Raw genomic sequence first — 54504 nt, 5'->3', positions numbered from 1 at the left:
GGCAGCACGGGACCTCCACGGTGGGGCGGGCCGGGGGTCAACGAGGTGCGCCGGGCCGGAGTTCCCCGATGATCGGGGCATGTCCTCGCGCAAGCAGCCGCGCCGGTCCTCGGCGCCGCTCCTCAGAGGACGACGCTGACCAGCAGGTAGCCGTTCAGCCCGATGATCAGCGCGGCCACGACCGCGCCGGCGAGCGTGGTGATCCGCCGGTTCACCCAGGCGCCCATCACGTCGCGGCGGCTGGTCAGCCACAGCAGCGGCACCAGGGCGAACGGGATGCCGAAGGAGAGCACGACCTGCGACCAGACCAGCGCGGTCGTCGGGTCGCCGCCCAGCCCGAGCACGAGCAGGGCGGGCGCGAGGGTGATCAGCCGGCGGACGAGCACCGGGATGTGCCGGCGCAGGAACCCGGCCATCACGACCTGACCGGCGTGCGTGCCGACCGACGAGGCGGCGAAGCCCGAGGCCAGCAGGGCGATCGCGAAGGCGAGAGCCGCCCCGCTGCCCAGCTGGGCCCCCAGGCCGGCGTGCACGCTCTCCAGCGAGCTGATCGAGGCATTGCCGGTGAACAGCTGCGCGGCGATCACCAGCATCGCGGCGTTCACCAGCCCGGCCAGTCCCATGGCCAGCAGCACGTCGAGGCGCTGGGCGCGCAGCAGCTGGCGCCGTCCTCCCGCCGTCCGCCCGGCGGTGACCGCGTCGCCGTACCGGCCCGGGGTGAGCGCGGAGTGCACGTAGATGACGTGCGGCATCACCGTCGCGCCGAGGATGCCGGTGGCCAGCAGCAGGCTGTCGGTGCCGGCGAAGCCGGGCACCAGCCCCGAGGCGACGCCGCCGGCGTCGACCCCGGAGGCGACCAGCGTGTAGGCGAAGCCGGCGCCGATGACCAGCAGCAGCCCGGCGATCACCCGTTCGAAGGGGCGGTACCCCCGGGACTGGGCGGCCAGCAGCACGAAGGCGACGACGGCGGTGATCACCCCGCCGATCGGCAGCGGCACCCCGAAGAGCAGGTACAGCGCGACCGCGCCGCCGACGATCTCGGCCAGGTCGGTGGCGACGGCGACCGCCTCGGCCTGCGCCCACAGCCCCCAGGTGACCGGCCGGGGGAACCGGGCCCGGCAGTTGCTGGCCAGGTCACGGCCGGTCGCCAGGCCCAGCTTGGCGGTGAGCGCCTGGATGAGCATCGCCATGAGGTTGGCCGCGACGATCACCCACAGCAGGGTGTAGCCGAAAGAGGCGCCGCCGGAGAAGTTGGTCGCGAAGTTGCCGGGGTCCACGTAGGCCACCGCGGCGACGAACGCGGGACCGAGCAGCGGCCACAGCCGCCGCCGGGTCCGGACGGCGGGGGGCCGGCTCCCGACGACGGTGGTCGACAGGACGGCGGCCTCGGTCTTGGACAGGTACACGGCACGACCCCCGGGCTGCGTGGATGGGCTGGCTCTCCTGCTCTGCCCGGCCCGGGGGGACCGTGGGGGCCGACCTGTGGCCCCCGGGGGTCAGGTCAGCCTTGCCTCGGTGGGGTGGTCAGGCCGCCTCGCCCGCGATGTTGACCATCCAGGCGACCCCGAACCGGTCGACGCACATGCCGAACTCGTCACCCCACATCTGCCTCTCCAGCGGCACGGTGACGGCACCGCCGTCGGAGAGCTCCGCGAAGTAGCCGCGCAGTTCGTCGGCGTCGTCCCCGCTCAGGGAGATCGCGATGTTGGTGCCGACGGTGAGGTCCGTGCCGGGAGGCGTGTCGGCGGCCATGAGCGTGTACCCGGCCGGCGTCTCCAGCTGCCCGTGCATGATCTTGTCCGCGTCCGGGCCCTCGAGCCCGCCTCCCTCGCCGAACGTGCTCAGGCTGAGCTCGCCCCCGAACACCCCGCGGTAGAACTCCAGCGCCTGCCGGGCCGAGTTCGGGAAGCTGAGATAGGGGTTCAGGCGCGAGGTCACGGTCGTCCTCCGGGGGTCGTGGTTCGGGGGAGGCTCAACCTAGCGACGGGAACGGCCGGGAGGGAGCGGTGATGAGCCGGATCGTGATCACCGAGAACATCACCCTGGACGGCGTCATCGAGGCCGACGGCGGGTAGTTCGCGCCCGCCGGCGGGGCGGACGGCTCCGACCAGCTCGCGGTGGTGCGAGAACAGGCCGCCGCGTCCGGCGGCTTCCTCACCGGCCGGGTCACCTTCGAGCAGATGCGCGGCTACTGGCCGTAGCAGACCGACGACGAGACCGGGGTGACCGCGCACCTGGACCAGGTCGCGAAGTACGTCGTCTCCCGCACGCTCACCGATCCGCAGTGGGCGAACACCACGGTGCTGTCCGGTCCGCTGGCCGAGGAGATCCAGGCGCTGCGACAGCGGCCGGGCGGCGACGTCGTCACCACCGGCAGCATCACCCTCGTCCACGACCTGGTGCGCCTGGGCCTGGTCGACGAGTACCGGCTGTTCGTCTTCCCCGTGGTCCTGGGCCGCGGCCGCCGGCTGTTCCCCGACGGCACCGGCGTGCCCGCGCTGCGGCTGCTCGAGTCGCGGCCGTTCCGCAGCGGCGTCGTGCTGCTGCGCTACTCGCCGGGCTGATCGCCGGGCTGGTCGCGGCGGGGTCGGCGGACCAACGTCCAGATCGGCAGCTCGTGGTCGACGGCGGTCCGGGTGTGGTGGGTGACGGCGAAGCCGGACCGCTGCAGCCAGCGGACGGCGGTCGAGGTGTAGACCGTCGTCGCCGCCGGCACCCCCTCGGCGTCGCACCGCTCGAGCACGGGCCGCAGCACGGCCGCGCCGAGCCCGCGGTGCCGGCTGGCCGGCCGGGTGCCGACGGCGTGCAGCCACCAGTGCGGCTCCTCGGGCCGGCCCAGCGCACCCAGCCGCTCGCTGGCGAGCACGACCGGCTGGCGGGAGCCGAACACCCGCGGGAGGTCGCGGTCGATGACGGACTGCAGGTCGGCGGTGGGCGCGCCGGCGCCGGGCGCGACCCAGGAGGCGGCGGAGGTGACGTCGTCGGTGACCCACGCCGTCCCGTCCAGGACCGGCACGAGCGCACCCCACAGCTCGGCCCAGCGGTGCAGCCGCTGGGCGCGGCCGTCCTCGGGGAGCGCCCAGGACGTCCACCGGTAGTCGGGGTAGGCGGCGGCCAGGGTCGCGGCCAGGCGGGGGACGTCGGCCCGGGTGGCGCGCCGGACGACGGGGGAGTCGCTCACCCGCCGATCCCATCACGGGGGCCGCGGCGGCTCCGCGCCACTCCGGCCTGTACCACCAGGGCGTCGATCCGCTGGGCGTGGGCGCCGCGCCAGTAGACGCGGCCGCACCGGGTGCACCGGCTGAACTCGTCGAAGGAGCGCCGGGTGCCCGGCTCCAGCCGGTCGGCGACCTCCGCCTTCGGCACCGGCGCGAGCCCGCCGTTGCAGGCCGTGCACCGGGTCAAGGGTGCAGGGGACGTGACGAACCGGTCCAGCACGTCGGTGAGCTGGTCGTCCGGCCGGCTGCCGCGGACCAGTGCGCCGTGCGGGAGCGCTCGTCGCATGAGCAGGCGGCGGTCCTGGGTGAGCAGCACCCGGTCCTCCGCGACGGCGTGGGCGACGAGGTCCGGGTCGTCGGCGGCGTTGGACCAGGCGGCGTCCAGCCCGAGCAGGCGCAGTCGCCGGGCCAGCGCGCCGAGGCCGACGTCGAGCAGGAAGCCGCCGGGCGGGACGGGCTGCGGCCGGAGCACCGGGCGCACCTCGACGACGGATCCCGGCTGGGTCCGGGCGTCCGGCCGGGCCGGCGTCCCGTCCAGGAGCAGTCCCCCGACCTCGGTCAGGGGCACGCCCGCCGCCTGGACCAGGTGCCCGACGGTCGCGTCCGGGTCGAAGCCCAGCTCCCGCTGCCCGGCGTCCCGCAGCCGCGGTGGCAGCAGCCACCGCAGGTCCGGGTCGAGCCGGAGCAGCACGGTCCGCTGGTCGCTCGTTCTTGCCGGCAGGCCGCCCACGCGGCCGTCCTACCCGGTCCGCACGCTGTCCTCGCTGCCCCCCGAGCTGACAGGCTCCCTGCGTGGAGCCGTTCGAGCTGCCGGTCGGGGAGCTGCTGCTGCGACCGTGGCGGGAGGACGACGTCCCAGCCGTCTGGGCCGCGCTGCAGGACCCGGCGCTGCGGCTCTGGAACGGCGCGGGATCGGGCTCGCTCGACGACACCCGGGCGATGCTGGCCCGCCGCCGGGACTGGAGCGAGGGTGACCACGCGTCCTGGGCGGTCGTCGACGCGACCGACCGGCTGCTGGGCTCGCTGTCGCTGCACTCGATCGACCGCCTGCAGGGCAACGCGGAGATCGGCTACTGGACCGTGCCGGCTGCGCGGGGTCGTTCCGTCGCCCCGCGGACGGTGGACGCCGCGTGCCGGTGGGTGTTCGCCGTCCTGCCGGTCGATCGCGTGCAGCTCTTCCACGCGGTGGAGAACGAGGCGTCGGCCCGGGTGGCGGCGAAGGCCGGGTTCACGCTCGAGGGCCGGCTGCGCCGCTCGTACCGGTACGGGGACGGCGTGAAGCACGACGACCTGCTCTGGGGACGGCTCGCCAACGACCCACCGCCCGACTCCTGCCCACCCGCCCGCTGACCGTCAGCAGCCGCAGCGCACCCCGGTGGGCGCGGTGAGCGGGTCGACGTCCGGGCGGGTGACGCCGGCGGACGTCCCCACCGGCAAGTAGTGACGACCGGCACGGCGGGGTCCAGCTCGGCCGCGGTGCGCTCGGCGATCTCCGGGCCGGGGAGGTGCAGTGCGTCGGCCGGCGTTGTCGACCAGTCGAGGTGCATGCACGGACGGTAGGGACACCGTGGAGCTGAGCACGAGCGGCTGCTGGGCCATTCACCGCCCGCTTGACGTACCGCCCACTGACATCTGAGATGTCAGTTGTGTCGATGGTGCCCGTCTCCCGTGTGCTGCTGCGCGACCAGGCGCTGCAGCTCATCCGGGACGCCATCGTCAGCGGCGAGCTGGCGCCCGGGGCCATGGTCAAGGACGCCGAGCTGGCGGCCCGGCTCGGCTTGTCGGTGGCCCCGGTGCGGACGGCCCTGGGGCGGCTGGCCGACGAGGGGCTGGTCGAGGCCAAGCCGCAGAGCCACACCCGGGTCACCCCGCTGGTGCTGCGTCAGGTGCGGGACGCCGCCGTCGTCGTGCGCGCGATGCACGAGCTCGCCGTCCGCACGGCGGCCGGCCGGGTGACGGGGGACGACGTCGCGGCGATGCGTGCGGCGAACGGCCGGTTCGCCGACGCGCTGGCCGCCGACGACCTCCCGGCGGCCCTCGCCGCGGACGACGAGCTGCACCGGGTCCTGCTGGACCGGTGCGGCAACGCCGCGGTGACCGCCACGGTCGAGCGGTTCACCCCGGCGGTGCGCCGGCTGGAGCGCCAGCGGTTCGCCGCGGCGCACGGCCGGGAGTCCGTGGCGCTGCACGACCGCCTGATCGCCGCCTGCGCGGCCGGGGACGTCGAGGACGCCGTCACCACCACCACCGAGATCTGGACGGCGCTGCTGTCCGAACTGGAGGAGACCCCCGATGCTCGCTGACTTCCCCCGCTTCCCGCTGTTGTTCGGCCCGTCACCGGTGCACCGGCTGGACCGGCTGACCGAGCACCTGGGCGGCGCCGCCGTCTGGGCCAAGCGGGAGGACGTGAACTCCGGCATCGCGTTCGGGGGCAACAAGACCCGCAAGCTGGAGTACCTGGTGGCCGACGCGCTCGCGCAGGGCTGCGACACCCTCGTGTCGATCGGCGGGGTGCAGAGCAACCACACCCGGCAGGTGGCGGCGGTCGCCGCGCGGGTGGGCCTGCGGTGCGTGCTCGTGCAGGAGAGCTGGGTCGACTGGCCCGACGCGGTCTACGACAAGGTCGGCAACATCCTGATCAGCCGGCTGGCGGGCGCCGACGTGCGGCTGGTGAAGGCCGGGTTCGGCATCGGGTTCAAGGAGAGCTGGGAGACCGCGCTGCGGGAGATCGAGGAGCGCGGCGGGAAGCCGTACCCGATCCCGGCCGGGGCGTCGGACCACCCGCTGGGCGGGCTCGGGTTCGCGAACTGGGCGCACGAGGTCGCCGCGCAGGAGGCGGAGCTCGGGGTCTTCTTCGACACCGTCGTGGTGTGCTCGGTGACCGGCTCGACCCAGGCGGGGATGGTGGCCGGGTTCGCGCAGCTGGAGGAGCAGGGCGGCCGGCCGCGGCGGGTGCTGGGCGTGGACGCGTCGGCGAAGCCGGCCGAGACGCGGGACCAGGTGCTGCGGATCGCCCAGCGCACCGGTCGGGCGATCGGCCTGCGGCGCGAGCTGACCGCCGCGGACGTGGAGCTGGACGAGCGGTACCACGCGGGCGTCTACGGGATCCCGGACGCGACCACCATCTCGGCGATGGAGCTGGCCGCCCGCACCGAGGGCATGGTCACCGACCCGGTGTACGAGGGGAAGTCGATGGCCTCGACGATCGACCTGGTCGGGCGCGGGGAGATCGACCGGTCGTCGACCGTGCTGTACGCGCACCTGGGTGGTCAGCCGGCGCTGAACGGCTACAGCGCGCTGTTCTCCTAGGCTGGGTTCTCTGCGGCCGGGTTCTCCCAGGCCGGGTTCGCGCAGGCCGGGTCACAGCGGGACGGCGAGCCCCTCGGGGCTCGGCTGCCGCAGCGCCTCGGCGATGTCGGCGCGCATCGGGGCGAGGCCGGCGCCGGCGAGGACGACGTCCCGGGCGAAGGTGTGCCACCGGGAGGACCGGCGGATCATCGAGTGGCCGCCCGCGATGGTGAAGCGGGCGACGCGGGCGCCGGCCCGGCGGGCGCGCACGGCGAAGTCCGCGGACAGCTGGGGCGGCACCCAGCGGTCGCCGCGGCCGTGCAGGATCGCGACGGTCTGACCGCGCAGGTGCATCACCGGCTCGGCGGGTGGGGTCCAGGGGGCGAGCGCGCAGACGGCGGTCACCGACCGCTCGCCCCCGGCCCGGAGCACGGCGCGCCCACCCATGGAGTGGCCGACCAGGACGATCGGCACGTCGGTGCCGTGCTCGTCGCGCAGTCGCTCGATCGCCCAGCGGACGTCCTGGTAGGCGTCGGCGGCCTCGCCGTTCCAGCCGGCCACCCGGTAGCGCAGCAGCCCGGTCGCGATGCCCAGGTCGGCGGTGGTGCGGTGGACGAACTGCTCGAACGCGCGCATCCGGACGAGGCTGAGGGCCTGTTCGCGGGGTGGTTCGAGGCTGGCGACGGTGCCGCCGTGGCAGAACAGCGCGATGCCACGGGTCTCGCCGTGCGCGCGACTCTGCTCGAGCGACTGGGCGTGCGGTGGCTGGCCGGGATCGGGGGTGTCGGGGTCGGGCGGGAGCTGGGGGTCCACGTCGTCCTCTGAGGTCACGGCGTCTGCTGGGCCACGGCTCTGCTGGGTCACGGCGTCTGTTCGGTGAGGGCTCTGCTGGGTGAGGGCTCTGCTGGGTGAGGGCTCAGCTGGGTCAGGACCGGCCGGTGGGGTGGACCCTGCCATCCCAGCGGCCGGCCCGTCGCCGGGGGATCATCGTCGACGGCGGTCGCCGCGCAGCCGGGACCGGGCGCGGTCGCCGAGCTCGCCCGCCTTGAGCAGGCCGTTGCTCACCGAGGACGGCCCGTTGCGGCGTTCGAGCGCATGGCCGACCCGGCGCAGCAGCCCGGTCGCGAGGGGGACGAGGAAGGTCAGCAAGACCCAGGTCCGGAATCGGCGGGTGAGGAAGAGCCACATGTCTCGCCGTTGCCCCAGGAGCGGCCGGCCCAACCGGCGGGGGAGCAGGACCGGGGGTGCGCCGGGAAACACGTGCACTCTCGCGACGGCGGTGGGGCCCGTTCCGATCGGTCCTGGCGACGGCGCTCCCCGATTCAGAAGGGCGGGTCGTCCGGCGTGGGTTCGTTCGGTGGGCGCCCAACGCCCGGTCGTGCCTCGAACCCGAGCGGCGTCTCGGACCCGAGCGGCGCGAGGTCGTCGTCGGCGCCCGCCCGCGGTGGGTGCGTGACCAGCACCTGACCGGTCGGCGTCGTCCACTCCAGTCCTCCGTCGGCTGCGGCGCGCAGCCGCCAGCCCGGCGCCTGGTGGCTGAGCCGGTGGTGGTGCCGGCACAGGCAGCAGAGGTTCTCCGCGCTGGTCGGCCCGGCCGGCCAGGGGACCGTGTGGTCGAGGTCGCAGCGCCGCGGCAGGGCGCGGCAGCCGGGGAACCGGCAGCGCCGGTCGCGCAGCCGGACGAACCGGTCCAGCGGCACCGACGGCCGGTACCCCGGGGTCTCCGGTGGGGGACCGAGCGCCTGCCCGGCGCGCAGTCCCGCCGCGTCGGTGAGCGCGAGCAGCTGTCCGCGCAGCTCGTCGACCAGCGCGATCTCCGGTCGGCCGACGAGCGCCGTGCCCCGCACGGTGCGGACGCCGAGCAGCTGCCCGAGGGCCCGCGCGTCCCCCGGACCGGTGGCGCGGTCGGCGGGCCCCTCGGGCGGCCCGTCCCCCGCCGGCGGCCCGTCCCCCTCCGGACGACCGTCCGCTCCACGTAGAACCGGGGCAGCGCCCTCCGGCGGGGGCAGCAGTCCCAGGCTGTACGCCAGCTCCCGGACCATCTCCGCCGGCACCGGCTCGCCGTCGACCTCACCCGGCTCGTCGCCGCCCAGCAGTGTGCGGACGGTGGCGACCACGGTCATCCGGGCCTGCACCGGGGCCAGTCCGTGCTCTCCGGGGCGCAGCACGAGGTCGACCAGGCAGTCGGTCATGCGCTGCGCCTTCGTCCGCTCGTCGCCCTCGGTCGCCGCCGCCTCGGCGTACTGCTCCAGCGCGTTCCGCATCGCGCGGGCCACCGGCAGCGGCAGGATCGCGGCGAACGTCGCCATGCCGTCGTCGCCGGGGTGCACGACGACCCGGCGGTCACGGATCGCCTCGGCCACCCGGCGGCCGATCGCCGCCGCGTCCAGGCGCTGCACCACCCGGCGGGCGGCGGCACGCAGCTGTGCCGGGGTCTTGCCGGCCACCCGGCGCAGCAGCCGCTGCTCGGCGACCTGCTGGACCTCCTCGGACAGCGGGGCGACCAGCTCGATGAGCACCCGTGCGTGGGTCCACGTCAGAGTGCCGGCGTCGAGTGCGGCGAGGGTGTCGGGCAACCGGTCGACCAGGTTCAGGGACTCGGCCAGCAGCCGGCCGGCCGCGCTCCCGCTGATCCCGAGCGCCACGGCCACCTCGTCGACCGCCCACTCGCTCACCGGGACGAGCACCTCCGGCCGGGCGGCCCGGGTCGCCGCGGCGGCCGCGCCGACCTCGTGGTCGGGACGGTCCAGCGACGCCGGCCGCGACCGGGCGAACGTCGCCAGGGAGCGGGCCTGCTGCCCCTGCTGCCGGCCGATCTCTGCCTGCGCCTCCCGGACCTCCGCCAGGGTGGCGATGCCCTCCTCGAACGCGGCCCCCACGGCGGCCAGCCCGGCCTCGGCGCGGGCCTGCGCCTCCGCAGCCGCCGTCCACTCGTCGACGAGCCGCTGGAGCTCCTGCTCGAGGCGCGACTCGGCGTCGCGGGTCAGCGCGGACAGCAGTTCGAACATGCGTTCGATTCTATCCGCTGGGCGGTGTCCTGACCAGCGGAGACGGCACCTGTGGAAAGCGACCCGGCTTGTGGACGAGCCCGGCCGTACGGGGGGCCGACCACGAGATCGTCCACACGTGACCTCACGCGACGGCAGGCACCCCAGGGCTCCGCGGCATGGCTCGGTCACCCGCGGACGGCGACACTCACCGCGGGAAGTCGGGCTCGTTGCGCGGCACCACGAAGACCTCGGGCACGAAACTGGTGTCCGGCATCGTGACCATGGTGAGCACCATCCGGGCGACGTCGGTCGGCGGCATCATCCGGTGCCCGGGGATGCCCCAGCGCTCCATCATGGGCGTGTCCATGGCGGCCGGGACGATGCTGTGCACCCGGGCCGGGAACGGGACCTCCACCCCGTCGGACCCGACCGTGGCCTTCTCCCGCAGCTCCCGCTGGATGCACCGGGTCGCGCTGCGGAACGCCGCCTTGGAGCTGTTGTAGGCGATGGCCCCGCTGCCCGAGGTGACCGCGGACAGCGAGGTCACGTGCACGACGTCGGCCAGGGTGCCCGCCGGACGGTGCTGCACCCGCTTGAGGAACTCGCTGGTCAGGAACACCGGCCCCTCGCAGTTGACCGCGTGCACCTGCCGGTAGTCGGCCAGGTCGATGTCCACGACGTAGCCCGGACGGTCGATCCCGGCGACGTTGACGAGCAGGTCGAAGCGATCGCCGTGCCGCTCGAACAGGTCGGCGACCACCCGCTTGCGGGCGTCGTCGTCGGTGACGTCGAGCTCCAGCACCTCGGCACTGCCGCCGGCGGCCTCGATCTCCTTGCGGGTGCTCTCGGCACCGGCGGCGTCCACGTCACCCAGGGCCACCGTCGCACCGGCGGCAGCCAGTGTCGCCGCCACCGCGCGGCCCAGCCCGCTCGCCGCCCCGGTCACCAGTGCGACCCGTCCCGTCAGCTCGTCGGTGCTCATCTGCTCCCTGTCCTCGTCGGCGCCGGGCCCGACACCCGGTCCCGCCACCTTGGCGCAGGTGATCGACTTCCGCAGGGCGGAGGAGCCCCCAGCTGGTCAGCCCTCGGTCGGTGTCGCGCGACCGAACTACAGTGGGGCCATGTTCTTCTCCCGCGCGAAGACCCAGCCGGTCACCGCGGAGGACGCCCTGACCGGCCGCCAGGCCCCGCTCTACAGCGTCCCCGAGGTGCACGCGGTCAACGGCAACCGCATCCAGCCGCCGTTCCCCGAGGGCATGCAGACCGCCGTGTTCGGCGCCGGGTGCTTTTGGGGCGTCGAGAAGGTCTTCTGGGAGACCCCGGGCGTCTACTCCACGGCGGCCGGCTACGCCGGCGGTCACACGCCGAACCCCACCTACGAGGAGGTGTGCACGGCCCGCACCGGGCACACCGAGGTGGTGCTGGTGGTCTTCGACCCGGCCGTCATCTCCTACGAGCAGCTGCTCAAGGTGTTCTGGGAGGACCACGACCCGACCCAGGGCATGCGGCAGGGCAACGACATCGGCACCCAGTACCGCTCGGCGATCTACTACGCGACGCCAGAGCAGGAGGTCGCGGCCCGGGCCACCCGCGACGCGTACCAGGAGCGGCTCCGCGCCGCCGGGTACGGGGACATCACCACCGAGATCGCCCCGCTCGGCGACTTCTACTACGCCGAGGACTACCACCAGCAGTACCTCTACAAGGTCCCCAACGGCTATTGCCCGGTGCACTCCACCGGCGTCAGCTGCCCGGTCGGACTGGGCGTGCAGAGCACGGACTGAGCACTCGGGGCGGGACCCTGGAGGGTGGCCGATGCCCATGACCGTTGACCTCTTCGTCCAGCTCCGCCGCGAGCCGGACGTCGAGGCACCGGACCTGGTGGCCGTCGACGCCACTGACCGGCTGCTCCTCGACGAGGCGGCGGCCGGGATCGCCGCGCACCCGGAGGGCGTCGTCCTCGTGGAGGACTCGCACGGCGCCCTCACCCTCGGCGCCGTCGCCCTGCACGGCGCCGCGCGGCCGCGGGTGCACCAGGACGCCCTGCTCGGTGAGCTCGCGCTGGCCGCCAACGCCGACCGGGTGGGGCTGGCCGGGTCGTACCGGTCGCTCGACCTCGGCCCGGAGCTGGTGCAGGGCGCCACGACCGTGCTGGTCAAGGCGCCCAAGAGCCTCGACGCGCTCCGCGAGGTCGCCGAGGTGGTCGCCGCGGACGCCGACCCAGGTGTGACCCTGCTGGTGGGCGGGCGGGTCAAGCACATGACCCATGCGATGAACGATGTGCTCCGGGACTCCTTCACCGACGTGCACGCCACCCTGGCCCGGCAGAAGTCCCGGGTGCTGGTCGCCCGCGGGCCCCGGCCGGGTGACCGCTCGTTCCCGCGCTGCCGCGAGCACGCCGACCTCGGGCTCACCGTCTGCGCCCACGGTGCCGCCTTCGCCGGGACGAAGGTCGACCGCGGCACCCGGGCCCTGCTCGCGGTGCTGCCCGGAGCGGTCCCGGAGGCGGCGACGGCCCTGGACCTCGGCTGCGGGACCGGCCTCCTCGCCGCGGCCCTCGCCCGGGCACGCCCGGCGCTGCACGTCACCGCCGCCGACCAGTCGGCCGCCGCCGTGGCGTCGGCACGGGCCACCGCCGCGGTGAACGGGCTGGTGGAGCGGATGCACGTCGTCCGGGACGACGCCGCCACGAGCCTCCCCGCCGGGAGCGTCGACCTGGTCGTCTGCAACCCGCCGTTCCACCTGGGGACGACGGTCGCCGACACGGCCGCCGACCGGCTGTTCACCGGAGCCGCGCGGGTGCTGCGCCCGGGGGGCGAGCTGTGGTGCGTCTACAACAGCCACCTGCCGCACCGCCGGGCGCTGCAGCGGATGGTCGGCCCCACCCGCCAGGTGACCCGCGACCCTACGTTCACCGTCATCGCCTCCACGCGCCGCTGACCCCTTCCGCCTCCCAGCCGGTCCGAGGACCCTCAGGGGGCATGACGACGACCTCAGCGCCCCCGCTCCCCGCCCTGTCCGACCGGCTGTTCGCCGCCGTGGTCGGCGGTTACGAGATCGCCGCGGTCGCCCTCGGCCACCGGCTCGGCTGGTACCGCTCGCTGGCCGACCACGGGCCGGCGACCGCCGCGGAACTGGCCGAGCGCACCCGCACCGACGCCCGCTACGCGCGTGAGTGGCTCGAGCAGCAGGCCGTCACGGGCTACCTCGACGTCGACGACCGGGCCGCCGCCCCCGACGACCGCCGCTTCTCCCTGCCGCCCGAGCACCGCGCCGTGCTGGTCGACGAGCTCGACCCCGAGTACCTGATGCCGCTGGCCGACATCACCGTTGCGTTCATGCGCTTCGTGCCGCACCTGACCGAGGTCTACCGCGGTACGCGCACGCTGTCCTGGGAGGAACTGGGGGACGACGTCCGGGACGCCCAGGCAGCCGCCAACCGGCCCTTCCTCCTCGGCCCGTTCGTCGACGACCTGCTCCCCGCGGTGCCCGGGGTGGACGACGCGCTGCGCGCCGGCGGGCGGGTCGCCGACGTCGGCTGCGGCTACGGGTGGAGCTCGATCGCCATCGGCCGGCGCTGGCCCGGGTGCCGCGTCGACGGGTTCGACGTCGACCTGCCCTCGGTCCAGCGCGCGCACCGCAACGCGGAGGAGGCGGGGGTCGCCGACCGGGTCACCTTCCGCACGGACGACGTCCGGGAGATGGAGCCCGAGGCCGCGTACGACCTGGTGGTCGCCGTCGAGTGCGTGCACGACATGCCCGAGCCGGTCGGCGTGCTCGCCGGGATGCGGCGGATGGTCCGGCCCGGCGGCACGGTGCTGGTCCTCGACGAGGCGGTGGCCGAGGAGTTCACCGTCCCCGGGGACGACGCCGAGCGGCTGTTCTACGGCTACAGCTTGCTCTGCTGTCTGGCCGACGGTCGGTCCTCGGGGCCGTCGGCGGCGACCGGCGCGGTGATGCGCCCGGACACCCTGCGCCGCTACGCGCGGGACGCCGGCTTCGCCGACGTGGAGGTGCTCCCCCTGGACGCCGGCTTCTTCCGCGTCTACCGGCTGGTGAGCTGACGGCAGCAGCGGGCCCCGCTGGCGGGGGCAGCGGGGCCTTCGTCAGTGGCCTGAGCCGCCGCGGGAGGCGACCGGGGGCAGCGTCGACCAGGGGAAGTCGATCCAGGCCTCGGTCCGCTTCCAGACGTAGTCGCACCGCACCACCGAGCGGGGCTTCTCGTAGACCACCGCGGTGCGGACGTCGGAGACGTGCCCGCTGCAGAAGTCCACGACCAGCTCGAGGGTCTTCCCGGTGTCGGCGACGTCGTCGGCGATCAGCACCCGGGAGCCGGTCAGGTCGACGGCGTCCAGCGTCGGGGGCAGCACGACCGGCAGCTCCAGCCGCTGGTCGACGCCGGTGTAGAACTCGACGTTCATCACGAAGAGGTTCTTCACGTCCAGCGCGTAGCCCAGCGCCCCGCCGAGGAACAGCCCGCCCCGCGCGATCGACAGGATGAGGTCGGCCTCAAACCCGTCGTCGGCGACCTGCTGGGCCAGTTCGCGCGCCGCGCGACCGAAGTCCTCGTAGGTCAGCGTCTCCCGCTGCTCGCTCACGCCGCCGATCTCAGCAGAGAGCCGGTGCCGGCGGGACCCCGGGGTGCCTCAGGAGCCCCGGTAGGTCGAGTAGGCGAACGGGGAGAGCAGCAGGGGCACGTGGTGGTGCTCCGCCGGCTCGCGGACGGCGAAGGTGAGCACCACCTCCGGCCAGAACGTCTCCGCGCCCTGCGTACGCGCCCACGCCGCGGTCGCGAAGACCAACCGGTGCGCGCCGACGGCGGTCGGGTGCTCGGTCAGCCGGCAGCGGCCGTCGGCGTCCGTGGTCCCGGAGGCGACGACGCCGTCCGGGCCGAGCAGCTGCACCGACATCCCGGCCGCCGGTCGACCGGCCACCGCGTCCAGCACGTGCGTCGAGACGCTCATCGTGTCCTCCGATCCGTTCCGGGCTCGTTCCGCGCGCGTCGTGGTCACGGCGCGCCGTTCTGGACCAGCCGGCGCACCCGCAGGCCGGTGATCTGGGCCAGCTCCTCGACCACCTCGGCGCGCTCGGTCGCGACGTCGTTGGTCAGCCGGCGCCGCAGCTCGGCGAGCATCTCCTCCGCCGACCGGCCCGCGGCACGGATCAGGAACACGTGGTGGAACCGCTGCTCGTAGGCCCGATTCCCCTCGATGAAGGCCGCCCGCACCCGGGCGGCGACCGCGTCCATCCCGCTCTGCTCGCGCCGGGAGGCCACCGCCTCGGTGGAGGGACCCTCGACCCGGTCGCCGATCCGGGGGTGCGCGCTCAGCGCCACGGCCACCTCGTCCCACGGGAGGACGCGGGTCACCTGCTCGGCGCGCGCCACCAGCGAGTCGACGTCCGGGTACGGGCGGCCCACCGCCAGCTCGGTCGCGAACCTGGGTGCCGCGTTGATGGCCTGCAGGACCTCCTCGACCCGCTCGACCGGCTCGGTGTTGAACCGTACGAGGGCTGCGGGGACGTCGGCGTCGGGCACGCAGCAGAGGATGCCAGGCGCGGACGACGTTCGAGGGGGGACTCGGCGGGTCGACGGGACACGGGCGGTCGGAGGCACGGCGGGACGCGCCGATGGACGGGTCACCGTATGATCGCGGCGGGTGAGTGCCGCGCTCCGGCACACCGCCTCGACTCGCGACACGCCGGTGTTGCCTCGCACCATGGGTCGCGCCTGTGCAACCGCACTGGTCAGCTGCGTGTCACCCGATGGTGTGACGGGGAAGGTGAGGGGCGGTTGCCCGCCCCGGGCTCGGGTGATCGAGAATGCGACGAGCTCGCTGATTTCTACGTCCCTCAGAGAGGCCCCGTGTCCGTGATCGGTGATCACCATCCGCGCTCCCTTCAGCGCGGCCAGGTGTGCGCCGGCGGCGGTCAGCGCGGACGGCGCGGGCACGCCCACGGGGCCGTCGTCGTGACCGGCCGGGAGCAGCTCCTCGACGCGGCCATCCCCTTCCTGGAGTCGGGGATCCGCGCCGGCGACCTGGTCGTGCTCGCCTGCGGCGAGGAGACGGCAGCGCCGCTGCGCTCCGCCCTCGGCACCCGGGACGCGCTGCTCAGCGAGCCGCGGATCGCGCTGCGTGGTGCCCGGGCCCCCGACGCGTTCGGCCTCACCCGCCGGCTGCTCGACCGGGCCGCCGCGTCCGGTTCCGGCCGGCTGCGCATCCTGGGGATCCCGGAGTTCGGTCCGGAGCCGATCAGCTGGCGCGAGGGACAGCGGTACGAGTCGGCGGCCAACACGATCCTGCGCGACGCGCCGCTCTCGGCCTTGTGCGTGTACGACGCCGACGTGCTGCCTGCGCCCGTGGTGGCCAGCGCCTGCGTGACGCACCCGTACCTCCTCGCCCACAGCGACCTCGCCGACAACCCGGAGTACCGGCCGCCACGCCGCTACCTGGCCGAGCTGCCGGTGCCCCGCGAGCCGGTCGAGGAAGGCGCCCCGGTCTTCGTGGTCGACGCCGTGGCGACGCTCGCCGACCTCCGCCACCAGCTCGGCGCCGTGCTCGCGCAGTGGGTGTCCGACCGGGACCGCCGCGAGGACCTGCACCTGGCGGTCAGCGAGATCGCGGCCAACGCCTTCCGGCACGGCACCCCACCGGTGTCGGCCCGCATCTGGGCCGAACCGGGCCGGATCGTGTGCACGATCAGCGATCAGGGCACCGCCCCCGTCGACCCGGTCGCCGGGTTCCAGCCGGCCCACGGCGAGGACCTCTCCCGCGGTGGCATGGGGCTGTGGCTGGCCCGGAAGCTCTGGGACCACGTCGACCTGCTGCACGGGCCCGACGGCTTCACCGTGCGGCTCAGCTCGCCGCTGAACTGAGCCCGGCGCCGGTCGCTCAGCCGATCTCGCGCACCACCCGGGCCGGGTTGCCGAGGGCCAGCACCCCCTCGGGCAGGTCCTTCGTCACCACCGCGCCCGCGCCGACGACGGTCCGGGCACCGACCGTGACGCCGGGGAGCACGATCACGCCTCCGCCGAACCAGACGTCGTCCCCGATGGTGATCGGCGCCGACCCCTCCCAGCCCTCCCGCCGGCGGCCGGCGTCGAGCGGGTGGGTGGCCGTCAGCAGCTGCACGTTCGGGCCGAACTGGACGAAGTCGCCGATGGTGATCCGCCCGACGTCCAGGAGCACCGCGCCCCAGTTGACGAACACGTTCGCGCCGACGTGGACGTTGTAGCCGTAGTCGCAGCGGAGGTCCGAGCGGATCGAGGTGTTCGGCCCGACCGACCCGAGCAGCTCGCCGAGGAGCTCACGCCGCGCGTCGGGGTCGAGCTCGGCGTTGTAGCGGGCGGTCAGCGCGGCGGCTCGCCGGCCGTCCGCGATGAGGTCGGGGTCGTTCGCCATGTACTCCTGGCCGGCCAGCATCCGGTCCTTCATCTCGCCCACGTCCGCACGGTAGGGGATGCCCGCTACCTCAGCCCTAAGGTGTCCGGCGTGACCGTGGTGCCCGCGGGTGGGGACGCCGTCGACCTGATCCTGCAGCAGTGGGCCCGGGAGCGCCCCGACCTGGACTGCTCGCCCATGGGCGTCATCGGGCGGGTCAGCCAGCTGCAGCGGGAGGTGTTCCTGGCGCAGCGGGCCACCTTCGCCCGGCACGGGCTGGACGCGCCGTCCTTCGACGTCCTCGCCGCACTGCGCCGGGCGGGGCCGCCCTACCAGCTCACCCCGACGGCGCTGATGCGCACGGCCCTGGTCACCTCGGGGGCGATCACCCAGCGGCTGGACCGGCTCGAGGAGAAGGGGCTGATCACCCGGTGCCGGAGCGAGGCCGACGGGCGCGCCGTCGTCGTCTCGCTGACCGACGCCGGCCGGACGGCGCTGGACCGCGCGCTGCCCGACCACCTGGAGACCGAGCGCGGCATGCTCGCCGGGCTCTCCGCGGCCGACCGCGAGCAGCTCGCCGGACTGTTGCGCCGCTGGCTGGTCTCGCTCGGACGCGTGCCGGACGCGACACCCGACCCGACCTGAGCCCGGAGGGTCAGCGGTGCTCGATGCCCGGCCGCATCGACTCGCTGGTCTGCTCCGGCGTCCCCTCCCGGCGGTCGATGATGGCGAACCGGCGCCACAGGCCGCTGACCTGCAGGGGTCGCGTGACGCCGCTGGTGCGGACGATCAGCGGCATCTCGATGCCCCGCGGCTCGGCCATCCGCTCCAGCTGGACCAGCGTCGAGACGCCGGCGGAGTTCATGTAGTCGACCTCGCACAGGTCCAGCTCCACCCGGCGCAGCTGGTGGGAGGTGAGCATGAGGTCGGTCATCGCCCGTACCAGAGGACGGCGGGCCTCCTCGGTGAGCTCGCCGACGACGCGGATCTCCGCGCTGTTGCCGTCCCGCGCCGTGGTGACCGTGATCTCGGGCGCGCTACCCGAGGGCTCCGGGGCGTCGTTGCCTGCCGTGCGCTCCTGCATGGCTGTCGGGTTCCCGGACGGCGGCCGGTTCATGCCCGGCCGGTCGTTGCATCTTCATCCAACCCGAGGCGAGCCGGGGCGCTCCTCCGACCGGTCGAGCAGCAGCAGGGCGTAGGCCGCCAGCGAGGGGCCGTCGGTGAACCGCCCCTCGCGCACCATCACCCGCAGCTCGGCCTCGGTCACGAACGCGTGTCGCATGTCGGCCTCGGTGACCTCGCGCGCGGTCGGGCCCGGCGTGAGCCCGGTGGCCAGCCACACGTCGAACTGCTGGGTGGACAGGCCCGGGGCCAGGTCCAGGTGCCCGAGGTGTCGCAGCCCGGCGGCCCGCAGGCCGGTCTCCTCGGCGAGCTCCGCGCGGGCGAGCTGCTCCGCGGTGCCGTCGTCCCCGGCCGTCCAGGTGCCCTGGGGGAACTCCCACGCCCGCCTGCCCAGCGGATGGCGGAACTGCTCGACCAGCCAGAAGCCGTCGCGCTCGGCCGGCACCACCAGGCCGAAGTGCGGCTTCTCGACGACGCCGTAGACGCCGGTCGACCCGTCCGCGCGGACGACGGCGTCCTCCCGTACGCGGATCCAGGGGTTCCGGTAGACCTCTCGGCTGCTCGTCGTCCGCACGCGGCCCAGACTGGCAGACGACGCGAGCGAGGAGGACGCCGATGACCCAGCGCAAGCCGACCGGGATGACGTTCGAGACGTGGGTCGAGCAGCGGATCCGGCGGGCCCGCGACGACGGCGCCTTCGAGGGCCTGTCGCTGGCGGGCAAGCCGCTGCCCCGCCTCGACCGGGAGAAGAGCAGCTTCGAGTGGGCGCTGGAGTGGGCCGCCCGCGAGGAGGCCGACGTCACCGCGATGCTGCCGACCGGCCTGGCCCTGCGGAAGGAGCGGGAGGAGCTGCCGGCGCTGATCGCCCGGCAGACCTCGGAGATCGCCGTCCGGGCGCTCGTGGAGGCGCACAACGCCCGGGTCGACCAGTACTACCGCCGGCCGGTCGAGGGCGTCTGGGTGCCGGTCGGGATGGCCGACGTCGAGGAGATGGTGGCCCGGTGGCGGGAGGACCGGCCGGCTCCACCCGCCGTCGCCGCGCCACCGCCGGCGCCCTCCGTCGCCCGCCGGCGGTGGTGGGCGCGACGCCGGGCGGGGGAGTCCTGATGCGCTTCGTCCTCGAGGTCGACCTGGAGGCCCTGTCCGCGGAGACCCGCGCCGCCGAGCTGGGCCGGATCCTGCGGTACTGGGGCGGCGCGATGAAGCAGGTGGAGCTCACCGCCGGCGCGACCCAGACGCTCTACGACAGCGACTACAAGGAGGTCGGCGCCTGGCGCGTCGAGCAGAGCTGACGAAGCGGGAGCACAGTGGGACTCTCCGTTCCTGCTGCGCACCGGGAGGCCCACGTGTCCGAGAACATGCCCGACGCCGCCGACGCGTCCGAGCTGATCGCGTCCACCACCGGCCAGGCCGATCCCGGTGAGGGCGAGGAGTTGGACGGGGTCGCCGACGTGGAGGACGACACGGAGGGTGGCGCGGTCACCGCGACCCCGGACGCCTGATCCGGGCGCGCCGGAGCGGTCAGTCGTCCCCGTCGGGCCCGTCGTCCTCGGCGCCTGCGGCGTCCCCGTCGCGCTCGGCACGCTCCGCCTGCTGGTGTGCGGCCAGCTCGCGGGTGGCCATGCCGCCCTCGCCGCCCTCGTCGTGCTGCCCGGGGTGCAGGTTCGGTTCGTCGGTCCGGTGCGCTGGCTCGCTCATGCCCCGAGCCTGCCGATCTCCGGTCCTTCGCGCAGGGCGAACGCCGCCGCCGGTTCGCGACCCCCTGCCCGGGTAGGCCGACCGGGACCGATCCACCCCCGGACAGGAGGTCCTGATGACCGAGACGCCAGGAACCGACCGCGACGAGGCCCGGGAGAACGTCCTGCACGAGACGCCGCTCGTCCCGGAGTCGGTGGAGGACACCGACGACGACCCGCGCAGCACCGACGACCCGGCCAACCGCGGAGACGACGGGGCGACCGGCGACAGTGTCAAGCCGCAAACCGGGAGCACCGACCTGGGAACCTGAGGTCCGGACGCTCGTGCTTTGAGTCGCCGGGGAACTCAGAGCACGAGCGTGCGGGACCCACTCAGAGCAGGTCGAGCTCGTTGAACGCCGCGCCGCCGGAGAGCAGCGCGTAGCCCGGGCCGCGGTCGAAGAACGGCTGCACCGCGGGGCGGTCGGCGCGCCTCGCGGCCCGCAGCGCCTCGGTCGCGCCCTCGTCGGCCGCGCCGTCCGCGTCGAGCACCACGCCGTAGTCGTCCCGGGCGCCGGCCACGCTCACCTTGCGCCAGGCGATGTCGCGCAGCACCTCGGCGACCGGGCGGTCCAGCGGGTCGCCCCAGCCGCCGCCGCCCGTCGTCCGCACCCGCACCACCGTGCCGGCCCGCAGCGGCTCGGCGTCGGTCAGCGCGTCGACCTCGTGCTCGTCCGGCCCGCCCGGGTCGACCGTGATCGAGAACGGCCGCCCGGCCCGGCCACCGTCGACCCCCCAGCAGGACAGGATCGAGCGGTCGGCGATCGACATGAAGTGCGCGTCGCGCAGCACCCGGATGTGCTTCTCGTAGCCGCATCCGCCGCGGTACCGGCCGGGGCCGCCGGAGTCGACCGCCAGCCCCAGTCGCTCGACGCGCAGCGGGAACCGGGACTCGGTGAACTCGGTGGGCAGGTTCCGGGAGTCCGGGACGACGTGGATGGTGTCCTCGCCGTCGGCGTAGTACCGCCCGCCCGAGCCGCCGCCCAGCACCTCGCGCATCAGGTACGCCTCGCCGTTCGCGTCCGTGCCGTAGACGCCGGTGTAACGGATGGTCTCCTGGTCGGCGGGCATCCGGCCGCCGGTGGCCTTGGCCAGCACACCGGCGAGCACGCCGAGCAGCCGCAGGATCACGAACGTGCGGGCGTTGGTCGGCGCCGGGAAGACCGGGGTGAGGAGCGTGCCCTTCTCCGGGAACCGCATCTCGATCAGCGGGACGACGCCCTCGTTGACGTCCAGCTGTGCCATCCGCTCGGGCGTCTCGGCGAGGTTCCGCAGGATCGGGGCGAGCCACTTCTTCAGGAAGTTGCCGTCGGCGTAGTCCCCGCAGTGGTTGATCGGGCCCTTGGCCTGCGGTCCGGTGCCGGTGAAGTCGATGACCAGCGGCACGTCCGCTGCCGAGTCCATGGTCAGCGTGATCCGCTGGCGGTGCAGCATCGGCGGGTCGACGCCGTCGTGCTCGGCGTAGTCCTCCCACACGTAGGTGCCGTCCGGGATCTGCGACAGGACCTCCCGCCGGTAGACCTCGGTGGAGGTGGCCAGGATCGTCTCGAAGCAGGCCTCGACCGCCTCGACGCCGTACCGGTCGAACAGTTCGCCCAGCCGCCGCGCCCCGGCCAGGCAGGCCGAGCACTCCGCGTCCAGGTCCGCGGCCAGCGAGTCGGGCATCCGCGAGTTGCGGGTCATGATCGCCAGCGCCGCCTCGTTGCGGACGCCGCGGTCCCACAGCTTGATCGGCGGGACCATCAGCCCCTCCTCGAACACGCTGGTCGCGGCGGAGGGCATCGAGCCGGGAACGGCGCCGCCGATGTCGTCGTGGTGGCCGAACGCCTGCACGAAAGCGACCACGGTCGGGGAACCCTCGACGTCGGCGAACACCGGCACGGTCACGCAGAGGTCGGGCAGGTGCCCGATCCCGCCCTCGGAGAGGTAGACGTCGTTGTGGAAGAAGACGTCGCCGGGGTGCATCGTCGCGATCGGGTGGTCCCGGACGACGGGATGGACGAGCGCCGAGTAGGAGCGGCCGGTGAGCTTGCGCAGCCGCCGGTCGTGGATGCCGGCCCGGAAGTCGTGCGCGTCGCGGATCATCGGCGACCGGGAGGTGCGGCCGATCGACGTCTCGACCTCCTTCTCGATCGCGGCCAGCGTGCCGGCGACGATCTCGACGAGCACCGGGTCCGATGAGGGGCGGAAGTGGCCACTTTCGCCCCTCATCGGGCGGCCTCCTTGGTGAGCAGCAGGTTGCCGTAGCGGTCCACGGTCGCGGCGAACCCCGGGTGGACGGGCACGGTCGCGCCGAACTCCTCGATCACCGCGGGGCCGACGACGACGTCGCCCGGGGCCAGGCCGGGCCGCGCGTGCACCGGTGTCTCCACCCAGTCGTCGAAGAACACCGGCCGGGTGCCGGTGACGGACCGGTTCACCCCGCCGTCGCGGGCGGGCAGCTCGACGACGTCGGGACGGCGGATCGGCCCGATCCCGCTCACCCGCAGGTTCACCCACTCGACGGCCTGCCGCGGGTCGGTCGCGAAGTCGTAGCCGTAGAGCCGGCGGTGCGCGACGTGGAAGGCGGTGACGACGTCGTCCAGCACGGCCCGGTCTGGCTCGCCGTCCCCGACCGGCACCCGCACCTCGAACGCCTGCCCGACGTACCGCAGGTCGGCGCTGCGCTGCAGCCGCTGCTCGGCCCGCGCGAAGCCCTCCTCGTCCAGCGCCGCCGCGGCCCGCTCCTCGAGCGCGGCGAACGTGGTCGCGACGGCGGCCGGCTCCAGCTGGGCGTGCCGGGACACCATCGTCTGCACGTAGTCGTTGCGGACGTCGACGGTGAGCAGCCCGAAGGCGCTCACGTTGCCCGGGTTCGGCGGCACGAGGGTGCGCGGGAGCCCGAGGACGTCCATCAACCGGCAGGCCAGCAGCGAGCCGGAGCCGCCGAAGGTGGTCAGCGTGAAGTCCCGGACGTCCAGGCCGCGGGCGACGGTCACCTGGCGCAGCGCGTTGGCCTGGTTCCAGGCGGAGATCTCCAGGATGCCGGTCGCCGTGCGCTCCAGGCCCAGGCCGAGGTCCTTGCCGAGCCGGGTGAGCCCGTCGCGGGCGGCGTCCACCGAGAGTGGGATCTCCCCGCCGAGCAGGTGCGGCGGGATCCGGCCGAGGACGACGTGGGCGTCGGTGACCGTGGGGTCCGAGCCGCCTGCCGGGTAACAGATCGGTCCCGGGTCGGCGCCGGCCGACTGCGGGCCGACCTTGAGCGTGCCCTCGGGCGAGATCCAGGCGATCGAGCCGCCGCCCGCCCCGACCGTGACCACGTCGATCATCGGGATCTTCGACGGGTACCGGCCGACCGAGCCCTCCGTGGTCAGCGTCGGTTCCCCGTCGACCACCACGGTCACGTCGGTGGAGGTGCCGCCCCCGTCGCAGGTGAGCACCCGGTCGAAGCCCGCGGTGCCCGCGATCAGGGCCGCGCCGAGCGCGCCGGCGGCGGGGCCGGACAGCATCGTGGTGATCGGCTGGTGGACCACCTCGGCCGCGGAGAGCACGCCGCCGTTGCTCTTCATCACGTAGAACGGCACGCCGGGGGCGATCTCGTCCAGCCGTCGGCGGATGTTGCCGACGTAGGCCGACACCCGGGGCTTCACCGCGGCGTCGACCAGGGTGGTGACCGACCGCTCGTACTCGCGGTACTCCCGCAGCACCTGCGAGCTGATGCTCACCACGGCGTCCGGGTGCTCCTCCCGCAGCACCTCGAGCATGCGGAGCTCGTGCGCGTCGTCGGCGTAGGAGTGCAGGAAGCAGACGCCGATCGTGGTGATCCCGGCGTCCCGGAAGAAGCGGGCCGCCGCGCGGGCGTCGTCGACGTCGAAGGGGCGGACCTCGGCACCGGTGACGTCGAGCCGGCCGCGGACGGTGCGGACCAGGTCGGCGGGCACGATCCGCGGTGGCTTGACCCAGAAGTAGCTGTTCCCGTACCCGTCGGGCACCGACTGGCGGGCGATCTCCAGCACCGACTCGTAGCCCTCGGTGGTGATGAACCCGAGCCGGTCGAGCTTGCCCTCCAGCAGCTGGTTCGTGGCCACCGTGGTCCCGTGGCTGACCGCGGTGACCGCGTCCCCGCCCAGCCCGAGCTCGCCGAGGACCCGGCGCACGCCGGTCAGGAACCCGTCGGCCGGGTCGGCGGGCGTCGACGGGGTCTTGGTGGTGGCGACCTCACCGGTCTCCTCGTCGACCGCGACGACGTCGGTGAACGTGCCCCCGGTGTCGATGCCGATCCGGACCCGGCGGCCGCTCATGCGCGGGAACCTTAGCGATGAGACACCGGTGCCGGATAGGTTCGCGCCACCCCGACCCGGAGGAGGAGCCGTGACCGACCGGCCCCGCGCGACGCTGACCAGCACGGTCCTCGGCTGCACCGACCCGCGGGCGCTGGGCCGGTTCTACGCCGAGCTGCTCGGCTGGCCGATCGGGACCGACGACCCTGAGTGGGTCACGCTGCGGTCGGGCGGCCCGGGGCTGTCCTTCCAGCTCGAGCCCGACCACGTGCCGCCCGCCTGGCCGCAGGGGCCGGGAGGCCAGCAGATGCAGGCCCACCTCGACATCCGGGTCGACGACCTCGAGGCGGCCGGCGCGTTCGCCCGGTCACTCGGCGCCACCCTGGCGGCGTTCCAGCCGCAGGAGCACGTCCGGGTGCACCTGGACCCCGCCGGGCACCCCTTCTGCCTCTACGTCGAGGACTGAGCGCCCGCGCCGGCCGATGCCGTGCGGGTTGCCCGGCCGGGAGTCGAACGCGACCGGCAGCCAGCGAGCAGCGAGACGGCGGCCGCGGTGAACGGCTCACTCCGGGTGATCGTCCGGCCGTCCGGCCAGCCGCCGGGACCGGGCGACGGCCAGCTCGTCGAGGCCGCTGACCCCGTCGGTGCGGTGCTGGTCGGCCTGGTCGTCGATCCAGCGGGCATGGGTCTCCCACGCCGACTGCTTCGAGGTGCCGAGGGCCCGGCCGATCGCCGTCCAGGAGGCCCCGGCGGCGCGGGCGGTCCGGACGGTGAGCTGCCGGCCGTAGCTGGCCTTGCGGGCGATCACCTCGCCGAGGGCCAGCAGCTCGAGGGTCTCCTCCCGCGTGAGCCCGGCTACCGGCGTGTCGTCGTCGGGGTCGGTCGCGAGGGCCTCACGGGTGCGGAGTTCCTCGAACCGGGCCACCGCCGTGCGCAGCGTGAGCCGGGTGTCCAGGTCGTCGGGGCCGGTCATGACCCCAGGTTTGCGTCAGGTCACCCTGACGTCAAGGTGCCCTGCCGCCGATCCTGCCGCCGACCGCAGCGGATCGGCCCGTCAGTCGACCAGTGTCCGGAGGATCCGGGCCAGGGCGGCCCGGTCCTCGGCGGAGAGGCGGGCGAACAGCTCCTCGGAGTCGGCGGCGCGGGCGGCGTCGACCTCGTGCTGCACCCGGCGTCCCTCGGGCGTGGGCCGCAGGAGCACGGCCCGCCGGTCCGCGGGATCGGCGGACCGCTCGACGAGCCCGCGCTCCTGCAGCCCGTCGGCCACCTCGGTGGCCGACCGCGGGGCGATCCGCAGCACGTCGGCGAGCTCGGACAGCCGCACGCCGTCGTGCATGCACACCACGCGCAGCGCCCGGGCCTGGTGCGGGGACAGGTCCCAGGGGGCGAGCGTCGCGTGCCAGCGGCGGCGCTGCGTGCGCGCGAAGCGCATCAGCAGGTCACCGAGCCCCGCGGTCCCCTCCTCGTCGCGCATGCCGCGAATCGTAGCCGCGCCTGCGAGGTTCCCTCATGGTGAGGTAGCCTCAGCAAACTGCTCCCAGAGAGAGGGTGGTCGCCGTCGACGACACCATGTACCCCGGCCGCGGCGGCGGGCGCCCCGGTGGGCGGCCCGACCCGGCCGACCGGGCCCAGCTGGACCGCTCGCCCGTGCGGTGGAGCCGGGTCGCCGGGCTCTTCCGCCCCTACCGCTGGCAGCTGGCCGTCGTGGTCGCGCTCATCGTGGCCAGCTCCGCGATCGCGCTGGCCTCGCCGTTCCTCATCCGGCTGGTCATCGACGAGGCGCTGCCCCGCCAGGACGTCGCGCTGCTCGCCTGGGCCGTGGCCGGCATGGTCGCGGTCGCCGCAGTCACCTCCGTCCTCGGCGTCGTCCAGACCTGGCTGTCCACGACCGTCGGCCAGCACGTCATGCACGGCCTGCGCACGTCGGTCTTCGCCCACCTGCAGCGGCAGTCGCTGGGCTTCTTCACCCGCACCCGGGGCGGGGAGGTCCAGTCGCGGCTCACCAACGACATCGGCGGCATGCAGTCGGTGGTCACCACCACCGCCACCTCGTTCGCGAGCAACGCGACCACGGTCATCGGGACGGCGGTCGCCATGGCCGCGATGAGCTGGCGGCTGTCGCTGCTGTCCCTCGTCCTCCTCCCGCCGGCGATCTGGCTCACCCGGCGGGTGGCGCGGATGCGCCGGACCATCACCGCGCAGCGCCAGCGGCACCTGGCCGACCTGCACTCCCAGGTCGAGGAGGGGCTCAGCGTGAGCGGCGTGCTGCTCGGCAAGACGCTCGGGGCGGGCCCCGCCCAGTCGCGGCGCTTCGCCGACACCTCCGACGTCCTCGTCGGTCTCGAGGTGCGGTCCCAGCTGGCCGGCCGCTGGCGGATGGCGACGATGAGCATCCTCTTCGCCGCCATCCCCGCGCTGATCTACCTCGCCGCCGGGCTGCCGGCGACCTCCGGCGGCATGACGATCGGCACGCTGGTCGCCTTCACCGCGCTGCAGGGCAACCTGTTCCGCCCGTTGATGGGCCTGCTCGACATCGGCGTCTCGCTGACCAGCTCGATGGCGCTGTTCAGCCGGGTGTTCGAGTACCTCGACCTGCCCGTGGACATCGACGACCCGGCGCACCCCGTTCCGCTGGACCCGGCCCGGGTGCGCGGCGAGGTCCGGTTCGAGCACGTCGGCTTCCGCTATCCGGGCGGGCACCGGGACGCGCTGGAGGACGTCGACCTCGCCGTCCCCGCCGGCGCGACCCTGGCGCTGGTGGGCGAGACCGGGTCGGGCAAGAGCACGCTGGCCTCCCTGGTGGCGCGGCTCAACGACCCGACCACGGGGCGGGTGACGGTCGACGGCATCGACGTCCGGGACGTCACCCTCGCCGACCTGGCCCGGACCGTCGGCGTGGTGTCGCAGGAGACCTACCTGCTGCACGGCACCGTGCGGGAGAACCTGCGGCACGCCCGGCCCGACGCCACCGACGAGGAGATGGTGGCCGCCGCCCGCCGGGCCCAGGTGCACGACCTGATCACCGCCCTGCCCGACGGCTACGACACGGTCGTCGGCGCGCGCGGGCACCGGTTCTCCGGCGGGGAGAAGCAGCGGCTGGCGATCGCCCGCACGCTGCTGCGGGACCCGCGGGTGCTCGTGCTCGACGAGGCGACCAGCGCGCTGGACAACAGCACCGAACGGGCGGTGCAGGAGGCGCTGGACGAGGCCAGCCGGGGCCGGACGACGATCACCATCGCGCACCGGCTGTCCACCGTGCGGCACGCCGACCTGATCGCCGTCCTGGCCGGCGGGCGGGTGGTCGAGCTGGGCACGCACGAGGAGCTGCTGGCGCTGGGCGGCCGGTACGCCCGGCTGGCCGGGGCGGCGGAGCGGGACGCCGTCCTGACCGGCTGACCCGGGGTCCACCGCGGTCCTCAGGTCGCGGGGACCGGCCCCGGCGTGGTCATACTCCCGTGGTGGCGGAGCACGGGGGCGGGCTGTCGGCGGCCGTCGTCCGGTCCACCCGCGCCCTGGTCTGCGTGGTCGACGCCGACGGCCGCATCGTGCTGGCGAACCCGGCGCTGGAGCGCTTCACCGGGATCCCCGCCGCGGAGCTGCGCGGGCGGGTCTTCCACGACGTCTACGTGGCACCCGAGCACGTGCTGCTGGCGCAGGACGCGGTCGCCCGCGCGATCGAGACCGGCGTGGCCCACCCGCAGGAGGGGGACTGGCTGGCCGCCGGCGGGGTGCGGCGGCGGATCGCCATGCAGAACGACGTCCTGCTCGACGAGGGCGGCCAGCCCTGCGCGATCGTGTGCGTGGGCCTCGACGTCACCGAGGAGCGCGAGCGGGAGGCGCGGCTGCGCACCCGGGCGCAGACCGACCTGCTCACCGGGCTGCCCAACCGCAGCGCCCTGTTCGAGGCGCTGGGCTCCGCCCTCGACCCGGCCGCGAGCGCCGGCTGCGCGCTGCTGTTCTGCGACCTGGACCGGTTCAAGGAGGTCAACGACCGGCACGGCCACGCCGTCGGTGACCAGCTGCTCGTCGAGGTGGCGACCCGGCTGGCCGGTCTCGCCGGAACCGGGGACCTGGTCGCCCGGCTCGGCGGTGACGAGTTCGTGGTGCTCAGCTGCGACGGCGGGCCGTGGCAGCTGGCCGGGCTGGCTGAGGCGGTCGTCGACCGGTTCCGGGTGCCCTTCCACGGGCCCGACGGCGACCTGGCGATCGGTGTCAGCGTCGGCACCGCCGTCGGGCGTCCCGGTGAGGCGCCGGACGCGGTGATCTCCCGGGCCGACCGGGCGATGTACGGCGCCAAGTCGCGCCGGTGGCGGAGCGAGCCGCGGGACGACTGAGTGACGACCGCCGCAGCGCGAAGCGGGATGGTCGCCGCCTGCAGCCGCCTTGTCCCTGGCATGGACCTGTTCTCCCCTGTTCGGCTCGGTGACCTGCAGCTCGCCAACCGTGTCGTGATGGCCCCGCTGACGCGCATGCGTGCGGGCGCCTCCGGCGTCCCCAACGACCTCGTGGTCGAGCACTACGCCCAGCGGGCCGGCATCGGCCTGATCGTCACCGAGGGCACCTACCCCCGGTTCGAGTCCCAGGCGTTCGTCGGCCAGCCCGGCATCGTGACCGACGAGCAGGCCGAGGGCTGGCGGCTCGTCGCCGAGGCGGTGCACGCCCGCGGCGGCCGGATCGTGATGCAGGTGATGCACGGCGGCCGGGTCACCCACCCCGACGTCAACGGCGGCCGCCGGGTCGAGGCCCCCAGCGCCATCGCGATCAACGGTGCGGGCCACACCGAGAAGGGCAAGCAGCCCTATCCGGTGCCGCACGCGCTGACCACCGAGGAGGCCCGGGAGGTGCGCGACGACTTCGTCGCCGCCGCTGAGCGGGCGGTCGCCGCCGGCCTGGACGGCGTGGAGATCCACGGCGCCAACGGCTACCTGCTGCACGAGTTCCTGTCCCCGGCGTCCAACCAGCGCACCGACGAGTACGGCGGCTCCCCGGCGAACCGGGCCCGCTTCGTCGTCGAGGTCGTCACCGCGGTGGCCGAGGTGATCGGCGCCGGTCGGGTCGGCCTGCGGATCTCGCCGGAGCACGACATCCAGGACGCGGTGGAGACCGACCGGGACGACGTCCTTGCCACCTACGGCACCCTCCTCGACCAGCTGCGCCCGCTGGGCCTGGCCTACCTGTCGATCCTGCACCGGGAGCCGGACGGGGACCTGGTCCAGGAGCTGCGCCGCCGCTTCGCCGGCCCGCTGGTCGCCAACAGCGGCTTCGGCAGCGTCACCAGCCGGGCGGAGGCCGTGCAGCTGATCGAGGCCGCGCACGCCGACGCGGTCGCCGTCGGGCGCGCCGCGATCGCCAACCCGGATCTGGTGGAGCGGTGGCGGGGCGAGCACCCGGAGAACGAGCCGAACGCGGCGCTGTTCTACGCCAGCGGCGCCGAGGGCTACACCGACTACCCGTTCCTGGTGGCCAGCCAGAGCTGAAGAAGGACTCCCTTGCCCCCCTGGAAGGACCCCGTCCTCCCCACCCTTCGCAAGCTCAGGGCGGTGCCCTGGACGGGGCCAGTCGAGCTCGCGGCGGGCCCCTGCAAGGGGGCCGGGGCAGGGGGTCCTCTCCTCAGCGCACGAGGACGTCGGGGCGCGGCAGGCCGAGGGCGTCGGGGCTGGTCGGCCAGATCCCGTCCGCGGTGAGCACCTCCAGGCCGTCCCCGCCGAGCAGCACGGTGTCCTCGCTCTTCACCCCGGGGCCCGAGGGGTTCCACGCGAACGCCTGCCCGGTCACGACCGGCAGCGGACTGCCCGGCGTGGCCACCGGGTCGCGGCCCGCGTAGCCGGTCGGCCCACCCTGGTGGTGCCGGGTCCACTCGTCGGCGGCGAACCCGTGCTCGGCGTAGGCCGCGATCCCGGCGGCGAGGACCTCACCGAGCGTGGCGCCGGGCCGGGTGGCGGCCAGGAACGCGGTCTCCACGGCCCGGATGCGCCGGTCGGCGTCCTGCTGCTCGCTGCTCGGCGGGGTGAAGCGGACCCACCGGGTGGCGTTGGCGATCAGCCCGTGACGCCGCGCGCAGACGACCATCATCACCCGCTCGCCCAGCGGCCCGGCGGTGGGCAACGGGTGACGGAAGGCGCGCCGCGGCTCACCGTTGACCAGCACGACCGTCGGGTCGGCGCCGCGGGCGACGAGCTCCCGGGCCAGCATCGCCGCGGCCTCCCGCTCCGGGGTGTCCGGCCGGAGCAGCAGCGCCGTCGCCGTCATCGCCTCCGCCGTGTCCCGGCCGAGCCGGCGGTAGCGGTCCTGCTCGCCGGGCAGCAGTGACGCGCGGGCCGCGCGCAGCCCCTCAGCGCCGGCCGGGTCGTCCTCGTGCAGCACCCCGGGAGCGCCGGGCGCCAGGTCCGGGCCGAGCAGCGGCTGCCACCAGTCGGTCACCCGCACGTCGACGTCGTCCGGCAGCTCCTCGGCGACCAGCCGCTCCACCTCGTTGCTCGGGGTCAGCACGGTGTCGCCGTCCGGCCCGGCCACGACGGCGACCACGCCGCGCTCGGCGGAGAGCACCACGCCGGGCCGCGCGCCGTCCAGGTACCAGGCCAGCGCGCCCACGCCGGTGAGGACGAGGCGCTCGTGCCCCGTCCGCTGGAGCAGGTCGAGCACGAGGCGGCGCTTCTCGGCGCGGTCGGTCACGGATCTCCTCGATCAGGCCGGCGGTCGGGTGCTGTCCCGGAGTGACGACCTCAGCGTGCACCTCGACCGTGCGGCTGGGCGCATCGGGGTCGCTGACCAGCGGGGCACCCCGTTGACGACGGGAAAGCACCTGACGCAGGGTGAGCGCAGTCCTACGGTGCCGACCAGCGGCACCCGAGCAAGGGAGCTCCCATGGCATCGGTCACCTACGACAAGGCGACCCGGCTGTACCCCGGCAGCGACAGGCCTGCCGTCGATCAGCTCGACCTGGACATCCGGGACGGCGAGTTCCTCGTGCTCGTCGGCCCGTCCGGGTGTGGCAAGTCCACCTCGCTGCGGATGCTGGCCGGCCTGGAGGACGTCGACGGCGGCGCCATCCGGATCGGCGACCGCGACGTCAGCGACGTCCCGCCCAAGGACCGCGACATCGCGATGGTGTTCCAGAACTACGCGCTCTACCCGCACATGAGCGTCGCGGACAACATGGGCTTCGCGCTGAAGATCGCCGGGATCGGCAAGGAGGAGCGGCGCAAGCGGGTCGAGGAGGCCGCCAAGCTGCTCGACCTCACCCCCTACCTGGACCGCAAGCCCAAGGCGCTCTCCGGTGGGCAGCGGCAGCGGGTGGCGATGGGGCGGGCGATCGTCCGCCAGCCGCAGGTCTTTTTGATGGACGAGCCGCTGTCCAACCTCGACGCCAAGCTGCGCGTGCAGACGCGCACCCAGATCGCCGGCCTGCAACGCCGGCTGGGCATCACCACCGTCTACGTCACCCACGACCAGGTCGAGGCCATGACCATGGGCGACCGGGTCGCGGTGCTCAAGGACGGCCTCCTGCAGCAGGTCGGCACCCCCCGCGAGCTTTACGACCGGCCGCGCAACGCCTTCGTCGCGGGGTTCATCGGCTCGCCCGCGATGAACCTCGCCGAGGTGCCGCTGGCCGACGGCGGGGCGCGGCTGGGCGACACCACCGTGCCGCTGTCCGCGGAGACCATGGCGGCCACCGGCTCGGACACCACCGTCACCCTCGGCTTCCGGCCCGAGTCACTGCAGCTCTCGAGCGACGGGCAGGGGTTCCGGGCCCGCGTCGACCTCGTGGAGGAGCTCGGCTCGGACGCCTACGTCTACGCCTCGCTGCTGGACCGGGAGGTCGCCGAGCACCTGCACGGCGGCGACACCCAGCAGATCGTGGCCCGGGTCGACGCCCGCCGTCCCCCGCAGGCCGGTGAGCAGGTCAGCCTGGCCATCCGCACGGGTGAGGAGCACGTCTTCTCCACCAGCACCGGGGAGCGGCTGCCCAGCTGACAGGAGGAGCCCCTGCCCCTGCGGGCGGCCCACGGGCCTGGCCGTGCCGCCGGCTGCCCCGGCTACGGTTGCTGCTGGTTGAGCTGAGCAACTGCAGCCTGCGGCAGAACACGGGGACGGTCCACCTGCATGAGCACCACCGAGCGGCGCGCGCACCACGACGTCACCTTCGCTGTGCTGGCGACGGGGGTGGTCGCGTTCGGGCTGCTGCAGTCGCTGGTGACGCCGGTGCTGCCCACGCTGCAGGAGGAGCTGCACACCAACCAGGCGGACGTCACCTGGATCATGACCGCCTACCTGCTGTCCGCGTCGATCTTCACCCCGATCATGGGCCGGCTCGGCGACATGACCGGCAAGAAGCGGATGTTCGTCGTCGCCCTGGTGGCGCTCGCTGTCGGCTGCCTGGTGGCGGCGCTGGCGGAGGACCTGACCGTGATGATCGTCGCCCGGGTCGTGCAGGGCGTCGGCGGCGGCATGCTCCCGCTGGCCTTCGGGATCATCCGCGACGAGCTGCCGGGGCACCGGATCGCCGGGGCGATCGGCACCATCTCCGCGATGATCGCCGTCGGCGCGGGCGCCGGACTGGTGCTGGCCGGCCCCATCGTCGACGTCCTCGACCACACCTGGCTGTTCTGGCTGCCGCTGATCGTCCTGGCGGTCGCCACGCTCGCGGCCGTCTTCCTGGTGCCCGAGTCGCCGGTGCGCACCGAGGGCCGGATCAACTGGGCGGCCGCGCTGCTGCTGGCCGGCTGGCTGGTCGCGCTGCTGCTGCCGGTCTCGCAGGCGCCGTCGTGGGGCTGGGGATCGCCCCGGGTGCTCGTGCTGCTGGCGGTCGCCGTCGTGCTGGCCGGCGGCTGGGTGGTCGTCGAGTCGCGCGCCACCCACCCGCTGGTGGACATGCGGATGATGCGGATCCGCGCGGTGTGGGCCAACAACCTGGTGGCCCTGCTGGTCGGGGTGGCGATGTACGCGGCCTTCGCGTTCCTGCCGCAGTTCGTCCAGACGCCGCCCACGGCCGGGTACGGCTTCGGTGCCTCGGTGACCGAGTCAGGGCTGATGAACCTGCCGCAGACGGTCACCTCGTTCGTCCTCGGCCTGATGGCCGGGCGGATCGCCGCGCGGGTCGGGTCGAAGGCGTCGCTGGTCGCCGGCGTGCTGGTGGGCGGCCTGGGCTACCTGCTGTTCGCGCTGGTGCACGACGAGCGGTGGGAGATCTACGCGAGCTCCGCGGTGATCGGCGCAGGCTTCGGCCTGGTCTTCGCCGCGATGTCGAACCTCGTGGTCGCCGCCGTGCCACCGCACCAGACCGGAGTGGCCAGCGGGATGAACGCCAACATCCGGACGGTCGGCGGGGCGATCGGCGCCGCGGTCACGGCGTCGGTGATCACCGCCCACGCCGGACCGACCGGGCTGCCCACCGAGGGCGGCTACGTCCTCGGCTTCCTCGTGCTCGCCGCCGCGATGCTGCTCGCGGCGCTGGCCGCGCTGCTCATCCCCGGGGTGCCCCGGGACCCGCGGACGCACGCCGAGCCGGACGTCGAGTACCGCCACCCCGAGGCGGCCCTCGTCGCCGGCGGCACCCTGGTGGGCAAGGACTCCGAGTGACGCGCACCGCCCCAGGGAGCACGCTCGTGTCGGTGCGTCACCTGGCCGGGACGGTGCGTCTCATCTGATCGTCGCGCACGTCGCTGTCCCCCGCCCCGCATCGCGGCCCGGAACCGGCGGCTGACCTGCGCAGACACGGTGCTGGACACCGGTCGGCCCGGGTGGGCGCGCCGTGCGGCGGACGACGGCGTTCCGTTGACATGCTCCGGACAGTCTCGCCAGGGTTGCCTCCGTCCGGTTCGCCGACCACAGCGGGGACGTCGATGAGAATGCCGAGCACACCCCACCGTCTCCGGGTGCGCGTCTCCGCGCGACGACGGACACCGGCGGCCGCGCAGGACCCTGGACGTCGGCGGTGGGCGCAGCGGGCTGCGGCGGTCCTCCTCGCGGTCCCCGTCCTGGCCCTGTCGTGGTCCACTGGCGCTCAGGCCGCCCCGTTGCTGGGAGTCGACGTCTCCTACCCGCAGTGCGGCAGGCCCCTGGCGCCCGGGCACGCGTTCGCCATCGTCGGCGTCAACGGCGGCAAGCCCACCACGACGAATCCCTGTCTGGCCGAACACCTGGCCTGGGCGGCGCAGGCGACCGGCGGCACCGTGCACGACGACGTCCAGCTGTACGTCAACACGGCCAACCCGGCGGGTGCCGGCTCGTGGCCCCAGTCCGGCTCGAACCGCTACGGCGACTGCGACGGCTCGAACTCGCGGCCGTGTGCGTACCAGTACGGCTGGGAGCGGGCCCACGACGACGCCACCATCCGCGGGATCAGCCATCCCGAGCAGTACATGTGGTGGCTGGACGTCGAGGTGGCGAACAGCTGGGACTACAGCCCCGGTGGCGACACCAGGAACGCCGCCGTGCTGGAGGGGATGACGGAGTACTTCACCTCGATCGGCTCCCGTGGCGTGGGGCTGTACTCGACGAGGTACCAGTGGAACCTGATCGTCGGCAACGGGGTGAGCTCCACCAGCAGCCTGAACGGCCTGTCCAACTGGCGCCCCACCGGCAACACCCTCGAGGGCGCCCAGGCCAACTGCGGGCTGGCGCCGCTCACGCCGGGCGGGATCATCGAGATGACCCAGTTCACCACCGATCTCGACTACAACCACACCTGCATCTGAGCCGGCTCAGGGGGCGACGGGCAGCGTCCCGGGGACCGCGGCGGCGGGAGCGTCCCAGAGCAGGTCGGCGGGGCCGGGGCGGCCGAAGTGCCAGCCCTGCCCGTCGTCCACGCCCAGCGCGCGGAGCACCGCGTGCTCCGCCGCGGTCTCCACGCCCTCGGCGACGACGCGGACGTCGATGCCGTGCGCGAACTCGACGAGTGAGCGGGCCAGCTTGGCCAGGACCGGATCGGTGTCGACGTGCGTGACGATGCTGCGGTCCATCTTGATCACGTCGGGCGCGGTCACCACGATGTGCCGCAGGCTGCTGAACCCGGCGCCGACGTCGTCGATGGCCAGCCGCAGGCCGCGGGCGCGGAGCGGGTCCAGGGCCTCCTGGAGGGCGGCGTAGTCCTCGACCGGGTCGTGCTCGGACAGCTCCAGCAGGACCCGGGGCAGCGGCAGGCCGGCCAGCAGGTCCAGGCACCCGGGGGTCAGCAGGGTCGCGGGGGAGACGTTCATCGACACGTAGCCGGTCACGGCGGCCAGGTGGTCCGCGGCGCGCTGCAGGGCGAGCAGCTCGAGGGGGTCGCCGAGGCCGACGCCGTGCGCCTGCGCGAAGACCACGTCCGGCGTCAGGCCCCACTCGGCGGGGAAGCGGCTGAGCGCCTCGGCGCCGCGCCGCTCGCCGGTGGTGAGGTCGACGATGGGCTGGAGGACGACGGTCGGCCCGCCCTGCGCCAGGACCGGGTCGAGGCGGTGCCCGATCTCGTCGCGCCGCTGCTGCTCGCGCAGCCCCGGCTCGATGATGACCGAGGCGGCCGAGGCCAGGACGTCCATCAGGGACTTGTCGCGGGTGGTCAGCTCGGGGTCCGAGGTGAACCCGAAGGCGCAGAGGGTGCCGTAGACGGAGCCGTCGCTCAGCCGGACCGGGGTGGTCACGTAGCTGCGGATCCGGGGGACCCGCGCGACGGGCAGGCTCATCGCGAGCGGGGACTTCCGCATGTCGGGCATGACCGCGGGCAGCCGGCCGTCCAGGACCAGCTGGCAGAAGGTGGTCTCCTGGGCCTGCGTGATGCCGTCGTGGAAGACCAGCGGGATCGCGGAGTCGACGACCTCGAGGTGCTGGGTCGTGCCGTCCAGGCGGCTGAGGAAGGCGACGCTGAGCTGCAGCGACCTGCGGGCGGTCCGCAGCAGATCGGCGATCTGCTGGTCCGCCTCCGAGCGCTGTCTGCGCACGTGCCCTCCCCGGTGGTTGCCTGGGCAGACCATCGGCAGGTTCGATCGCGCGCTACAGACCCGCAGCCGGATGACCGGCGGTCCTCACCCGGTCGGGGTGGTGGCCCGCACTCCCGGTCAGGTGGTCGTCCGCGGCGAGTCCGCTGCGATGTGCGCGATCAGGCCGTCGAGCCCCGGGACCTGGTAGCTCCAGAAGCCGGTGATCAGGGCGCGGGCGTGGTCGTCGTCCGTCGCGGTCGCCAGGATCCGTGCGATCGCTCGGCGGGTGTTGTCGAACACGAGGTGGAGGAGGTCCTCGTGCGCCGGTGACGGGCCCGTGGGCAGGGCTCGCTCGGCGTGGTCGACGAGCCGCCGGACGAAGGAGGCGGGGTAGCCGGCGAGGGGCGTGCCCTCGGCGCGGTCGAGCAGCACGCTGACGGCCAGGCGGTGGGCCAGCCAGAAGTCCAGCAACTCGGCCGCGGCGGCGTCGCGGTCCCGGCCGCTGTCCGCGAGCGCCGCGATCCGGGTGTCCAGCAGCTCGTCGTGGCGGTCGGCCAGCTCGGCCGGCACGACGGCGGCGAACAGCGCCTCCTTGGAGGAGAAGTACCGGTAGACGTTCGCCGGGGCGGTCCCAGCGGCGGCGGCGATGCCGGCCATCGAGGTACCGGCGTAGCCCTGGTGGGCGAAGCAACGCAGCGCCGCGTCCCGGATGCGGGACCGCACGGCGTCCTTGAGGACCTGGGCCATCAGCGGTGCCGATCCAGCCAGCCGGTGTCGGGCACCCGGTCCGCCCAGGGGGCCGCCGCCTCGAGCTCGTGGGCCAGGGCGAGCAGGAGCCGGTCGGCACCGGGCGCTGCGGCGACGTGGATCCCGATCGGCAGCCCGTCGCAGTGGCCCAGCGGGACCGACATGCCGGGGCAGCCGGCGGCGTTGTGCACCGGGGTGTAGCCGACGGCCTCCTCGGTGCGCCGGATCAGCGTCTCCCGGCCGGCGGCCGGCGAGAGGTGCCCCAACGACCAGCACGTGCGGGCCAGGGTGGGGCTGAGCACCACGTCGTGCCGCTCGAACAGCCCGAGGTACACCCGGGCGGCATCGCGCAGCGCCTTCTCACCGTCGGCCCGGGCCGCCGGGCCCAGCGTCGCTCCCCAGTCGATGAGCTCGAGGGTGAACGCCTCGAGCTCCTCCGGCCCCGGGGCGCGGCCGAGCATGCCCGTCACCATCCCCGCGACCTGCGACATGGTCACCGCGGCCGCGGTGAAGAACCCGCGGCTCAGCGCGTCGCCGTCCACTGCCGGCGCCTCGGCGGCCTCGACGTGGTGACCCAACGCTGCACACAGCTCGGCCGCCCGGTTCACCTCCCTGGCCACGGCATCCTCGGGTTCGCGCCCGGTCAGGGTCTGCGTCAGCACCCCGATCCGGAGCCTGGTGGCGCTGGGTCCGGTGACCGGTCCGATCGGGGGATGGACGGCGCCCGGTCCGGTGCGTTCGGTGGCCGCGAGGAAGTGGGCGCTGTCGCGCACCGTCCGGGTGATGCAGTGCTCCACGAGCAGGGCCGACAGCCCCGGCATGTCCGGACCGGTCGGGGCGGGGCGTCGGTTCGACGGCTTGAAGCCGAACAGACCGGTCAGCGCTGCGGGCACGCGCAGCGAGCCGCCGGCGTCGTTCCCGTGGGCCATGGGCACGATGCCGGCCGCCACCAGGGAGGCCGAGCCGCCGGACGATCCCCCGGCGGAGAGCCCCGGACCCCACGGGTTCAGCGTGGCACCGCGGAGGGCCGACTCGGTGCTGCCGAGCAGCCCGAACTCCGAGCTGGTGGTGGAGCAGAGGACGGTGAGTCCGGCGTCCCTGATCCGGGCGGCGTACGGCGAGAGGCCGGGTGTCGGGTTGGCTGCCATGAGCCGGGAGCCCATCGTCCAGGGCAGGCCGGGCCAGGCCAGCAGCTCCTTGACCGCGAACGGGACGCCGGCGAACGGCCCCTGGACGGGGGGACCGGCCGGCAGGTCCTCGGCCATTTCGGCGACCGCGTTCAGCGCCCGGTCCTCGTCGATCAGGGAGCGCGCCGTCTCCGCCAGGTCTGCGGCGGACACCTCCCCGGCACGCACCAGACGGGCCATCTCGACCGCGTCCCACCGGCGGTACTCGTGCGCACCGATCAGCATGGGCTGAACAGTGAACGGTCCAGTCGCTTTTGGCAAGAGGAGGGCGTCGCCGTCCTCAGCGACGGCGGCCGAGCAGCCAGCCCACGACGACGCCGAGCAGCGTGAGCAGGCCGCCACCGGCGGCGCCCACGAGCAGCGGCCGCGCCTCGGCGGGCAGCCAGCCGGCCACCGGGGCCGGCATCTGGGCGACGGGGGCGACCGGCGCCTGCGACGTTCCCGCGGGAACGGCCTCGGGCTCGACCCGGGCCACCACGTTGGGCGCCGGGGCCATCAGCTCCTGCTCGACGGCGGTGAAGAACTGGCCGGCCATCCGCTTGGCGACGCCGGTGATCATCCGCTGGCCCACGCCCGCGACCGCCCCGCCGACCACGGCGTCCGCCGACCAGGTCAGCTCGGTGCCGGCCTCCACCCGCTCCAGCCCGATCTGCACCGTCGCCCGCACCGACCCCGGCCCGCCGGACCCCGACGCGTGCATCACGAACGCCTTCGGGAACGTCAGGTCGGCCAGCCGCACCTCACCCGAGTACTTCCCCCGGACCGCGCCCACCCCGGCCGAGACGACGATCGTGTAGCTGTCCTCGCCGACCTGGGTCAACGACTCGCATCCCGGGATCGCCCGCTGCAGCACCGCCGGGTCGGTGATCACCGCCCACACCTGCTCCGGCGACGCCGGGAGCACCGCACTGCCGTCCAGGTTCACGCCCTGCCCCTCACGCCATGGCCCCTGTTTCGTGCGGCGACGAGTTGATCACGCGCTCCGCCGACGGCGAACGCACCAGGTCGTACAGCTCCGACGGGGAGATCGGCATCGCCGCGATCCGCCGTCCGACCGCGTCCTCGATCGCCGAGGCGATCGCCGCGGACCCGGGGATCACCCCGGCCTCTCCGGCGCCCTTGATGCCCAGCGCGTTCAGCGGCGAGGGCGTCGACTGGTGGTCGATGTCCACCGGCGGCACCTCGCTCGCGTACGGCATGAGGAAGTCCATGAACGAGGCGTTGAGCAGCTGCCCGTCCCGGTCGTAGGCCATCCGCTCGTACAGCGCGCCGCCCACGCCCTGCGCGACCCCGCCGTGCACCTGGCCCTCGACGATCATCGGGTTCACCACGGTGCCGCAGTCGTGCACCACCGCGTACTGCACGACCTCGATCTCCCAGGTCGCCGGGTCGATCTCGACCACCGCGGCGTGCGCCCCGGAGGCGAACGTCGAACGGATGGGGGAGTAGTAGTCGGTGTGCTCCAGCCCGGGGGCGTCGCCGGGGGAGACCGGCGGTTTGGAGTCGTCGCTGGTGCCGGCGAACTGGGTGGCCTGCCGCGCGGCCTCGTCGAAGGCGTACCGCAGCGGGTTGGACAGGACGGCGACGGTGCGCAGCGGGATCGTGGCACCCGGCGTCCCCTTCACCCCGACCACGCCGTCGGCGATCTCCAGGTCCGAGGCATCGACCTCCAGGACGTCGGCGGCGATCCGCAGCGCCTTCTCCCGGACGCCCCGGGCGGCCAGCGCCACCGCGTTCCCGCTGACCACCGCCGCGCGGGAGGCGAACGTCCCCACCGCGTACCCGAACCGCCGGGTGTCGCCCGTGGTGACCTCGACGTCCTCCATCGGCACCCCGAGCTCGGAGGCCACCAGCTGCGCGAACACCGTCTCGTGCCCCTGGCCCTGCGACGTCAGCCCGGTCGACACCAGCACCTTGCCGCTGCCGAGCACCTGCACGTGCGCGCCCTCGTACGGCCCGGGCCCGGTGCCCTCCACGTACGGCGCCATGCCGATGCCCAGCAGCCTGCCGCGCGCCTCGGCCTCCGCCCGGCGGGCGGGGAAGCCGGCCCAGTCGACCAGCGCCATGAGCTTGGCCATCATCGCCGGGTAGTTCCCGGAGTCGTAGACCAGCGGCCGGCCGTCCTGGAAGGTCAGCCCCCAGTCGTAGGGGAACTGGTCGGGCTGGATGAGGTTCCGCAGCCGCACCTCGGCCCGGTCCAGCCCGCGCTCCTGGGCGATCCGGTCCATCGTCCGCTCCATCGCGAAGCAGCCCTGCGGTCGCCCGGCCCCGCGGTACGGCGTGACGACCACGGTGTTGGTGTAGACGCTGAACACCTGCGCCCGGTAGACGGGGATGTCGTAGGGCCCGAGCAGCTGGGTGGCCGTGTTGATCGGCACGATGATCCCGTAGGGCGTGTACGCGCCGTTGTCGTGCCAGACGAGGACGTCGAGCGCCGTGATCCGCCCGTCGTCGTCGTACCCGACGGTGATCTCCTGTCGCTGCTGCCGCTCGTGCGCGCTGGAGACGAAGTGCTCCCGCCGGTCCTCCACCCACTTCACCGGGTGGCCGAGCAGCCGGGCGGCCATCGGCACCAGCAGCTCCTCCGGCCACGGGTGCACGATCTTCACGCCGAACCCGCCGCCGACGTCCGGGGCGATGACCTCGACCTTCTCCAGCGACAGCTGGAGCTTGGCCGCGATCGCCGCCCGCACCGACGTGGACGCCTGGGTGCTGGAGTAGACGCGCAGCGAGGAGTCGGCGTCGTCCCACCGGGCGTGCACGCCCTTGCCCTCCATCGGCATGGAGGCGCTGCGCTCGACGTACTGGGTGAAGCTGAGCGTGTGCCGGCTGGCGGCCAGCGCCGCCTCCACGTCGCCGGTCTCCTGGTGGTGCCGGGCGGCGATGTTGCCCGGGACGTCGTCGTGCACCAGCACCCGGGCCGCCTCCGCCGCGTCGACGCCGACCACCACGGGGAGCTCCTCGTAGGTGACCGCGATCTTCTCGGCGGCGTCCTCGGCCACGTACCGGTCGGTGGCCACCACCATGACGATCGGCTCGCCCACGTGCCGGGTGACGTCCTTGACCAGCGGGTACCCGGTGCGCGCGTGCGTGAGCTGGGGGTGCGGGATGAGCACGGGCAGCGGCTCGGCCATCGGGCCGGTGAGGTCCTCGTAGGTGTAGACCGCCAGCAGCCCCTCGACGTCCAGCGCCGGGCCGACGTCGACGTCCACCACCCGCGCGTGCGCGTGCGGGCTGCGGACGAACGCGGCCGCATACGCGTCGGCGCCGATGTCGTCGAGGTAGCGCCCCTTGCCGACGACGAGCCGGGCGTCCTCGCGCCGCCGGACCGGCTCCCCGAAGTACTTGGTGGTCACGTCGCCGCCTCCTCACCCGGGGCAGAAGTGGCCACTTCTGCCCCGGTGGCCGCGCGCATGGCCTCGGCCGCGTGCCGGCAGGCCTTCCTGATGTTCGCGTAGCCGGTGCAGCGGCACAGGTTCCCGCCGACCAGCTCGTCGACCTCCGCGTCGGTGATCGGCTGCGTGGCGTCCCGGGTGTCCAGCCCGGCGGCGATGGTGGTCAGGAAGCCGGGCGTGCAGAAGCCGCACTGCAGCGCGTGGCACTCCCGGAACGCCTCCTGGACCGGGTGCAGGACCTGCCCGCCCTGGTGGTCGGACCGGGACAGCCCCTCCACGGTGGTCACCCGGTGCCCGTCGGCCTGCACGCCGAGGACCAGGCACGAGCGGGTCGGCTGCCCGTCGAGCAGCACGGTGCACGCCCCGCACACCCCGTGCTCGCAGCCGACGTGCGTGCCGGTCAGCCCGAGGTCGTGGCGCAGCACGTCGGACAGCAGCCGGCGCACCGGCACGGTGGCTTCACGTGGAACACCGTTGACGACGACGGAGATGGTCCGCTCGGTGGAGGTCACGGGGTCCTCCGCTCCGCCTCGGCCGCAGCCTCGGCCAGCGTGCGGGCGGTCAGCGCGCCGACCAGCAGCCGGCGGTAGTCGGCGCTGGCGTGCAGATCGCCGTCCGGGTCGACCAGGGTGCGGGCCAGCTCGCCGGCCGCCGTCCAGTCGGCGCTGTCGACCGGCTTGCCGCCGACCGCGTCGGTCAGGTCGTGCACCTCGGGCATCGCGCCGACCGACAGGTAGGCGGCGCGGGCGGCGGCGACCCGGCGGTCCTCGTCGAGCGTCACGACGACGGCGGCACCGCACACCGCGTAGTCACCCTTGCGGCGGGCGATCTCGGCGAACGCCGTCCCCGAGCGCGGCGCGAGAGCGGGGAAGAAGGCGTCGACGACGACGGCGGCCCCGTGCAACGAGGTCTCCAGCGGCCCGACGAAGAGGTCCCGCCAGCCGACCGTCGTGGAGCCGTCCGGACGGGCGACCGTGACGGATCCGTCCGTCACCGCCAGGACCGCGGTCATCTCCCCCGACGGGTCCGCATGCGCGATGGAGCCGACCGTCGTCCCGCGGTTGCGGATCGCCGGGTGCGCGACGTTCGCGGTCGCCCGGCCGAGCAGTGGCTGGACGGCGGCCGCCTCGGCCGACGCCAGCAGGTGCGCGTGCCGGACGAGCGCGCCCACCCGGACGCCGTCCGGCGACGCCGAGATCCGGTCCAGCCCGGCCACCCGGTTGATGTCCACCAGCGCGGTCGGCGCAGCCAACCGCATCGACAGCAGCGGGATCAGCGACTGCCCACCGGCGAGCACCTTCGCGCCGTCGCCCTCGGCGGCGAGCACGTCCAGCGCCTCCGCGACGGACGTCGGGTCGGCATAGCCGAAGGGCGCGGGCTTCACCGGGCACCTCCCGACGCGCAGCGGCCGACGTGGAAGGCGCCACTCTGTCACCAGGCCAGGGGGCGCGGAAGTCCTTCACCGCTGAGCAAACCGCGGCTAGCGTCCCGCCGGGTGAGCGATCGGACGCACGTCTCCCTGCGCAGCGGCGTCTACGCCGACTCCGTGCGGCTGATGCAGGTCAGCCGGGACATCGGCGCGCGGGACGGCGTCACCGCCGTGCTGGTCGCGATGGCCACGCCGCTCAACCTCGAGCTGGCCGCCGGCATGGGGCTGGCCCCCGACGGCGTGGTCGCACCCGACCAGCTGCTCGTCGCCCTGCGCGCCACGGACGACGACGCCCTGGCCGCCGCGCTCACCGCCGTCGACGCCGCGCTCGCCGCCCGGGAGAGCGCCGGCCGCGCGCAGGTGGTCCCCGCCCGCACCGTCGGCGCCGCGCTCGCCGACGCGGCGCACCCCGCGCTCGCGGTCGTCAGCGTGCCGGGCCCCTACGCAGCCCTCGAGGCCGCCGACGCCATCGCGGCCGGCCGATCGGTCCTGGTCTTCAGCGACGGCGTGCCGGTCGAGCAGGAGGTCGCGCTCAAGCGGTCCGCGCACGACGCAGGCGTCCTGGTCATGGGCCCCGACTGCGGAACGGCGATCGTGTCCGGCCTGGCCCTGGGCTTCGCCAACGTCGTCCGCCGCGGGCCCGTGGGGCTGGTCGCGGCCAGCGGCACCGGCGCCCAGCAGGTCAGCTGCCTGCTCGACGCGGCCGGGGTCGGCGTCTCGCACGTGCTCGGCGTCGGGGGTCGAGACCTGTCCGCGGCGGTCGGCGGGCTGGCCACCCTCGACGCCCTCGCGGCGCTGGCCGACGACCCGGGCACCGAGCGGGTGCTGCTGGTCTCCAAGCCACCGGCGCCCGCGGTCGCCGAACGGGTGGCCGACGCGGCGGGGCGGCTCGCGGTGCCGGTCCGGTCCGCGGTCCTGGGTCCCGAGCGGCCGGACCTCACCGCGGCGGTCGAGGCGCTGCTGGCCGACCTGGGGGTCGCCATCCCCGAGTGGCCGTCCCGGCCGCACGCCGCCGACGCCGTGCCGCCCGGCGCGGTGCTCAAGGGCTTCTACTCGGGCGGCACCCTCGCCGACGAGGCGATGCTGCTCGCCGCGCCCGTGCTCGGCGACGTCCGGTCCAACACCCCGCTGCGGCGGGAGCTCGACCTGGGCACCGACCTGCGGGCGCGGGGGCACGTGGTTGTGGACTTCGGCGACGACGCGCTCACCGTGGGCCGCGCCCATCCGATGATCGACCCGACGCTGCGGCTGGAGGCGATCGCGGCGCTCGCGGACAGCGGGGAGCCCGCCGTCCTGCTGCTCGACGTCGTCCTCGGGCACGGCGCCGACCCGGATCCGGCCGCCGCCCTCGCGCCGGCGCTGCAGGCCGCCGGTCTGCCGGCCGTCGTCGCGCTGGTCGGCACCGAGGCCGACCCCCAGGGCTGGTCCCGGCAGGCCGACGCGCTGGCCGAGGCCGGCGCCGCGGTGTTCGCCAGCAACGCCCAGGCAGCCCGCCACGCCCTCGAGCTGATCGGATCGCGCGATGAGTGAGCTGCTGTCCGCGCCGCCGGCGATCGTCGCCGCCGGGGTCGAGGTGTTCTCGACCGCCCTGCGCGCGCAGGGGGCCGACGTGACCGACGTCGACTGGCGGCCGCCGGGCTTCGGCCGCCCCGCGGACCTCGCGCAGCTGGCGCTCGACCCACGCCGCGCGACGGCCAACCGGACGGCGGTCGAGCGGGTGCTCGCGGCGGGGTCGGTGCTGGTCGACGTCCGGCCCGCCCGCGAGGTGCTCGACGTCGACGAGCGGACGCTGCTGCACTCCGGTCCGCCGCTGACCTGGGAGGCCGCGTCCGGGCCCATGCGCGGGGCGCTGATCGGCGCCTGCCTGTTCGAGGGCTGGGCCGCCACCGTCGAGGAGGCGCAGCGGGTCCTGGCCGCCGGCGAGGTCGCGCTCGACCCGTGCCACCACCACCGCGCGGTCGGCCCGATGGCCGGGGTGACGAGCCCGTCGATGTGGACGTGGTGCCTGGAGGATCCGGTCTCCGGTGGGCGGGCGTACTGCAACCTCAACGAGGGCCTGGGCAAGGTGCTGCGGATGGGCGCCTTCAACGAGGAGGTGCTGACCCGGCTGGCCTGGATGCGCGACGTCCTCGGCCCGCTGCTGTCGAAGGCCGTCCGGTCGCGACCCGAGCCGCTGGACGTCAAGGCCGTGCTCGCCCAGATGCTGCAGATGGGCGACGAGGGCCACAACCGCAACCGGGCCGGCTCGCTGATGACGCTGCGCGACCTGGCCCCGGCGATCGTCGCGGTCGACGCGCCCTCGGCCGACGTCGCCGATGCGCTGCGGTTCATCGGCGGCAACGAGCACTTCTACCTCAACCTCGGCATGCCGACGGCGAAGCTCGCGATGGACGCCGCTCGCGACGTCCCCGGCTCGACGCTGGTCACCGTCATGTCCCGGAACGGCACCGAGTTCGGCATCCAGACCGCCGGCACCGGCGACCGCTGGTTCACCGCTCCGGCGAACACCCCGGTCGGGTTGTTCCTCGGCGACTTCGGCCCCGAGGACGCCAACCCCGACATCGGCGACTCCTCGATCATGGAGACCTACGGCGTGGGCGGGTTCTCGATGGCGGCGGCCCCGGCGATCGTCCGGTTCGTCGGAGGGACCGTCCCCGACGCGCTGGCGACCACCGAGCGGATGTACCAGCTCACCCTGGCCGAGAACCCGGCGATGCAGATCCCGGTGCTGGGGTTCCGCGGGGCGCCGACCGGCATCGACGTCCTCGCCGTCGCCCGCACCGGCTGGCTGCCCCAGATCAACACCGGGATGGCCGGGCGGGTCGCCGGTACCGGGCAGGTCGGCGCCGGGCTGGTGCAGCCGCCGCAGGAGTGCTTCGAGCAGGCGCTGACCGCGCTCGCCGAGGAGTCCCGCGCCGTCGTCTGACCGTTACCGCGGCGCGTGCCCGGGTAGTCCGCCGGTCGAGCTCGCGTCGACGGAGGGGTCCCATGGCCAGCTGTGAGGTGTGCGGCAACGACTACCGGCTCAGCTTCGAGGTGCACGCCGCCGGGGCGGTGCACGTGTTCGACAGCTTCGAGTGCGCCATCCACGCCCTCGCCCCGGTCTGCGAGCACTGCGGCGTGAAGGTCGTCGGGCACGGCGTCGAGGCCGACGGCACCTTCTTCTGCTGCGCCTCGTGCGCCCGGATGCACGGGCAGGTCGAGAGCGCCGCGGACCTGGTCGACCACGCCGGCAAGGCGCCGGACGAACGCTGAGCCCAGCGGGTGTGAGATCGGCCGCGGGCAGGGAAGGGGAGCCGCCATGAGCGAGCTGACCGCCGACGGGATCGACCGGGTGCAGGACGCGGAGTCGTTCGCCGATTTCGTCGCCCGCCTCCGCCGGGACGACGACGTCGAGGACCTCACCCTCGACGAGTTCCTCGAGCAGCTGCAGGTCTGGATCCGCGACGGCCTGGCGCTGGGGGAGTCCGACCTCTTCGCCGCCGACCCGGCCGCCTGGCGGTTCGCCGCGGAACTGCTGCTGGGCGCGGCCGGCTACGAGTGAGCCCGCAGGACGTCGTCCGCCCGCGGCCGGCTCAGCCCGGCGTGACCCGCTCGGTCAGGTGCACGTCGACCGTGTCCCCGGCCCGCTTGCCGATCGCGTCACGGACCTCGGCCTTGACCGGCAGTTTGTGCGTGCCGTCGCCCAGGGCCATGAACGAGCTCCGGAACGGGTGCCCGTCGATCGTCCCGCGCACCTTCACCAGGCCCCGGGTTCCGAAGAACCCGACCGAGTCCGGCCACACGAGGTAGGTCCAGCCACCCTCGGCCGGGCTCTTGAGCAGCTGAGCGGTGAACCGCTCGTCGAGCGTGGTCATCCCGGGCCCCCATCCAGCTCGTGGTCGTCGCACCGATGGGACCCTCGGGCCGCCGGGAACTCATCGCCGCGTGGGCCTCACGCGCACCGGAACACGGGCAGGGTCGCGCGGCTTGGTGCTGACCATGCAGATCGACCTCAGCGGGAAGCGGGCCCTGGTCACCGGCTCGTCACAGGGCATCGGCCTGGCGATCGCGGCGGGCCTGGCGCGGGCCGGGGCGTCCGTCGTCCTCACCGGGCGGGACGCGGCCACGCTCGACGCGGCCGCCGCCGGCCTGGACGGCGAGGTCACCGCCGTCGCCGGTGACGTGACCACCGACGAGGGGACGGCGCGGCTGCTCGAGCAGGTGCCGGACGTCGACGTCCTGGTCAACAACCTGGGCATCTTCGGCGCTCGGCCGGCGCTGGAGATCACCGACGACGAGTGGCGCCGCTACTTCGAGACCAACGTGCTGACCGCCGTCCGGCTGACCCGGGCGTACCTGCCCGGCATGCGGGAGCGCGGTTGGGGGCGCATCCAGTACATCGGCAGCGACTCGGCGGTGGCCATCCCGGCCGAGATGATCCACTACGGCATGACGAAGACGGCCCTGCTCGCCGTCTCCCGGGGCTTCGCGAAGGAGGCGGCCGGGTCCGGGGTCACGGTGAACTCGGTGCTCGCCGGCCCGACGCACACCGGGGGCGTGGAGGAGTTCGTGCACTCCCTGGTCGGCGCGGACCTGCCGTGGGACGAGGCCCAGCGCGAGTTCATGCGGCTGCACCGGCCGCAGTCGCTGCTGCAGCGGCTGATCGAGCCCGAGGAGATCGCGAACATGTGCGTCTACCTCGCCTCGCCGCTGGCCTCGGCGACCACCGGTGGCGCGCTGCGCGTGGACGGCGGCTACGTCGACGCGATCCTCCCGTGACCCGCGGGCAACACCGGTCGGCCAGGGTGGGGCCGTGACCTTCGCCGTCCCCGTCGTCGACATCTCCCCGTACGTGCGCGGCGGGTCCGCCGAGGAGCGGGCCGCGGTGGCGGCGGCCATGGACGAGGCCCGCGGCTCCCGGGCCGGCGTGGTCAACCCCGAGGCCGAACGGGATGCCGCCCGGGTGCTCGCCGCCCGCGCCTGAGCTGCCGGCCCGCTCAGGCCCGGACGATCGCCGCCACCGGGCCGCCACCGGACGGGCCCTGGTGCACCGCCGCCACCGACACGAACACCGCCGGGTCACCGGTCACGGCGGCGGCGACCCCGCCGACGGCGGCCTTGATCTGCCGGTGCCAGAAGACGTCGGAGTCGTCGAGCATCGCGTTGCGCCGACCGCGGACGTAGCCGCTCGGGTCCGCCTCGCACTTGAGGAAGACGTTGACCAGCCGGTCGCCGAGGTCGCTCGGGTGCGGCCGCTCGGGCAGGTCGAGCCCGGCGTTCCGGACGGCGTTATAGATGCCGTCGGTGTCCAGCGCGTCGGTCATCACCGCGTGGCCGATGCGGTAGTCGCCGCCGTGCCCGCGGGCGTTGCCGACCAGCACGATCTGCGCCCGGTCCAGCTCCACCCCGGACGAGCAGGAGGCCACCGCGCTGTACAGCGACAGGTCGCGCATGACCTGCTCCTGCGCCGGCAGCGCGATCTCGCCCAGCGCCACCGCGATCCCCAGCGCGGTCGTCGCGTTGGACAGGTCCATCGAGCCGTGCGGCTCGTCGTAGTAGGTGTCCTTGCCGCGCGCCTTGGCGTCGCGGATGGTCTCGGTCGTGAGCAGCGGGGTCTTGGTCTGCACGTAGTGGACGTCGGCCGGGTCGGTGATCCCGGCGGCCTCCATCGCCCGCCGCACGCCCTCGGCGACCTTCTCGACCATGGAGATCCGGCCGATGTCCTCGGGCAGCAGGACGTCGCTCATCGCGTAGCCGACGGTCAGCCGCGGCTCGTCGGTCTTCTCCACCGCGTCCTCGGGCAGGGTGGCGAAGATCGTCGCGTGCGGGCTGAGCACGCCGTCCGTGCCGCCGGACCACACGATCGGGACCTGCCCGACCTCCTCCTTGCTGCGCGAGCCCTTCTCCAGCAGCACCTCGCGGAACGCCCGGTCGGCGATGATCCGGGTGTAGTCGTTGACACCGCCGTTGCCCTCGGTCTTGCCGATGACGGCGACCACCCGGTCGGCGGCCAGGACGCCGTCGTCGATGAGTCTCGCCAGCTCCGAGGCGTCACTGACGTGGTGCAGCGGGACCTTGCGGACCTCGATCGGTGCGGGCATGCGGTGTCCTCTCGTCGGGGTGGGTGGCGGACCGGGCTCAGGGGGTGATGACGGTGCCGACGTCGTCGTTCCCGACGGCGTCGGAGATGTGCTCCAGGGAGGTGATGACGGCGCGGCGGCCGCCGCCCTCGACGAACCGGAGGGCGGCCTCGACCTTCGGGCCCATGCTGCCGCGGGCGAACTCGCCCGCGGCCGCGTGTGCGCGCATCTCGCCGGCCGGTACCCGCTGCAGCGGGCGGGCCGACGGCGTCCCGAAGCCGACCTGCACCTGCGGGACGTCGGTCGCGATGACGAGCGTGTCGGCGGCGACCTCCCTCGCCAGCAGGGCGGCGGTCAGGTCCTTGTCGATGACCGCCTCGACCCCGCGCAGCGCGTGCCCGTCCCGGCGGTCGTCCACCACGGGGATGCCCCCACCGCCGGCACAGACGACGACGAAGCCGGCGTCGACCAGGGCGTGGATGGCCGGCGCGTCGACGACCGACCGCGGTTCCGGCGAGGCGACAACCCGCCGCCAGCCGCGCGCACCGCGGTCCTCCCACACCTGGCCCAGGTCGAGGAACCGCTGCGCCTCCTCGCGGGGGAGGTGGCGGCCGACCGGCTTGCTGGGGGTGGCGAACCCCGGGTCGTCGGGGTCGACGAGCGTGCGGGTGACCAGGACCGCGGTGCGGTGCGGGAGACCGCGGGCGGCGAAGGCGGCGTCCAGCTCGTCGGCGAGGGTGAACCCGATCGTGGCCTGGGTCTGCGCGACGTTCCAGTCCAGCGGCACCGGCGGGACGACGTGCGCCGCCAGCTCGTTCTTGACCAGCAGGTTCCCGACCTGGGGGCCGTTGCCGTGGGTGACCACGACGGGCACGCCGAGACCGACGACGGCGGCGAGGTGCCGGGCCGCGACGGCGATCGCCTCGCGCTGCGCACGCGGCGTCGCCGAGCCGTCCGGGCCCGTCATCGCGTTGCCGCCGAGGGCGACGACCACGCGCTGCGGGACGGTCATCGCGCGACCCTAGCGACGAGTTCCTCGGCGTTGAAGTGCTCGGCCCCGCCCCTGGGACGGGCCGTTCGTCAGGCTGCGACGGACGGCCGGTCGTCCCGCGGCCGGGTCTGGACGGCGAACTGGTCGGTGTCGACGGCGTCGACGGTCTCCAGCGCGCGGGCCTCGTCGTCGGCGGGCACCTCGGCCGGCACCTCGATCGGGGCGGCCGGCCGCGGCCGGGCGAGCAGGGCCGGCAGCTCGAAGGCCTGCAGCACCCGGATCTCGTCGTCGTCCTCGTCCTCGACCGACCACGTGGCCGGGTTCTCGAAGGCCACGGGCGCGTCGCCCTCGACCGCCGGGGTGTCCTCCACCGGCGTGTCCCAGTTCTCGGCGAGGGAGGCGATCGTCGCCATCGCCTCGGTGTGCAGCCGGTCGACCACGGCGTGGCCCGCAGCCGCCACCGCTTCGGTGGAGAAGGTGCCGTCGAAGAGAGCCTGTCCCATCACGTCGTCGTCATCGGCAGTTCCCGGCCCGGTCGTGACCGGGTCCTGTCGACCTATCGACGCCAGAAGTCGAATCGGTCGCGTCCCGGCCGGAAACCGGCCTGCTCGACGACGTCGACGGCCAGGTCGAAGCGCTGCCCCACGAGGTGCGGCTGGTGCGCGTCGCTGCCGAAGCTCACCGCATCCCCGCCCTCCTCGTGGTACCAGCGGAGAAGTTCCACCGACCACAACGGACTGGTCGTGTTCACCTCGAGCGCCCGGCCACCGCCGGCCAGCGCCCGGAAGACCGCCCGGTACTCCTCCTCGAACAGCGCCTCCGGATAGGCGTCGCGTCCGCCGGGCCAGTACCGGCGCGGGTAGTCGCAGTGCGCGAGCACCTGGAAGACGTCGCTGCTGTCGATCATCGTGACCATCTCGGTCAGGTACCGGCGCATCGTGCCGATCACGTCGATGCCGGGCGCGTGCAGCAGCCGGTTCACCCCGATGAGCCGCCCGTCGACCGGCAGGGAGTGCAGCGAGCCGAGGATGCGGTCGACCGGCGCGCGGCCGAGGTGCGCCGCCACGCTGCCGCCGAACATGTGCGGCTCACCGGCCTCGACCCCGGACCACACCCGCAGCTCGGGGAACCGCTGCCGGGCCTCCCAGATGGTCTCCGCGTACAGGTCGACGTCGATGGGCAGCTGGTTGGCCGGGAAGCGGTCGGTCAGGCCATCGGCGGTGGCCCGGTCGTCGGCGCCCCACACCGTGAAGTCGAGGTGCTCGGTGAAGGAGATGGCGGGCAGGCCCACCTCGACCGCCCGCTGGCAGGCACGCAGCAGTGAGGCCCGGGGCCCGGTGTCCCACGAGAACTCCGAGTGCACGTGGTTGTCCGGCGGCAGCATCGCTGCTCATCCAACCGCCCGTCCACAGTCGCTGCACACCGGGTCGGCGATGTCGGTGCCTCCGCCTACGGTCGTGGGCATGAGCGCCCCTGTTGCCACGGACCTGGCCGACGAAGCACTGGGGGTGCTGCGCGAGCTCACCGGCCGCGCCGACGCCGTCTTCCGCGAGGGGCAGGACGCCGCCGTCGCCGCGCTGGTGGAGCGGCAGCAGCGGGCGCTGGTCGTGCAGCGCACCGGGTGGGGCAAGTCCGCGGTCTACTTCGTCTCCACCGCGCTGCTGCGCCGCCGCGGCGCCGGCCCCACCCTCCTGGTGAGCCCGCTGCTGGCGCTGATGCGCGACCAGGTCGCCGCCGCGTCCCGCGCCGGCATCAAGGCGGTGGAGATCTCCAGCTCGAACGTCACCGAGTGGGACGACATCAACGCCCGGCTGGCCGCCGACGACGTCGACGTGCTCCTGGTCTCGCCCGAGCGGCTCACCAACCCGCGGTTCCGCGACGAGCAGCTGCCGGCGCTGGTCTCCCGCTGCGGGCTCCTGGTCGTCGACGAGGCGCACTGCGTCTCCGACTGGGGGCACGACTTCCGGCCCGACTACCGCCGGATCCGCGACCTGCTGGGCCAGCTGCCGTCCGGCACGCCGGTGCTGGCCACCACGGCGACGGCCAACGAGCGGGTGGTCGCCGACGTCGCCGAGCAGCTCGGGGCCGGCGGGGTCGAGGTGACCACGGTCCGCGGGCCCCTGGCCCGGGACTCGCTGCGCCTGGGCGTGCTGCGGCTCGACACCGACCGTTCCCGACTGGCCTGGCTCGCCGCGCACCTCGAGGACCTGCCGGGCAGCGGGATCGTCTACACGCTGACCGTCGCCGCGGCCGAGGAGACGGCCGCCCTGCTGCGCGACGCCGGCCACCAGGTGCGCGCCTACACCGGCCGGCTCGACGACGCCGACCGCAAGGACGCCGAGGAGGCGCTGCGGGAGAACCGGGTGAAGGCGCTGGTCGCGACCTCCGCGCTGGGGATGGGCTTCGACAAGCCGGACCTTGGCTTCGTCGTCCACCTGGGGGCCCCGTCGTCGCCGGTCAGCTACTACCAGCAGGTCGGTCGCGCCGGCCGCGCGGTCGAGCACGCCGACGTCCTGCTGCTGCCCGGGCCGGAGGACCTCGCGATCTGGCAGTGGTTCGCCACCTCCTCCATGCCGCGGGAGGACCACGCCGCCGCGGTGCTGACCGCGATGGCCGACGGGAGGGCGTGGTCAGTCGCCCGGCTGGAGACGGTCGCCGACGTCCGCCGCTCCCGACTGGAGCTCCTGCTCAAGGTGCTCGCGGTCGACGGGGCGGTCGAGCGGGTCCAGGGTGGCTGGCGCTCCACCGGTGTCCCGTGGGTGTACGACGCGGAGCGCTACTCCCGGGTGACCGCCACCCGGGAGGCCGAGCAGCGGTCGATGCTCGCCTACGCCAAGCCGGTCGGGTCCGCCCGGTGCCGTATGGCCTTCCTGCAGGAGGCGCTCGACGACCCGACCGCCGCCCCCTGCGGCCGCTGCGACGTGTGCGCCGGCCCGTGGTACGCCACCGACGTCCCCGCCGGTGCGGCGGAGGCCGCCTCGGCCCGGCTCGACCGCCCCGGCGTGGAGCTGGCGCCGCGGGCGCAGTGGCCCACCGGGGTCGACCGGCTCGGGGTTCAGGTGAAGGGCAAGATCGCGCCGGCGGAGCAGGTGGAGCCCGGCCGGGCCGTCGCCCGGCTCACCGACCTGGGCTGGGGGCAGCGGCTGCGTAGCCTGCTCGGGGACGACGGCGTCGGCGGAGTCGCCACCCTGGCCGAGGACGTCGAGGCCCCTCCGCTCGAGGAGGACCCGGACGCCGCGTTCGACGTGACCCACCGGGTCATCCGGCCCGGGTCCGCCACCGACGCCCCGCCGGACGAGGAGCTGCTCAAAGCCTGTGCGCGCGTGCTCGGCGCCTGGGCCTGGGCCCAGCGGCCGGGCGCCGTGGTCGCGATGCCCTCGCGCCGGCGCCCCACCCTGGTCACCGGCGTGGCGCAAGGTCTCGCCCGGCTCGGCCGGCTGCCCTACCTGGGCGCCCTCGACCTGGCGCACGGCGGGCCGACCGGGGGTCCCGGGGGCAACAGCGCCTTCCGGCTGGCCGGGGTGTGGCAGCGGATCGTCGTGGGGCCGGAGCTCCGCTCCCACCTGACGGCCCTGGGGGACGCGCCGGTGCTGCTCGTCGACGACCTTGCCGACTCCCGGTGGACGGTCACGGTGGCCGGCCGGGAGCTCCGGCTGGCGGGCGCCGGGTCGGTCCTGCCGTTCGTGCTGGCGCTGTCCGCCTGAAGAGCCCCCTGCAGGCTCGCCCCGAGCCTGCAGGGGGTGACGAGGACGGGCTTCTTCTGCTTGTCCACAGGTTTTCGAACAGGTGTGCGAAACCCGGAGTAGCGTGCTCGCATGTCGCTCGCGCACCAGCCGTCCATGTGGGACGTCGCCGCGGAACCGGTGCTCACTCCGCTCGCCGGCCGGGTCGTCCGGCACCGCCTGAGTCGCGGCGCCTGGGTCGACCACCTGCCCGGCTGGATCGAGGGGTCCGATGCGGTGCTCGACGTCCTGCTCGGGGACATCGGCTGGCGGGCCGACCGGCGGCAGATGTACGAGCGCGAGGTGGCCGTCCCCCGACTGCTGCGCTGGTACGGCGGCGGTGAGACGTTGCCGCACCCGACGCTGACCGAGGCCCGCGAGGCGCTCAACGCCCACTACGGCCCCGAGCTGGGCGAGCCGTTCGTCACGGCGGGCATGTGCCTGTACCGGGACGGGCGGGACAGCGTCGCCTGGCACGGGGACCGCATCGGTCGCAGCCGGACGGAGGACACGATGGTCGCGATCGTCAGCTTCGGCTCCCCACGCCCGCTGCTGCTCCGTCCGGTCGGTGGCGGGGAGAGCCTCCGCTTCCCGCTGGGGCACGGCGACCTCGTGGTGATGGGCGGCTCCTGCCAGCGCACGTGGGAGCACTGCATCCCCAAGACCGCCAAGGCCGTCGGCCCACGGGTGAGCGTCCAGTTCCGGCCGCGCGGGGTCGCCTGAGCCCGGCCGTCGCCGGGCGCCGGGGGTCCCCGTGCGGGGGCTGGGTGGGGCGTGTACTGTTCTTTCTGCACCGAGCGAGAACGGACCGGGCCTGGAAGGGTCTGGGAAACCGTCGGCCGAGCCCCTGTGGTGAGGCTGTTGCGGAGCCCGGTGTAGTGTGGGATCACCGCCGCGGATGATGACCGGAGCAGTTCGGTCGGGTTTCCGTGCGCGTCCGCTCCTTGAGAACTCAACAGCGTGCCGAAAGTCAGTGCCATGTAACAATTCCCCCATCCGGGGTCTTCGGATTCTGGTGGGTTCCTTTGGTTGATTGATATCGAGAGTGCCAATTCTCGGTTCTCGGCCATGGATTCAAGTTCATC

The 54504-nt window shown here is 74.3% G+C and carries 62 protein-coding genes (1 of these 62 only partly in view); 28 read left to right on the top strand and 34 right to left on the bottom strand.

Annotated features, from left to right (window positions below):
• The 4 genes from HK417_RS15900 to HK417_RS15885 all read right to left on the bottom strand — a co-directional run.
• Positions 1–8, bottom strand: partial view of a DUF5701 family protein gene (locus tag HK417_RS15900; RefSeq protein WP_222268183.1) — the beginning only. 685 nt of this gene lie to the left of the window's left edge; only the first 8 of its 693 coding nucleotides appear in the window; its start codon is at positions 6–8; its stop codon lies beyond the left edge, outside the window.
• Between the two features lie 114 nt (positions 9–122).
• Positions 123–1406 (bottom strand): Nramp family divalent metal transporter, encoded by a 1284-nt coding sequence (locus HK417_RS15895; RefSeq protein ID WP_222268180.1) that lies wholly within the window; start codon positions 1404–1406, stop codon positions 123–125.
• Between the two features lie 118 nt (positions 1407–1524).
• Complete coding sequence (locus HK417_RS15890) at positions 1525–1938, bottom strand: VOC family protein (protein ID WP_222268178.1); 414 nt, start codon at positions 1936–1938, stop codon at positions 1525–1527.
• Positions 1939–1972: 34 nt separating this feature from the next.
• Entirely contained in the window at positions 1973–2158 is a 186-nt protein-coding gene (locus HK417_RS15885; RefSeq protein WP_222268176.1) for a hypothetical protein, read from the bottom strand.
• Positions 2159–2222: 64 nt separating this feature from the next.
• Here HK417_RS15885 and HK417_RS15880 point away from each other — a divergent pair, with 64 nt between their 5' ends.
• Positions 2223–2564 carry a dihydrofolate reductase family protein gene (locus HK417_RS15880; RefSeq protein ID WP_222268174.1) on the top strand — a complete coding sequence of 114 codons (342 nt, stop codon included), beginning with the start codon at positions 2223–2225 and terminating at the stop codon, positions 2562–2564.
• On the opposite strand, the gene HK417_RS26520 is transcribed toward HK417_RS15880, so the two are convergent.
• Positions 2549–3181: a GNAT family N-acetyltransferase gene (locus tag HK417_RS26520; protein ID WP_222268172.1), complete on the bottom strand. Its 633-nt coding sequence runs from the start codon at positions 3179–3181 to the stop codon at positions 2549–2551. The two genes, HK417_RS15880 and HK417_RS26520, sit on opposite strands and share 16 nt — an antisense overlap.
• On the bottom strand, positions 3178–3948 hold the full coding sequence (locus HK417_RS15870) for a Mut7-C RNAse domain-containing protein (RefSeq protein ID WP_308123626.1): 771 nt from the start codon (positions 3946–3948) through the stop codon (positions 3178–3180). Before HK417_RS15870 ends, HK417_RS26520 begins: the two co-directional genes overlap by 4 nt.
• A 62-nt stretch (positions 3949–4010) precedes the next feature.
• Here HK417_RS15870 and HK417_RS15865 point away from each other — a divergent pair, with 62 nt between their 5' ends.
• The 3 genes from HK417_RS15865 (at position 4011) to HK417_RS15855 (ending at position 6527) form a co-directional block, all read left to right on the top strand.
• Positions 4011–4568, top strand: coding sequence for a GNAT family N-acetyltransferase (locus HK417_RS15865; protein ID WP_222268170.1), 558 nt, complete (start codon positions 4011–4013; stop codon positions 4566–4568).
• A gap of 302 nt (positions 4569–4870) precedes the next feature.
• Positions 4871–5521, top strand: coding sequence for a GntR family transcriptional regulator (locus HK417_RS15860; protein ID WP_261326949.1), 651 nt, complete (start codon positions 4871–4873; stop codon positions 5519–5521).
• Positions 5511–6527: a 1-aminocyclopropane-1-carboxylate deaminase gene (locus HK417_RS15855; RefSeq protein WP_222268166.1), complete on the top strand. Its 1017-nt coding sequence runs from the start codon at positions 5511–5513 to the stop codon at positions 6525–6527. Before HK417_RS15860 ends, HK417_RS15855 begins: the two co-directional genes overlap by 11 nt.
• Before the next feature lie 51 nt (positions 6528–6578).
• On the opposite strand, the gene HK417_RS15850 is transcribed toward HK417_RS15855, so the two are convergent.
• The 4 genes from HK417_RS15850 to HK417_RS15835 all read right to left on the bottom strand — a co-directional run bounded on the left by HK417_RS15850 (position 6579) and on the right by HK417_RS15835 (position 10478).
• Positions 6579–7337 carry an alpha/beta fold hydrolase gene (locus HK417_RS15850; protein ID WP_308123625.1) on the bottom strand — a complete coding sequence of 253 codons (759 nt, stop codon included), beginning with the start codon at positions 7335–7337 and terminating at the stop codon, positions 6579–6581.
• A 153-nt stretch (positions 7338–7490) separates the two neighbouring features.
• Positions 7491–7772, bottom strand: coding sequence for a hypothetical protein (locus HK417_RS15845; RefSeq protein ID WP_261326914.1), 282 nt, complete (start codon positions 7770–7772; stop codon positions 7491–7493).
• A 56-nt stretch (positions 7773–7828) separates the two neighbouring features.
• Positions 7829–9514, bottom strand: coding sequence for an HNH endonuclease signature motif containing protein (locus HK417_RS15840; RefSeq protein ID WP_222268164.1), 1686 nt, complete (start codon positions 9512–9514; stop codon positions 7829–7831).
• Positions 9515–9701: 187 nt separating this feature from the next.
• On the bottom strand, positions 9702–10478 hold the full coding sequence (locus HK417_RS15835; RefSeq protein WP_222268162.1) for an SDR family NAD(P)-dependent oxidoreductase: 777 nt from the start codon (positions 10476–10478) through the stop codon (positions 9702–9704).
• A gap of 139 nt (positions 10479–10617) precedes the next feature.
• Here HK417_RS15835 and msrA point away from each other — a divergent pair, with 139 nt between their 5' ends.
• From msrA to HK417_RS15820, 3 genes are read left to right on the top strand one after another with little or no spacing between them, the layout of a single operon-like run.
• Complete coding sequence (gene msrA / locus HK417_RS15830) at positions 10618–11280, top strand: peptide-methionine (S)-S-oxide reductase MsrA (RefSeq protein ID WP_222268160.1); 663 nt, start codon at positions 10618–10620, stop codon at positions 11278–11280.
• 31 nt (positions 11281–11311) lie between these two features.
• The gene (locus HK417_RS15825) at positions 11312–12436 is read left to right on the top strand and encodes a class I SAM-dependent methyltransferase (RefSeq protein WP_261326912.1); all 1125 of its coding nucleotides are present in this window, start codon (positions 11312–11314) and stop codon (positions 12434–12436) included.
• 41 nt (positions 12437–12477) lie between these two features.
• The gene (locus HK417_RS15820; RefSeq protein ID WP_222268158.1) at positions 12478–13560 is read left to right on the top strand and encodes an SAM-dependent methyltransferase; all 1083 of its coding nucleotides are present in this window, start codon (positions 12478–12480) and stop codon (positions 13558–13560) included.
• Positions 13561–13602: 42 nt separating this feature from the next.
• Here HK417_RS15820 and HK417_RS15815 read toward each other — a convergent pair whose 3' ends face one another.
• Genes HK417_RS15815 through uraD form a run of 3 tightly spaced genes read right to left on the bottom strand, consistent with a single transcriptional unit; the run spans position 13603 to position 15032 of the window.
• Entirely contained in the window at positions 13603–14094 is a 492-nt protein-coding gene (locus HK417_RS15815) for a phosphoribosyltransferase (RefSeq protein WP_222268156.1), read from the bottom strand.
• Positions 14095–14142: 48 nt separating this feature from the next.
• Complete coding sequence (uraH, locus tag HK417_RS15810; protein WP_222268154.1) at positions 14143–14460, bottom strand: hydroxyisourate hydrolase; 318 nt, start codon at positions 14458–14460, stop codon at positions 14143–14145.
• A gap of 44 nt (positions 14461–14504) precedes the next feature.
• A complete protein-coding gene (uraD, locus tag HK417_RS15805) occupies positions 14505–15032 on the bottom strand; it encodes a 2-oxo-4-hydroxy-4-carboxy-5-ureidoimidazoline decarboxylase (protein ID WP_222268152.1) in 528 nt (175 codons plus the stop codon).
• 327 nt (positions 15033–15359) lie between these two features.
• Here uraD and HK417_RS15800 point away from each other — a divergent pair, with 327 nt between their 5' ends.
• Complete coding sequence (locus HK417_RS15800) at positions 15360–16370, top strand: sensor histidine kinase (RefSeq protein ID WP_222268150.1); 1011 nt, start codon at positions 15360–15362, stop codon at positions 16368–16370.
• Between the two features lie 16 nt (positions 16371–16386).
• Here HK417_RS15800 and HK417_RS15795 read toward each other — a convergent pair whose 3' ends face one another.
• Positions 16387–16929, bottom strand: coding sequence for a sugar O-acetyltransferase (locus HK417_RS15795; RefSeq protein WP_261326946.1), 543 nt, complete (start codon positions 16927–16929; stop codon positions 16387–16389).
• 57 nt (positions 16930–16986) lie between these two features.
• Between HK417_RS15795 and HK417_RS15790 the strand changes: the two genes are divergently transcribed.
• Positions 16987–17520 (top strand): MarR family winged helix-turn-helix transcriptional regulator, encoded by a 534-nt coding sequence (locus tag HK417_RS15790; RefSeq protein ID WP_308123624.1) that lies wholly within the window; start codon positions 16987–16989, stop codon positions 17518–17520.
• Positions 17521–17530: 10 nt separating this feature from the next.
• Here the strand turns inward: HK417_RS15790 and HK417_RS15785 are convergent, their stop codons facing one another.
• Together HK417_RS15785 and HK417_RS15780 are read right to left on the bottom strand one after the other, a co-directional pair.
• On the bottom strand, positions 17531–17959 hold the full coding sequence (locus tag HK417_RS15785) for an STAS domain-containing protein (protein WP_222268145.1): 429 nt from the start codon (positions 17957–17959) through the stop codon (positions 17531–17533).
• Between the two features lie 54 nt (positions 17960–18013).
• The gene (locus HK417_RS15780; protein ID WP_222268143.1) at positions 18014–18571 is read right to left on the bottom strand and encodes an NUDIX domain-containing protein; all 558 of its coding nucleotides are present in this window, start codon (positions 18569–18571) and stop codon (positions 18014–18016) included.
• Between the two features lie 41 nt (positions 18572–18612).
• On the opposite strand from HK417_RS15780, the gene HK417_RS15775 reads away from it, so the two are divergent.
• From HK417_RS15775 to HK417_RS15765, 3 genes are read left to right on the top strand one after another with little or no spacing between them, the layout of a single operon-like run.
• Positions 18613–19104 carry a J-domain-containing protein gene (locus HK417_RS15775; RefSeq protein ID WP_222268141.1) on the top strand — a complete coding sequence of 164 codons (492 nt, stop codon included), beginning with the start codon at positions 18613–18615 and terminating at the stop codon, positions 19102–19104.
• Entirely contained in the window at positions 19104–19289 is a 186-nt protein-coding gene (locus HK417_RS15770) for a hypothetical protein (RefSeq protein WP_222268139.1), read from the top strand. Before HK417_RS15775 ends, HK417_RS15770 begins: the two co-directional genes overlap by 1 nt.
• 54 nt (positions 19290–19343) lie before the next feature.
• Entirely contained in the window at positions 19344–19499 is a 156-nt protein-coding gene (locus tag HK417_RS15765) for a hypothetical protein (protein WP_222268137.1), read from the top strand.
• A gap of 19 nt (positions 19500–19518) precedes the next feature.
• Here the strand turns inward: HK417_RS15765 and HK417_RS15760 are convergent, their stop codons facing one another.
• Positions 19519–19695, bottom strand: coding sequence for a hypothetical protein (locus HK417_RS15760; RefSeq protein ID WP_222268135.1), 177 nt, complete (start codon positions 19693–19695; stop codon positions 19519–19521).
• A gap of 115 nt (positions 19696–19810) precedes the next feature.
• Here HK417_RS15760 and HK417_RS15755 point away from each other — a divergent pair, with 115 nt between their 5' ends.
• Entirely contained in the window at positions 19811–20005 is a 195-nt protein-coding gene (locus HK417_RS15755) for a hypothetical protein (RefSeq protein ID WP_222268133.1), read from the top strand.
• 61 nt (positions 20006–20066) lie between these two features.
• On the opposite strand, the gene HK417_RS15750 is transcribed toward HK417_RS15755, so the two are convergent.
• Complete coding sequence (locus HK417_RS15750; RefSeq protein WP_222268131.1) at positions 20067–21944, bottom strand: hydantoinase B/oxoprolinase family protein; 1878 nt, start codon at positions 21942–21944, stop codon at positions 20067–20069.
• Positions 21941–24013 carry a hydantoinase/oxoprolinase family protein gene (locus tag HK417_RS15745; protein ID WP_222268129.1) on the bottom strand — a complete coding sequence of 691 codons (2073 nt, stop codon included), beginning with the start codon at positions 24011–24013 and terminating at the stop codon, positions 21941–21943. The genes HK417_RS15750 and HK417_RS15745 overlap by 4 nt, the downstream gene beginning before the upstream one ends.
• Positions 24014–24083: 70 nt before the next feature.
• Here HK417_RS15745 and HK417_RS15740 point away from each other — a divergent pair, with 70 nt between their 5' ends.
• A complete protein-coding gene (locus HK417_RS15740; protein ID WP_222268127.1) occupies positions 24084–24458 on the top strand; it encodes a VOC family protein in 375 nt (124 codons plus the stop codon).
• Positions 24459–24554: 96 nt separating this feature from the next.
• On the opposite strand, the gene HK417_RS15735 is transcribed toward HK417_RS15740, so the two are convergent.
• Together HK417_RS15735 and HK417_RS15730 are read right to left on the bottom strand one after the other, a co-directional pair.
• Positions 24555–24965, bottom strand: a complete 411-nt coding sequence (locus tag HK417_RS15735) for a hypothetical protein (RefSeq protein WP_222268125.1) — start codon at positions 24963–24965, stop codon at positions 24555–24557.
• Positions 24966–25046: 81 nt separating this feature from the next.
• Positions 25047–25466, bottom strand: coding sequence for a MarR family winged helix-turn-helix transcriptional regulator (locus HK417_RS15730; RefSeq protein WP_222268123.1), 420 nt, complete (start codon positions 25464–25466; stop codon positions 25047–25049).
• A gap of 74 nt (positions 25467–25540) precedes the next feature.
• On the opposite strand from HK417_RS15730, the gene HK417_RS15725 reads away from it, so the two are divergent.
• The 3 genes from HK417_RS15725 (at position 25541) to HK417_RS15715 (ending at position 29469) form a co-directional block, all read left to right on the top strand.
• Positions 25541–27388, top strand: coding sequence for an ABC transporter ATP-binding protein (locus tag HK417_RS15725; RefSeq protein WP_308123623.1), 1848 nt, complete (start codon positions 25541–25543; stop codon positions 27386–27388).
• 62 nt (positions 27389–27450) lie between these two features.
• The gene (locus tag HK417_RS15720) at positions 27451–28326 is read left to right on the top strand and encodes a diguanylate cyclase domain-containing protein (protein ID WP_308123622.1); all 876 of its coding nucleotides are present in this window, start codon (positions 27451–27453) and stop codon (positions 28324–28326) included.
• On the top strand, positions 28327–29469 hold the full coding sequence (locus HK417_RS15715) for an alkene reductase (protein ID WP_308123621.1): 1143 nt from the start codon (positions 28327–28329) through the stop codon (positions 29467–29469).
• Between the two features lie 133 nt (positions 29470–29602).
• Here the strand turns inward: HK417_RS15715 and HK417_RS15710 are convergent, their stop codons facing one another.
• Positions 29603–30664, bottom strand: a complete 1062-nt coding sequence (locus HK417_RS15710) for a M24 family metallopeptidase (protein ID WP_222268118.1) — start codon at positions 30662–30664, stop codon at positions 29603–29605.
• A gap of 192 nt (positions 30665–30856) precedes the next feature.
• Here HK417_RS15710 and HK417_RS15705 point away from each other — a divergent pair, with 192 nt between their 5' ends.
• The 3 genes from HK417_RS15705 to HK417_RS15695 all read left to right on the top strand — a co-directional run bounded on the left by HK417_RS15705 (position 30857) and on the right by HK417_RS15695 (position 34689).
• Entirely contained in the window at positions 30857–31966 is a 1110-nt protein-coding gene (locus HK417_RS15705; RefSeq protein WP_222268116.1) for an ABC transporter ATP-binding protein, read from the top strand.
• Positions 31967–32095: 129 nt separating this feature from the next.
• Entirely contained in the window at positions 32096–33571 is a 1476-nt protein-coding gene (locus tag HK417_RS15700; RefSeq protein ID WP_222268114.1) for an MFS transporter, read from the top strand.
• A gap of 296 nt (positions 33572–33867) precedes the next feature.
• Positions 33868–34689, top strand: coding sequence for a hypothetical protein (locus HK417_RS15695; RefSeq protein ID WP_222268112.1), 822 nt, complete (start codon positions 33868–33870; stop codon positions 34687–34689).
• Between the two features lie 6 nt (positions 34690–34695).
• On the opposite strand, the gene HK417_RS15690 is transcribed toward HK417_RS15695, so the two are convergent.
• From HK417_RS15690 to HK417_RS15660, 7 genes are all read right to left on the bottom strand, one after another.
• Positions 34696–35907: a sensor domain-containing phosphodiesterase gene (locus HK417_RS15690; RefSeq protein ID WP_222268110.1), complete on the bottom strand. Its 1212-nt coding sequence runs from the start codon at positions 35905–35907 to the stop codon at positions 34696–34698.
• Between the two features lie 117 nt (positions 35908–36024).
• Entirely contained in the window at positions 36025–36633 is a 609-nt protein-coding gene (locus tag HK417_RS15685) for a TetR/AcrR family transcriptional regulator (protein ID WP_222268108.1), read from the bottom strand.
• Positions 36633–38045 carry an amidase family protein gene (locus HK417_RS15680; protein WP_222268106.1) on the bottom strand — a complete coding sequence of 471 codons (1413 nt, stop codon included), beginning with the start codon at positions 38043–38045 and terminating at the stop codon, positions 36633–36635. The genes HK417_RS15685 and HK417_RS15680 overlap by 1 nt, the downstream gene beginning before the upstream one ends.
• 55 nt (positions 38046–38100) lie before the next feature.
• Positions 38101–38745, bottom strand: a complete 645-nt coding sequence (locus tag HK417_RS15675) for an SRPBCC family protein (RefSeq protein WP_222268104.1) — start codon at positions 38743–38745, stop codon at positions 38101–38103.
• 10 nt (positions 38746–38755) lie between these two features.
• A complete protein-coding gene (gene cutA / locus HK417_RS15670; protein WP_222268102.1) occupies positions 38756–41176 on the bottom strand; it encodes an aerobic carbon-monoxide dehydrogenase large subunit in 2421 nt (806 codons plus the stop codon).
• Positions 41173–41727, bottom strand: coding sequence for a (2Fe-2S)-binding protein (locus HK417_RS26515; protein ID WP_222268100.1), 555 nt, complete (start codon positions 41725–41727; stop codon positions 41173–41175). The genes cutA and HK417_RS26515 overlap by 4 nt, the downstream gene beginning before the upstream one ends.
• Entirely contained in the window at positions 41724–42599 is an 876-nt protein-coding gene (locus HK417_RS15660) for an FAD binding domain-containing protein (protein ID WP_222268098.1), read from the bottom strand. The genes HK417_RS26515 and HK417_RS15660 overlap by 4 nt, the downstream gene beginning before the upstream one ends.
• Before the next feature lie 111 nt (positions 42600–42710).
• On the opposite strand from HK417_RS15660, the gene HK417_RS15655 reads away from it, so the two are divergent.
• The 4 genes from HK417_RS15655 to HK417_RS15640 all read left to right on the top strand — a co-directional run bounded on the left by HK417_RS15655 (position 42711) and on the right by HK417_RS15640 (position 46188).
• A complete protein-coding gene (locus HK417_RS15655) occupies positions 42711–44174 on the top strand; it encodes an FdrA family protein (RefSeq protein ID WP_308123620.1) in 1464 nt (487 codons plus the stop codon).
• The gene (locus HK417_RS15650) at positions 44167–45570 is read left to right on the top strand and encodes a DUF1116 domain-containing protein (protein WP_222268096.1); all 1404 of its coding nucleotides are present in this window, start codon (positions 44167–44169) and stop codon (positions 45568–45570) included. Before HK417_RS15655 ends, HK417_RS15650 begins: the two co-directional genes overlap by 8 nt.
• A 62-nt stretch (positions 45571–45632) precedes the next feature.
• Entirely contained in the window at positions 45633–45899 is a 267-nt protein-coding gene (locus HK417_RS15645) for a hypothetical protein (RefSeq protein WP_222268094.1), read from the top strand.
• Positions 45900–45945: 46 nt separating this feature from the next.
• A complete protein-coding gene (locus HK417_RS15640; protein ID WP_222268093.1) occupies positions 45946–46188 on the top strand; it encodes a DUF7660 family protein in 243 nt (80 codons plus the stop codon).
• A 31-nt stretch (positions 46189–46219) separates the two neighbouring features.
• Here the strand turns inward: HK417_RS15640 and HK417_RS15635 are convergent, their stop codons facing one another.
• Positions 46220–46501, bottom strand: coding sequence for a DUF1905 domain-containing protein (locus HK417_RS15635; RefSeq protein WP_222268091.1), 282 nt, complete (start codon positions 46499–46501; stop codon positions 46220–46222).
• 124 nt (positions 46502–46625) lie between these two features.
• Between HK417_RS15635 and HK417_RS15630 the strand changes: the two genes are divergently transcribed.
• On the top strand, positions 46626–47405 hold the full coding sequence (locus HK417_RS15630) for an SDR family NAD(P)-dependent oxidoreductase (protein ID WP_222268089.1): 780 nt from the start codon (positions 46626–46628) through the stop codon (positions 47403–47405).
• Positions 47406–47439: 34 nt separating this feature from the next.
• Complete coding sequence (locus HK417_RS15625) at positions 47440–47610, top strand: hypothetical protein (RefSeq protein WP_222268087.1); 171 nt, start codon at positions 47440–47442, stop codon at positions 47608–47610.
• A gap of 13 nt (positions 47611–47623) precedes the next feature.
• Here HK417_RS15625 and HK417_RS15620 read toward each other — a convergent pair whose 3' ends face one another.
• The 4 genes from HK417_RS15620 to HK417_RS15605 all read right to left on the bottom strand — a co-directional run bounded on the left by HK417_RS15620 (position 47624) and on the right by HK417_RS15605 (position 51081).
• Entirely contained in the window at positions 47624–48727 is a 1104-nt protein-coding gene (locus HK417_RS15620) for a ring-opening amidohydrolase (protein WP_222268085.1), read from the bottom strand.
• A 37-nt stretch (positions 48728–48764) separates the two neighbouring features.
• Entirely contained in the window at positions 48765–49718 is a 954-nt protein-coding gene (locus HK417_RS15615) for a carbamate kinase (RefSeq protein WP_222268082.1), read from the bottom strand.
• Between the two features lie 68 nt (positions 49719–49786).
• Positions 49787–50200 carry a hypothetical protein gene (locus HK417_RS15610; RefSeq protein WP_222268081.1) on the bottom strand — a complete coding sequence of 138 codons (414 nt, stop codon included), beginning with the start codon at positions 50198–50200 and terminating at the stop codon, positions 49787–49789.
• 53 nt (positions 50201–50253) lie between these two features.
• On the bottom strand, positions 50254–51081 hold the full coding sequence (locus HK417_RS15605; RefSeq protein ID WP_222268079.1) for a PHP domain-containing protein: 828 nt from the start codon (positions 51079–51081) through the stop codon (positions 50254–50256).
• 79 nt (positions 51082–51160) lie between these two features.
• Between HK417_RS15605 and HK417_RS15600 the strand changes: the two genes are divergently transcribed.
• Entirely contained in the window at positions 51161–53401 is a 2241-nt protein-coding gene (locus HK417_RS15600; RefSeq protein ID WP_261326900.1) for a RecQ family ATP-dependent DNA helicase, read from the top strand.
• A 111-nt stretch (positions 53402–53512) separates the two neighbouring features.
• On the top strand, positions 53513–54142 hold the full coding sequence (locus tag HK417_RS15595; protein ID WP_222268077.1) for an alpha-ketoglutarate-dependent dioxygenase AlkB: 630 nt from the start codon (positions 53513–53515) through the stop codon (positions 54140–54142).
• Positions 54143–54504 lie beyond the last annotated feature (362 nt).

Source organism: Modestobacter marinus (assembly GCF_019799945.1).
Lineage (GTDB): Bacteria > Actinomycetota > Actinomycetes > Mycobacteriales > Geodermatophilaceae > Modestobacter > Modestobacter marinus_B.
Note: the sequence above shows the minus strand (reverse complement) of the source record. Positions and strands in the feature narration are given on the sequence as shown.

Excerpts from the sequence above, each read along its gene's own strand:
- HK417_RS15620 (WP_222268085.1), bottom strand. The coding sequence starts at position 48,727 with ATGCCCGCACCGATCGAGGTCCGCAAGGTCCCGCTGCACCACGTCAGT.
- HK417_RS15840 (WP_222268164.1), bottom strand. The coding sequence starts at position 9,514 with ATGTTCGAACTGCTGTCCGCGCTGACCCGCGACGCCGAGTCGCGCCTC.
- HK417_RS15730 (WP_222268123.1), bottom strand. The coding sequence starts at position 25,466 with ATGCGCGACGAGGAGGGGACCGCGGGGCTCGGTGACCTGCTGATGCGC.
- HK417_RS15595 (WP_222268077.1), top strand. The coding sequence starts at position 53,513 with ATGTCGCTCGCGCACCAGCCGTCCATGTGGGACGTCGCCGCGGAACCG.
- HK417_RS15835 (WP_222268162.1), bottom strand. The coding sequence starts at position 10,478 with ATGAGCACCGACGAGCTGACGGGACGGGTCGCACTGGTGACCGGGGCG.
- HK417_RS15785 (WP_222268145.1), bottom strand. The coding sequence starts at position 17,959 with ATGCAGGAGCGCACGGCAGGCAACGACGCCCCGGAGCCCTCGGGTAGC.
- msrA (WP_222268160.1), top strand. The coding sequence starts at position 10,618 with ATGTTCTTCTCCCGCGCGAAGACCCAGCCGGTCACCGCGGAGGACGCC.
- HK417_RS15680 (WP_222268106.1), bottom strand. The coding sequence starts at position 38,045 with ATGCTGATCGGTGCGCACGAGTACCGCCGGTGGGACGCGGTCGAGATG.
- HK417_RS15855 (WP_222268166.1), top strand. The coding sequence starts at position 5,511 with ATGCTCGCTGACTTCCCCCGCTTCCCGCTGTTGTTCGGCCCGTCACCG.
- HK417_RS15650 (WP_222268096.1), top strand. The coding sequence starts at position 44,167 with ATGAGTGAGCTGCTGTCCGCGCCGCCGGCGATCGTCGCCGCCGGGGTC.
- HK417_RS15745 (WP_222268129.1), bottom strand. The coding sequence starts at position 24,013 with ATGAGCGGCCGCCGGGTCCGGATCGGCATCGACACCGGGGGCACGTTC.
- HK417_RS15795 (WP_261326946.1), bottom strand. The coding sequence starts at position 16,929 with ATGAAGGACCGGATGCTGGCCGGCCAGGAGTACATGGCGAACGACCCC.
- HK417_RS15605 (WP_222268079.1), bottom strand. The coding sequence starts at position 51,081 with ATGCTGCCGCCGGACAACCACGTGCACTCGGAGTTCTCGTGGGACACC.
- HK417_RS15705 (WP_222268116.1), top strand. The coding sequence starts at position 30,857 with ATGGCATCGGTCACCTACGACAAGGCGACCCGGCTGTACCCCGGCAGC.
- HK417_RS15750 (WP_222268131.1), bottom strand. The coding sequence starts at position 21,944 with ATGAGGGGCGAAAGTGGCCACTTCCGCCCCTCATCGGACCCGGTGCTC.
- HK417_RS15820 (WP_222268158.1), top strand. The coding sequence starts at position 12,478 with ATGACGACGACCTCAGCGCCCCCGCTCCCCGCCCTGTCCGACCGGCTG.
- HK417_RS15735 (WP_222268125.1), bottom strand. The coding sequence starts at position 24,965 with ATGACCGGCCCCGACGACCTGGACACCCGGCTCACGCTGCGCACGGCG.
- HK417_RS15755 (WP_222268133.1), top strand. The coding sequence starts at position 19,811 with ATGACCGAGACGCCAGGAACCGACCGCGACGAGGCCCGGGAGAACGTC.
- HK417_RS15640 (WP_222268093.1), top strand. The coding sequence starts at position 45,946 with ATGAGCGAGCTGACCGCCGACGGGATCGACCGGGTGCAGGACGCGGAG.
- HK417_RS15825 (WP_261326912.1), top strand. The coding sequence starts at position 11,312 with ATGCCCATGACCGTTGACCTCTTCGTCCAGCTCCGCCGCGAGCCGGAC.
- HK417_RS15860 (WP_261326949.1), top strand. The coding sequence starts at position 4,871 with ATGGTGCCCGTCTCCCGTGTGCTGCTGCGCGACCAGGCGCTGCAGCTC.
- HK417_RS15685 (WP_222268108.1), bottom strand. The coding sequence starts at position 36,633 with ATGGCCCAGGTCCTCAAGGACGCCGTGCGGTCCCGCATCCGGGACGCG.
- HK417_RS15775 (WP_222268141.1), top strand. The coding sequence starts at position 18,613 with ATGACCCAGCGCAAGCCGACCGGGATGACGTTCGAGACGTGGGTCGAG.
- HK417_RS15760 (WP_222268135.1), bottom strand. The coding sequence starts at position 19,695 with ATGAGCGAGCCAGCGCACCGGACCGACGAACCGAACCTGCACCCCGGG.
- HK417_RS15770 (WP_222268139.1), top strand. The coding sequence starts at position 19,104 with ATGCGCTTCGTCCTCGAGGTCGACCTGGAGGCCCTGTCCGCGGAGACC.
- HK417_RS15700 (WP_222268114.1), top strand. The coding sequence starts at position 32,096 with ATGAGCACCACCGAGCGGCGCGCGCACCACGACGTCACCTTCGCTGTG.
- HK417_RS15645 (WP_222268094.1), top strand. The coding sequence starts at position 45,633 with ATGGCCAGCTGTGAGGTGTGCGGCAACGACTACCGGCTCAGCTTCGAG.
- HK417_RS15635 (WP_222268091.1), bottom strand. The coding sequence starts at position 46,501 with ATGACCACGCTCGACGAGCGGTTCACCGCTCAGCTGCTCAAGAGCCCG.
- HK417_RS15600 (WP_261326900.1), top strand. The coding sequence starts at position 51,161 with ATGAGCGCCCCTGTTGCCACGGACCTGGCCGACGAAGCACTGGGGGTG.
- HK417_RS15615 (WP_222268082.1), bottom strand. The coding sequence starts at position 49,718 with ATGACCGTCCCGCAGCGCGTGGTCGTCGCCCTCGGCGGCAACGCGATG.
- HK417_RS15630 (WP_222268089.1), top strand. The coding sequence starts at position 46,626 with ATGCAGATCGACCTCAGCGGGAAGCGGGCCCTGGTCACCGGCTCGTCA.
- HK417_RS15610 (WP_222268081.1), bottom strand. The coding sequence starts at position 50,200 with ATGGGACAGGCTCTCTTCGACGGCACCTTCTCCACCGAAGCGGTGGCG.
- uraH (WP_222268154.1), bottom strand. The coding sequence starts at position 14,460 with ATGAGCGTCTCGACGCACGTGCTGGACGCGGTGGCCGGTCGACCGGCG.